This is a genomic window from Sphingobacterium thalpophilum (assembly GCF_038396785.1).
Lineage (GTDB): Bacteria > Bacteroidota > Bacteroidia > Sphingobacteriales > Sphingobacteriaceae > Sphingobacterium > Sphingobacterium thalpophilum_A.
Map to the genome: position 1 here is coordinate 4325363 of NZ_CP151087.1, position 57671 is coordinate 4383033.

Consider the following 57671-nt stretch of genomic DNA (forward strand, 5'->3'; position numbering starts at 1 on the left):
GTCGCGGCATTACCGCTTCCTAAGATCACAATATTCATTATTTAAGTGCTTTTCGTTTCTCTTCTTTATTTCTTCTCACAATGGACATGATAAAACCGATGGTCATGACAATTGTTCCACACCAGAAAAAGTTGATGTATGGGAATTTAATGGCTTTAAATACCACCCATTTCTTTTCTGGAAGTGGCTTTTGATAAACCATGATTTCCAGTTTATCCTTGTCAGGTTTAATTCCCGTAAATCTGAATTTAAGCCCTTGCTCGTTGACATCTTTATTGAAGTCATAAACACCACCGTCTTTAATTAAGTAGATTGGTTGTACTTCATACTGTTTGTTGTCGGCCGAAAATACTTTTATTTTCAATCCAACCATGACATCACTAGGACCTTTTGGAATTTTCTCCAGGTGAGCTTCTTTGTTTAAGCCTTCAATGACATAATATCCATTGCGGTAGCGTAGGGTATCACCGATATTTACCTGATACGTTGCCGGCTCCTCGTAGTCTTCGAAACCAGTTTTGTCTTCTGCCGGAACTTTCGCATGTGTTGCCTGACTTTCAGCTGCAGCCGCTGTAATCAGTGTATATACGTCATGCGTAACATAATGTTTGGTGGCTGGAGTACCAATCAACCCCCCCATTTTCGCGTTGTTTTGTGCAAAAGGTTGCAGCACAAAATGCTCCTTCACTTTGCCTGTTTCTTCGTCGATCCGCTCGTATTTGATTTTATAGAACGTATTTGGAGCAACAATGCTATCGCCGATATAGGTAATTTTGTATTCACCCATGTGTACAGGTTCACCCTCAGTCAGGAATAAGTTGTCGCCAGGCTTTTCTACTTTGTCGAATCCCGATACAGCGATGTAACCCGTGTTGTTGACAGAGATGACTTCGTTGGTTGCCGCGGCCACCATGGCACCGATAAGTAATAAACCAAAACCGATATGGGCTACCGAAGAACCAGCCAGTTTCCATTTACCTTTGACAGCGTCACCCAATACGCGGATATTTGCCAGAATACAGAAAATACTTGCGAAGGTGATCAAAATGTAGATCAAGTTGGTATACGTCTTCGTAAAATAGACTACAGCAGCCGTTAGGATTAAAGACACAACCAACGATGCTACAGTGGAAGCCAAAAACTTGCGGCTATCGGTACGTTTGTATTTTAAGAATTGCGTAAATCCGGTTAAGATCATCACGATGACGGCAAAACCCGATTGCCATTTGTTATAATGTTGGATTGGATCCAAAGGTGGAGCTACCTTGGTGCCAAAGATCTTGTTGAACACTGGAATTGATGTTGAAGCAATGATCTGTGCACAGGCAACAGTCAATACCAAGGCGCCAATAAACATCCAGAATTCTCTTGAATAGATATCCTCATCCTTTTCTGTGATGGGCATCTCTTTCTTTTTGACGGTAAGAAAGACCACCATGATAACCAAAAAGACAACATTGAATAAGATCAATTGTCCGCTCATGCCCAGGTCGGTAAAGGAGTGGACCGAAGTCTCTCCGAGGACGCCACTACGTGTCAGGTAAGATGCGTAGATCACAAGCACAAAGCTGATCATCGCCAAAAAAGTAGCGGTGAAGTAGGAGTGGCCTGAATTCTTGTAAGCAATCATGACGTGAACAGCAGCAATCAAGGTAAACCAAGGAATAATAGATGCATTTTCTACCGGATCCCATGCCCAGAATCCACCGAAGTTAAGTGCTTCGTAAGCCCAGAATGAGCCCATGATAATACCTGCGCCTAAAATCATCACGGCAAATAAAGCCCAAGGAAGTGCTGCATTGATCCATTCTTTGTAACGTTTGGTCCAAAGAGCACCTGTTGCATAAGCAAAAGGAACAATCATCGACGCAAAGCCAAGGAATAGTGTCGGTGGGTGAATCACCATCCAGTAATTTTGAAGTAAAGGGTTCAAACCATTACCGTCGGTGATAAGTGAAAGATAGTTAGCTTCTCTAAAGATTGGAATATCCATTGCTTCACGCAATAGGATAAACGGAGAGCTACCGATACGCAGACCGAAGATTTCCACACCAATAATCATGGAAGCTAAAAATGCTTGGCATAACATGACGAAAGTCATGACAGACGATTCCCAGCTTTTTGCTTTAAACAGCAAAACAGAACCTAATACTGTTTGCCAGAACATCCAGAGCCAAAAACTACCCTCCTGACCTTCCCAAAAACTGGAAATGATATAGTAGGTAGGGAGTGTCTTGGACGAGTGCGCCCAGGCATAATTATATTCAAAAAGATGATTGTATATAATATAAAATAAAGTTGCACCAATCGCCACTACGGAGACCGCATTAGCCCAAAAGGCCATACGTGCAATTTTTTTCCATGAATTCTCTTCAGGGTATTTTGTTGCAAAAAAGTAACTGATACAAGATAGAAGTGCAGCACCAAAAGAAAGTACAATAAAGAATTGTCCGATCTGCCCTGGTAGCAGGTGCTCACCAACGTAATTAACGTCCATTGAAAATTGATTTTACGAATTAATTATTGAAAGCAGTAGCATTGATCTCGGTGACGACCGATTTATCGTTATATTTTGACGGACATTTCATCAATATCTTACTTGCCCTAAACACATTTCCGTCCATTTTTCCTGTCAATACAATTTGCTCTGAACGTTCAATATCTTGAGGTTTGGCGCCTCTAAAAATCACTTCACATTCTGTACCTTCGTTGTCGCGCATGAAAAACGAAAATTTGTTGGCGTCAGTTTTGGGATCATAATGAAGCGCTTTGTCTTTATTCAATTGACCTACCACATATAGTTCGGTTTTCTTTTCTTTAGCTTCGGTAAATGTCGAATAGGTACTTGAATCGGTATAGATAACAAGTATCATGGCAATTGCGACAGCAATGATAGCGATTAGAATAATTGAACTTTTTTTCATTTGTATTTACTTATTTTATAAGTGTTTGATCTCATCGTATAAATGAGCTCGTTTCACCCGGTTTGTTTTTTCTTAACGATGAATAGCTATTCCAATCTGCCAGATATCCTCCTGTTTTTTCAGAAAGATTATTACCCAAATCTGACAACGTTGTGCTCACTAAAATCCCAAATTGATTACATTTGAGACCTAATCGAATGCAAAATTACAAATAGATTCGCTAAGAAAGGAATAATGCAACTTTTCCATATTATTTATATCTATTCTAAATAGTTTGAATTAATTGGAAAAATAAGCTAGATTCGAATGCTTTTGAATAATTTGAAGTGAAATTTGCTATTTTGGTTCTAATGATATCGCATGAATTTTACAATTGCCTGTTAATATGAGTGTTGCTTTGCGATTTTTAGGCCTCTTTTGGGCTGTTATATTCCCCTGCTTTTTTGTTTTTGGACAGGTAAAATTCCGTAATCAGGAAATTGCTATCCAAAATGACAATGACGTTTATCTACTGACCGGTCAGGACCGCTATTATACCAATGGTATCAATATCAACTATAGGATTGCGTTGCCAGGGAAAACAGATAGTCAGACTTCAAATACGGTATTGGATTTTGAAATAGGCCAACGGATTTACAATGGTATCAGTATCATTGACTATAGACGGCAGGAAAAGAAATACGATAGACCATTTGCAGGTTACCTCTATTTTAGTGCTGGAGTAACGCGGTTTTTACAGCACGATCAGGTTGTTGAGCTCAAGACTGAATTGGCGCAGATCGGCCCTAAATCTTACGGTGAAGAAGCACAGAAGTTTATCCATCATCTCTTTGGGATGTACGAGGCGACTGGTTGGGATACGCAGCTTGGAAATTCCTTTGGTATTGATTTAAGTGCAATCTATAAAAAAGGACTATATCGCAGTCAAAACCAGCAATTCGATGTCGGAATTATAGGTGAGGGGACCATTGGATTAAATAATACCAATATGGGAATTGCGGCCCCGCTTCGGTTGGGGAAGCTGAAATCCTATCAGGCATCCACCTTTACACATGGGCATTTGACACAGGGAAGAGCGAACAATGATAAAGAATGGTATTTTATCTATCAACCAAGCGTGTCTCGTATTTTTTACAGCGCAACGGTAGAAGGAGGGAGAGGTAAAAATGATCCCATAGGTAAGTTATACACGATTCAGCCTTGGATGCTTAGTCACCGCATTGGTTTCAATTGGTCTAACCACAAGATCAATTACGGTATCAATTACATCTTCAATTCGAAAGAGCTCAAATCGGTGTTTCACCGGCATCAATATGGCGAGTTGTTTTGTGCCTACCGTTTTTGATCAGCCAGCCATAAGTAGGACCCACATGGATCCGCTTGATAGGATCTTCGTTGGTCCAGCGTTCAAATGTTTTTCGTTTGGAGATTGTTTAACCTGGGTTTTCGGGAATAGGGTCAGCCAGTTTTTGCCCGATCAATCTGGTGGTGAGCATAGCGGCCACGGTATCTCCAGTAGCATTGAGCATTGTTGCCAGGGGATCGACGAGGGTTGCTATGATCATAATGGAAGGAATCACCTCCGTTGGCATCTGATAAACCGATATGATCAGCATTTCTCCGATGTAGCCACCATTAGGAATACCTCCGGCTACGATGCTCACCAGTAAAGTAATGCCAACCGCCATAATCAGATTGGCTGGATCAAAAAATTCCTTTCCGCTTAATAAAAGTGCGATATAGATTTTAAAGATACAGGCGATCGCGGATCCATGCTTGTGCAATGTTGTGCCTAGGGGAATGACGACACTAGCGACGCTGTCCGGGATTCCAATTTGCTTGGCTGCAAGTAAGTTGGCTGGCATGGTGGCGAGGCTACTGCAGCTGCTCAATGCGGTCAAGGAAGGCAATATGTTATTTTGCCAGTAACGTTTAATTCCCTTTAGCCCGAATGCAAAAAAAGCGAATAAACTGAATACCGTGAAAAAATAGAAGATTCCAAAAAAGTAATATAGACCGATAGGTTTGGCATAAAAACCAAAGAGCTGAGGGCCTAGTGTTCCAACCTGATAGGCAAAATATGCTCCCAAACCAATGGGAGCGAGGTTCATGACCATCACGAGCAGATTTCCCATCACAACATTGCCCGAGTTTATAAATTTACGGAAGGTCTCTGCAGATGCCCCTGATTTGCGCGTAGCAATGCCAACGAGGAACGAAAAGATGACAAAGGCCAGCATATTTTGTCGTGATAATAAACTTGAAAATTCGCTAACGGTTAAAAAGCGGACCATTTTTTCACCCCAAGAATCATGAACAACTGTTTCCATGATTTTGTTTGTTTGTTCAATAGCCAGTGGAGCATCTACTGGAAAGAGGTAAAGGAAGCAGATGCTTGACAGTCCGGCGACGACAATACCCAGTACAAATACGAAGGACATCATGCCGATGATCCTTCCCAGTACACTGTCGCCATTGATATTCGCAACAGATGAGGATATGGCAAAAAACACCAATGGTATAACGCTGACAAAGAGGAGGTTTAGGAAAATGTCACCGATCGGTTTAAGATTGTTGACGATATGCGGAAAGAAGATGCCGATCAAACTTCCAATACTGATCCCAAGAAGCAATAGTAAAATGCTTCCATAGTTATGTATAAAAGTTTTTGCAGAATATTTCATTAGGTTTTACAATAGTTAATGTATTTAGGATGCTAAAGTAATCTTTTTAAATTACTTTATGCGTATCTATTCATTATTGAAATGCATTGCCGAAAAGAACGGCTTTCTTTGATTACATCCTTTAGCTTTTTTATCTTTGATCAACATAAGGCACTATATGCTGTGCGTGCTAGGTGATCAATTTTAAAAAGCTATCTTTAGCGACAGCATTAATGAGGCATTGCTTTTAAGGATCTATTGGTTGAAATATTTAAAGAAAATGGAATTTGTAACGACAGGAGACGGTTCGAAAACGTTGTTTAATGCGGAAATAGGTGAATGTTATCATTCTAAACACGGAGCGGTACAGGAAAGCAGGCATGTTTTTATAAAAACAGGGCTTGACCACTATGTACAAACAACAGGGGCAATCGACGTCGGGATCCTAGAGGTTGGGTTCGGGACAGGGTTGAATTTTTTGCAAACAGCTGACTTTCTTAGCGATAAATCCGTTCAGGTGGAATATGTCGGAATAGAGGGCTTTCCCTTGCCTTTGTCCACTATTGCCGCAACGGGCTATGAGGCGACGGTACATCCGACCGTATGGGCAAGCTATTTGAATGCATACGAGCAGGCTTTGTTGGGAAACGTACAGATTAACGCGTACTTAAAGCTTCATATTGACCATACCTTATTGATGAATTTCCAATCGGATCGCTTATTTGACGTTGTTTATTTTGATGCTTTTGCGGCAGTGCATCAGCCTGAGATGTGGAATGATGCTGCCTTGGGACATATCGCGCAGTTTGTTAAACCTGGCGGTGTTTTTGTGACTTATGCTATTACCGGAAACCTCAAACGCAGTATGAAAGCATTGGGCTTTTCAATAGAGAAGACGCCTGGTGCACCTGGCAAGCGTGAAATGCTTCGTGCGACTAAGTTATAAGAAGGGCGATTGTCGACTTTAAATTATTGTTAACTGCTTGGTATTCTAAAAAGTGTTTTCTAATTTAGCCCAAAATAGAGGCGCTAACCTATTCACCACTTGTGGTTTATATTTTACTACTAATGACAGATTCGCAGTTGATAGACAGTTTGAAGACAGATGGCCAGGAAGGATTTGTTGCGATTTATCGTAAATTCTATAAACAACTGTTATTCTTTATACTTGGTTATCTGAAGGAAAACCGTGTGGCCGAGGAAATCGTGGCCGATGTTTTCGTTAAGGTATGGGAGCGTAGGTCTGATTTTTATACAATGGAAAATCTAAAGGCCTTTATCTATATTTCGGCAAAGAATGCGAGTCTGAATGTTATTCGGTCGGAGCGTTCTAAAGGCATCCATGAATCCTTGACAAATTATGAGGATCTGTTGGTAGATGATCGCGACGTTTTCTCAAAAATGATTCATGCGGAGTTAATCCACTCTATATTTATTGAGGTCGGAAAGCTTCCGGAAAAACAACGGGAAGTTTTTAATATGACCTATCTTGAAGACAAGACTGTCGAAGAGATTGCAGAAGAGCTTCAAATGAGCCCAACTGCTGTATACACAAACCGTTCCCGTGCGATACATACCATACGAACCTTGTTGGGGACTAAAAATGCATTAACGCTCCTCGCGTTTTTATCTTTAGTCGGCGAGAATTAGCCGGGGCGTATCCGATTTTATACCCCGCTATTTATTCTGTTTTGACCCTTATCTTTTTATTTTCTGATTGGTTTTCTAAGCTTCTGCGCTGTTTTTTTACCTGTTTAATATTTTTTTACTTTTTTATGTAAGATTCTGTGAGTCGCCGTGTTTTTATTGACGAAAGAAACGATGACGAAAAGTATGCATGGTACAGACCACATTATAACACTTCTGAACTCCTATTTAAAGGGTGAAATTCATCCTGATACACATGTGGAACTCCGGTTGTTATTTGAACAATACCCAGAATTGCAGAGCATGTTAATGGAGTTAGAAAATCCAGAAAACCTTCAGCAAGAACTTAAAATTTATGAAAGTCTTTTTGAGGCTGATGCAATAAAGGCAGAAGAAAGGGTTTTGTCGACCATTTTAGATCGAATTGACGTAAAGTCAACTGAGCAGCAGGTGAGCTGGTTCAAAAAATATCGGTTGTATGCTGCTGCTGCGGCATGTATCATCGGTTTAATTGGGCTGGGGACTTGGAAAATGAAACAAGATGAACAAGCTCAAACTGTTGTTGATCCGATACTCCTGGCTAAAGATCTTGTACCCGGAGCCAATAAGGCAAGGCTTCAGCTTGCCGACGGAACGCATGTAGACCTGGATGGGCGTTATAGTGGGATTTTAATGGGAAGTAAGATCCAGTATAGCGATGGTTCGGTTGCAGTGAATACAAAAGAAGATAAAGGACAGATGATGGTCTTGTCAACACCTAGAGGTGGGCAATATCAGATTTCCCTGTCTGACGGTACTAAGGTGTGGTTGAATGCCGATACGCGCTTGCGTTATCCCAACAAGTTTATAGGCCAAACACGTGTTGTAGAATTAGATGGTGAGGCTTACTTTGAGGTCGAAAAGATGCGGGATAAACCTTTTGTGGTTGTGACCAATAAAGAGAAAGTCGAAGTATTGGGAACTCATTTCAATGTTTATTCTTTTCCGGGAGAGCAGGAATCAAAAGTGTCTTTGTTGGAAGGTAAAGTAAAGGTATCTGTGCCTATAGGAAAGGAAAGACTGCTTGTTCCCGGAGAACAGGCTTTGGTGAATGGCGAAGAACTCTCTGTTCAACAAGCCGCTGTAGAGGAAAGTATTGCCTGGAAGAATAATGAGTTTACATTTAACGATGAACCTTTGGGAACGGCATTGACACAAATAGCGAGATGGTATGATATTGATATCGAAATAGCTCCAAGTGTGTCGAAAATTAGGTTATGGGGATCAGTATCGCGTTTGGACAATTTTGATAAGGTACTTAAGATTATCAAAATGACAGACGATAAAATAAAAGTTCAGATTGAAGGAAGGAGGGTGAAATTGATGAAATAAGAATACATTAAATCATTATTTCGTCCTTTTAAGGAGCTGAGGAAGGTGGCACTTCCCCAGCAAATTGGTTCGAGATATAATAAAACTTACTCAACTGTTTATTAAACTAACAAAACCAACCAAATGTAATGAAAAAGTATAAATACCTCATTATTATGAAAATGATTATTATGCTTCTTTTGTTTAGTATCGTGCAGCTTCAAGCTGGAAGTTTCGCTCAGACGGTGCGTATAAAAAAGAAGAATAGTCCTATTGTTGATGTATTTCGGGAAATCAAAAAACAAACTGGATATACCGTATTATGTAAATCAGAAATTATCAGCAATAGTCCTAAGGTCAGTGTGGATTTTAATAATCTCTCCTTAGACCGGGCATTAAATGAACTGTTGTCTCCTAGAGGTCTTAGCTACATCAAAGAAGGCAATTCTATTATTGTGAAGATTAGTGATAACAGTCGTCTCGAGCAGTATGCGCCGCTCACAAATGTAGGCTGGCTAGCAGAGCAAAGCCCTGTTCAGGGCAAAATTACCGATCAGGATGGCAAAGTGCTTGCTGGGGTAAGTGTAGCCGTAAAGGGCGGAAAAAAAGCAACTGCATCAGACGCCAATGGAAATTATACAATTGCTGTAAGCAGAGGGTCAATTCTGGTATTTAGTTTTGTTGGCTATGAGCGTAAAGAAGTAGAAGTGAACGGAGATGTCTTGAATGTTAGCATGCATCCAAGTCTATCGAATCTGGCAGAAGTCGTTGTCACTGGATATGGTACATTTAAGAAATCGGACTATACTGGCTCTGCTTCAACAATACGTACAGAGCGTATGTCAGATGTACCAGCAGTAGATTTTTCGACAATGCTCCAAGGTAATGCACCTGGAGTGCAGGTTAATTCCCTATCGGGTCAGCCAGGAGGTTCAACGGATATTCGAATACGGGGTATGGGGTCTATCAATGCAGTCAATAGGCCGCTTTTTGTTATCGATGGAGTGCCAGTGATGTCGGGCGATATCTCTTCTAGCAGTTCAAACAATGCTGGTCTCGATGTCATGTCTACCTTGAGTAATGCAGATATTGAGCAGATTACGGTGATAAAAGATGCGGCAGCAGCTTCGCTTTATGGCTCCCGGGCAGCAGGCGGTGTTATCTTGATCACAACCAAATCGGGCAAGGCCGGGAAACCTGTATTTTCGTTCAAAGGTGACTATGGGCTTTCCAGTCAAGCGACAGATTTTCGTGAGGTAATGAATGGTCCGCAACGGCGCGAAATGCTACTTGAAGGGCTTCGCAACAAAGCACGTTATATCGACAAGTTGACTGACGAAACATTGATTGAAGATTTTGCACAAAACAATATTGATAAATATGCACCGCAACCCTGGAGCGGCTGGACAGATTGGAAAAAGGAACTATTTCGTCGCAATTCACCGTTTAGAAACGCAGACTTGTCAGCTTCCGGTGGGGATTCCAAAGTCTCATACTATACATCATTGGGCTATACCAATCAAACAGGCTTGTCTTATCAGTCTGGTTTTGAAAGGTTAACAGGTCGTTTGAATGTGAAATACAAAATGAGCGACAAGCTAGAACTTGGGGCTAATATTTTATATTCAAATGTGAACCAGGATGTTAATTCGGAAGGCGGAACTTACACATCACCGATCTATTCATCACGTCACAAACTGACTGCTTCCGAACCTGTATATAATGAAGACGGTAGCTTCTTTTTGGATTTTTTCTCCAATGGTCCACGTAATCCGAAAGCATCATCATTGTATAATTACCGTCGGGAAAAAGCAGATCGATCGTTCAATACCGTCTTTGCAAACTATAAGTTTATGGATGGTCTCGTTTTCAATACAACCTTCAGTTTAGATCATACAACGACTCGATACAACTCCTGGTCTGATCCGCGGACTTCAGATGGTGAGAAGACAAATGGTTCATTGTCTACAAGTTTTACCGACTATAATCAAATGGTGTGGCGTAATAGCTTGACCTATACCAAGACATTTGCGGCGAAACACCATTTGGATGTTTTGGGCGGTTATGAAGTCAACCGTTACCGCAGAGATGGGATGGATGGGGCCAAAGATAACTTCCCTTCGGTAGAAAAGATTGTACTTTCCAATGGTTCGGTGCTCACTGATCTTTCCGGGTCGAATACGGAATGGCGATTGCTGTCGTATCTTTCGCGCGCCAACTACAATTATGATGATAAGTATTTCTTAGGAGGAAGTGTGCGCATGGATGGTAGTTCAAGGATTCATCGGAGCAGCCGTTGGGGCACATTTTGGTCACTGTCAGGCGCATGGAAGTTTACGAAAGAGAGTTTTATGGACTCTTTGAACGATGTGCTGACAGATGGAAAGATTCGGGTGTCTTATGGTACAAACGGTACTTTGCCTTCAAGTTATTTCACCTACATGGATTTAACAGGATTTGGCTATCCGTATGGGAATAATCCGGGGATCAGGGAAACACAGATCGGAAATCCAAACCTAAGATGGGAAAAACAGAATAACCTTAATATTGGTTTGGATGTTCGTTTATTTGATCGATTGGGACTTACATTCGAATGGTATAGAAGGCAGTCATCAGATTTATTGAATGATATGCCGACCTCCTTAACAACGGGTTTCGGATCTTACCTGACAAACATTGGAGCAATTCGAAACTCGGGTATCGAAGTGGATCTGAATGCAGATATTCTACGTGACAAAGCGTTCAAATGGAATGCGAGTTTGAATTTCGGTATGAACAAAAATAAGACAATAGCTTTGGCCGATGGTAGTGAGGAATTACGCGATGGTACGTCAATACATCGTATAGGCCAGCCTTGGTATAGTTATTATCTTATTGAGTTTGCTGGAATAAACCGGGAGACTGGGGTACCTCAATATTATGTCAATGACCCTTCAAATTTAGGATCAAGGGATATTACAGAGGATTATACTAAAGCTAATCGTATTCTTTACAAAAGTGTCGATCCAAAACTGATCGGTGGGTTTACCAATACGTTCCGGTATAAGATGTTTGATCTGAATTTCACCTGGACTTATTCACTTGGCGGCAACTCCTATGACAGTGGTGCAAGCAAGACTGAACTAGGCGGAAAAACTGGCTATGATAATATACCACAGTATTATGAACGGAGATGGCAGAAGCCTGGTGACGTAACCGATATCGAGATGTTTATGGTCGGGAATACTTACGATATGAGTAGTGTGGCCAATACACGTCGTGTCCATTCTACGGATCATATTCGATTGAAGAATATGACTTTTGGTATTTCTTTGCCACAGCAGATCTCGCGTCGCCTCAAAGTAAGTAATATTAGGGCATATTGTTCGGGCGTAAACCTATTGACGTTTGCAGCCTACAAAAACTATGATCCGGAAGTACCTGTAAATGGTACCGTGTATTTTGAGTCCCCTAAATTGAAGACAGTAACCTTTGGTTTGGATGTTAAATTCTAAAAAAAGACTATGAAAAATATATTATCAATGGTATTGCTCTCTTCCACTCTTTTGGTGGGATGCGGTGACCAATGGTTGGAGAAAGCGCAACCGAGTACATCAACAGAAAGTTCGCAGGCTATAAAATCTGTTCGTGATGCGGGATATGCCTTAAATGGTATTTATGATATTATGCGCGGATATGAATACTATGGCGCAAGAATGACCTATTATGGGGATGTGACAGGAGAAGATATGTTGGCTAATGGTGATACAAAAAGAGCTGCAAAGTATTATCTTTTTGACTTTAATAAAGATAATACACCTAGTTCATTGTGGTATCAACCCTATCGCGTATTAAGAAATGCCAACGGTATTTTGACCTATGTAAATGGTGTTCCAGAAGGCCAAATGACGGAAGAGCTGGGAGATATCAAAGGTCAGGCCCTCACACTTAGAGCAATGGCCCATTTTGATCTGGTGAAAGTTTTTGGAGCTCCCTACACAAAAGACAATGGCGCTTCTTTAGGCGTACCGATCGAAACTGAGAAACATGCTTCTACCAATAAACCGGTGCGAAATTCGGTTAGGGATGTTTACAAACAGGTGATTGAAGATCTGGAAAACGCAGTGAACTTGTTAAGTGCAGCGAAAAAGAATGGTAAGCTGAATAAATTTGGTGCTCAACTACTACTCGCCAGAGCTTATCTCTACACGGGAGATCATGCAAAGGCTTTTGCGCTGACAAATCAATTCATTAAAGATGCCGAAGCGGCACAGAGTTCGACAAAAGGGCAATACATCCTGTGGACGAATAGTGAGTATGCCACTGTTTGGTCAAAGGATTTTACCAGTGAAATTTTGTTTGGACTATCCGTTCTAAAGACAGAAAGTGGGCCAGGAAAAGAGGGGATCGGCAATTTATTATGGCGTAATGGGTATAATGATATTATTCTGTCGGATGATTATATGAATCTGATTAAGAATGATGCAAACGATGTACGTCATAAAATCATTACCAAATATACCAGCAAGCAAGTTGATTATTATTATCTAAATAAGTATCCGGGCAATACAGCTGATGGGGAGAACCCGGAGTTTGCAGATATCCCGGTGCTTCGTCTTTCGGAAGCTTACCTGATTGCTGCTGAATCGGCGGTGAAGCTAGGTGACAATGCGAATGCTTTAAAGTATTTGAATGCGATTGTTACACGTGCAAATCCGGCAAAATCTATTAGTGGTGTAGTTACTTTAGAACGCGTTATGGAAGAACGCCGTCGTGAACTTGTAGGGGAGGGGCATCGTTTGTTTGATGCTATGCGCAATAATATGCGTATCGAACGAAAGGGCGCTGCCCATGTTTCACCTTCATTGAGACCGGAAACAAAATCCTTTGATCGGACATTTTTTAAAACTTTAATGGCCATTCCAAGGGTTGAAATTGATGCAAATAATAATATTGTTCAGAATGAAGGATATTAATATCGTATGAAAATTCATTTAAAAGCAAAGCACGGTGGTTCCTATGGAATCGCCGTGATCTGGTATTTGTTTGTTCTATTTGGCGTTATGCAAGGTACTGTTGCCCAAAGCGCTTTGGAATTGGGGAAGTTTGACGGTCCTTATTTTTTTTATGAAAATGGTGACAGTAGTTGTATCCGTGTGGAACATGGTCAGGTGTTGTCCGAAAAATCGGAGCATATAAAAGCCTTTAAGGTTTCGACGGAAGACGGTAAGCACCAATTTGAAGTTTGGCGTCATCCCATGGTGGCTCCTGCCTGGTCCTATCGTCCAAGCAAAAAGATTGTGGTCTTGTCGGATCCGCACGGTGATTTTGAATCTTTCTATTCGATTCTCAACGCGCAGAAGGTCATAGGGTTAAACTACGAGTGGACGTTTGGGAGTAATCAGCTTGTCATCATAGGCGATGTGTTTGACCGCGGGAAAGATGTTTTGCCTATCTTTTGGTTGATCTATAAACTTGAATACGAGGCTGCAAAAGCTGGCGGGCAGGTCCACTTTTTATTTGGTAATCATGAAGAGATGGTTTTACGCGGAAATTATAAATATACGCAAGAAAAATACAAAGCTTTAGCAGAGAAGGTAGGTAGGGATTATCGTGACTTTTGGTCAGTAAATACGGAGTTGGGGAAATGGTTACAGACAAAGAATACCATGGAAAAGATCGGGGATAATCTGTTTGTTCATGCCGGGCTAAGTGCAGCGATGTTGGATCCTCAATGGTCGATCTCAGCGGTCAATGACTCGGTACGTCATCATCTTTTTCAACAGAAGGAAGAACGGCAAAAATCGAAAGCTGCTACTTTCCTATTTGGCAGTGAGGGGCCACTATGGTACCGCGGAATGGTTCGTGAAGAAGAAAAATATCTTCCCTTGCCACAAACAGAGTTAGAAAAGTTAATGGATGTATATGGTGCTCGAAAAATCTTTGTAGGGCATACCATTTTTCCGGAAGTAAGCAAATTTTATGCGGGTAAGGTCTATGCTGTGAATGTTGCCAATGAAGCCAATCGCCTGAAGGGCCATAGTCGTGGAGTGCTTCTCCAGGGGGCTAAGGTTATCATTCTTTATGACGATGCTAGCAAAAATAAATACTTCGCCTCTAATTTATAAGCCGCTTAGCAAGTTGATATAATTATCGATAAAATGCAGTTTGTCTTTGGATTTATATTGTTGAATATAGCGCGGATGGTCGAGGACGGTCATTTTTCCAAACAACTTTTCTTCCTTGTTGATCTTGGCGAGAAAGGTTGCATTTTTCTTTCCGAGGACAAAGACCTCCTCTGTGACCAAGCCCATGGAAATGTGCTGTTTTAGGGAATCCAACATAAAGGGGCGGACCATGTCAAAAAGTTGCTTGTCGTCGTAATAGTTTGCATTGATCCAGTTGTTGGGTTTTGTTTCTCGGACAATCGCGAGGGGAAATGGCGAATTGATGTAAAACTGTTTGTAGAAGATATCAGGGCCGCCATAAGCTTCAATCATATCGTACATAAAAACCGAAGATATTTCATGGGTGTGTGCAGATTGCATCTCTATGCCACATGCACTAGCTAATCTTTTGGTGTCTGTAAAAGGAACGCCTGTAACACCAGCACCGTGTCTGCTCGGATTAATGCCGATAATGAATTTTCTTTGCAGATTGTCCTGGTAATATTTGTGGTAGAACTTTTCCATCACTACCAATGTCTCAGGGTTGTCAAGATAGGGATTAATTACGTTGAACTCCGGAGGTAGATTCCCTTTGTAATGAAGTCGTTTGTTAAATAAAACTACTTTTTCCGCAAATGTTAGCATCGTTCGTGTGTTTAAAAACAAAATACGATTTTTTAAAGAGGTAAAAAACAAAGCGGGGTGTCAAACGACACCCCGCTTTGTTTTTTTGTATCTTGAGTCAAGATTAGTGACCTTGTGTACCGTCTACACCATGTGAATGTCCATGAGACAACTCTTCTTCAGTAGCAGGACGTACAGTTAAGATTTCGATATCGAAATTTAATGTTTTACCAGCCATTGGGTGGTTTAAGTCAGCAACAACTACTTCTGGAGTAACCTCAGCTACTACAGCGCGGAATTGGTTTCCTTGATTGTCTTGTAAAGGCAATACTTCTCCTACTGGAGGTAAACCTGTTTCTTTGAACATATCTACTGGCAATTGTGCGAATGCTCTGTCGTCTTTTTGACCGTAAGCATCATCCGGTGCCAATTCAAATGAAATTTTATCACCAACGTTTAAGTCTGCGATGTTTTCTTCAAATTTAGGTAACATCATACCTACACCATATAAGAAATCTAAAGGTTGTTCTGCAGTTGTTTCTTCAACGAAAACTTTTTCACCGTTTTCTACTGTGTGAAGTCTGTACGTCAATGCTACGACGTCGTTTGCTTTTATAGCCATCTGATTTTGATTTTTGGAAGCCCGAGGCTACCGTTTATTAAATATAATTTATTAACGCTTGTATGGAATCCTGTGGTAGACTGCAGGTCCTGTTTTTACAAAGATATGCTTTTGTCTCCTTTCCGACTCTATGTTCGAGCAATGGAAGATTTTCTTCTGTACCGCCAAGAACAATTTTATTTGGAATATAATAGTTGCCGAGTTCATTTTTGAAAGCCATTGCTTTATCCCCCGTCAATGCAATTTCATTGATTCCATATATTTCTTCTAGCAATAATATTGCCCAATTTGAATAAGCCGAACCATAAGTCTTGATTTGCGGGAATACATTCGCCAGCAATTGGTCTGTAATGGCGATGTAATTTTCATCATCAAAAAGCAAACCTAATCGTTTCAGCTGACGAACCATTGTCGACGAAGAGGATGGAATTACATTATCCATAATTTCGCTTTTCCGTGCGATGAGTTCCTCTGCCTGCGACGATGTATAGTAGAATGTTTTTTGTGATCCATCGTAAAAGAATGCAATGGCCTTATCAGCGAGCTGTCTTGCTTTTGTGAGCCAATTGAGGTCAAATGTCGCCTCATATAATGCTATAAAGGCTTCAATAGTGAATGCATAGTCATCTAAGAAGCCTGCGATCGCTCTATTGTTATCTTTTGGTTGGTGCAATAACTGGAGATCGTCTTGAATAAGATGTGTACAGATAAACTGGGCATTGTTTAAAGCGAGTTCAAGGAAATGGCTGTATCCAAGACTGTGATAGGCATCTATTAGTCCTTTTAGAAATAGCGCATTCCAAGTGGTCAGCTGCTTATGGTCGAGTCCCGGACGGATCCGTTGTTCACGATAGTTGTATAATTTTTTCTTTGAAATTTTTAGAAAATCTGCCCATTCGTCAGCTGACATATTGACCTTTGTTGCTAACTGGTCTGCATTAATGGCGCAAATAGGAATGTTGGTTTTCTCCTCCTCCCAGTTGCCGACTTCGGTTATGTTAAAATATTGCCCGAGTAGGGGGGCATCATCGCCCAATACCTCGTCAAATTCAGCTTTGGAGAAGGAATAGTATTTCCCTTCAATGCCCTCGCTATCGGCATCTAAAGCGCTATAGAAACCATGGTTTGGAGCAAGCATTTCACGCTCGGCCCAAGTAATCGTTTCTTCGATAATCCGTTTATAGAATGGATCCCGACTTTGTTGATAAGCTTCGGCATACAGGGACAGTAGCTGGCCATTGTCATAAAGCATTTTTTCGAAGTGGGGAATATGCCAATAATGGTCCACCGAATAGCGGGCAAAGCCACCTCCGATCTGGTCATATATACCACCAGATGCTATCTTTTTTAATGTAAAATGGACATGATCTAAGATCTCCCGATCGTCGGCAAGTACGCCATATTTTAGGAAGAATAACCAATTGTTTGGTAGCGGAAATTTGGGCGCTCTTTGATAACCACCTTCTTTTTTATCGAACATCTCGGTCCAAGGGGCAACAATTTCATTTAAGTCGTCGATTGTGTATTGCGCTGGAATAGGATTGATGGGAAGTTTCTCGGCCCGTTGAATACCATTGTTTAGCTTTTCGGCATATTCGAATGCGACTTCGGGTTTCTCCGCCCACATTTGTGCAATTTGCAATAAGATATTCTGCCAGTCGTGCGGTTTGAAATAGGTACCACCGTAAATAGGTCTTCCATCGGGCAGGCAGATACAATTCAATGGCCAGCCCCCGGCATTGGTCATCAGTTGCACCGCAAGCATATACACTTGATCAATATCGGGGCGTTCTTCGCGGTCAATTTTGATCGATACGAAAAACGTATTCATGGTTTGGGCGATGGCTGAGTTTTCAAAACTTTCACGCTCCATCACATGGCACCAATGGCAAGCCGAGTAGCCAATGCTTACAATGATCAGTTTATTTTCGTCTTTTGCTTTTTTTAAAGCTTCCGGCCCCCAGGGCATCCAATCTACTGGATTGTGTGCGTGCTGTTTAAGGTAGGGTGAATTTTCAAATTGCAATTGATTCGCCATAAGACGAAGGTAGTGAAAAAGTAATTATTAACGAGGCTGTTGTATTGATTATCCGTTTTTTAGCGTATTGTAAAGAGGAAGGTTATTCTTTTTTTAATAGGGGACTGACTCCTTTTTCAGGATTTGACAAGAAGAAAGGGCTTGTTGAACGTTTGATCAGTTTTCTATATGAAAATAATCCTTACTTCCGTCAACCAAAGGGCCTGAAAGAATTTAAGGAAAAATTTGATCCCTGCTGGGTCGAGAAATTTGTGGTGTATTCGCATGATTTGGATTTGATTTCAGTGCCTTTGGTGATTGATAAGGCAATGAAATCAAATGTGGGCAAGTGATAAGCTGATCTTATCTGAAGATAAGTTTGTTCTTTGATCGGATTTTAATCAATTATTTGCACAAGATCGGCACAATTGCCGCTGAGCATCTGAAAGGTGAAACCGGTATCGAGCTTGATCTCTGCGCAGGATGAGGTGCGTAAATAGGCCGCTTTTCGGGTCAGGTATTCCACTAGATCAGTCAACGTGGGGTTATGTCCAAAGAGCAGTACATGATTGATATGATCGGGAATAGCATTTATGATGGATAGCAAATGCTTGTATGTACATTCATAAATTGTTTCTTCAATTTGGATATCAAAAGAAGAAGAGCCCATGACATCTAGAAAAATACGTGTTGTCTGGAGTGCGCGATTGGCTGGTGAACTGATCACGATACTGTTTTCATCTAAGGTCAATTTTGCCGATAGCTTAGCCGCTACTTGTTTTGCGTGTTGTATGCCGTCGGATGTGAGTGCGCGATCAAAATCGTTTATGCCCGGAATAGTTTCGGCTTTGGCATGTCGGATGATATAAAGTTTTTTACTGTTGTCCATGATTAAAATTTTTGATTCTTATACAATATAAATAATAACGCTTGTTGTTCCGGTTCATTGTGTTTGGGCAATGAGCAGGCTTGCGTATGAATACAAATAATAATACAGGAAGTTTTGAAAAGTATATACTCTATGAATAGTTTTTTACCTCAAGTGATACGTTCACTATCGTGTCAAAGCTAAACCATTGTGTTTTTTTAATGCTTAGAATGGCAAAGCGAAAGTCTTGATTAAAAAGCGAAAATCGTTGTTTTACTTTGATAAAATTATGCTAATTTCGCAGCGTAAAACAATAATTTGTTTTATACATCTATTTGCCGTCAGCTTATTTTATTTATTGAAAAACATCGTTAGCCAAGTCGCGTTTTTTTGTTTCTACCGTTTGATTTTTACTTATGATTCGTAATTTTTTGATACTTTTTTATGGAAGTATTTTTCTAGTGGCTTGCAGCCGTCCGGAGAATTTTTTTGCGCAGGATGTTGAAGCTCCTATTTGGACTGTTGAGCCCATTGATTCCGTTACTTTTGATGGTGATGAAGGTTTGGTCAATATACATACCGTTGCTGACGCTAATTTTAAGGGGTTAAAAAATGCCAACGATTTTATAGATATCTCGGGCGCAAATGCCAGTTATTGTCATCCAGATGTTCTTTATTTTCCCAATAAACTGAATGGGTATAAGTATTGGATGGTTTTTACACCTTATTTTGGCGCAGTTGGAACCAATCAAAATTCAAAGAAATTTGAAAATCCAAGTGTTGTTGTATCAAATGATGGTCTTGATTGGGTAAATCCTCCGGGATTGAGCAATCCAATTATCAATGCTCCCTTTCCCACAGAAAGTTTCGGTGAAAACAAGGTTGATCCGATTCAAGGATTTTGGTCAGATGTCGATTGGATATACTTAAATAATCAGTTTTATCTTTACTATAGGGGGAGTTTTATCACTGCTCAGGCTTTGAAGGGCAAATGTGTGTTAAGTAATACCAATTTTGATCGATTGAAACAAAATGCACATCGCACTATTGTTCAACAAACGTCCACAGATGGTATAAAGTGGTCGAATTTGAATGTCGCCTTTACCAGTAATCCTCCGTTTACTCCCAAAGATGATCATCTATTATCTCCCTCTTTCATTCATGACGGAAGTGAGTTTTTGAGTTATGAAATTGAACTGAATTTTAATTCGAAAAATTTTAAAGGTAAAGATCCTTCTTATGTTGTTCGTAGAACATCTACCGATGGTATTAATTTTACAGGATTTAAGGAAAGCAAAATCATAAATTTTTTAAATAGGCCTTGGTTAAAGGAGGGACGGGTAAATTCACCATGGCATATTCAGGCAACATTTGCCGATGGTTATTATTTCCTTTGCATTGCAGTAGGAGATGTAAAACGATATACTGCGGAGCTGTTGTACATTGGGTATTCTAAAGATGGGTTAAATTTCAAAGTATTACCGAAGCCTCTGTTGAAAAATAATGCTTATAGAAGTTCAATTTTTCCAATGGGCAGCAACGAGTCTTTAATTAAGATGGGAGCAATGATCGGTAATAAATCTGGTGAGTTCAGATATCGGGAATTTACATTAAACAAAGACAAGATCGAGAAATCATTAAAATGATTTCAGCATTTAATATATCATTTCTGTTACTATTTTTGTATATTAAATACTAATGATGGAAAAAAATGGTTGTATGGATCGTCCTTGTCCCATTGCTGTTTCGGTAGTTATACCGGTATACAATGTCGAAAAATATTTAGACGAGACAATCCAAAGTGTGCTTGATCAGGAATTACAAGATTTCGAAATTCTTCTCGTTAATGATGGTAGTCTGGATTCTTCTGCTGCAATATGCCAAAAATATGCATCCTTAGATCCGAGAATTTACTTTTTTGATCAGGACAATGCGGGTGTTTCCGTTGCGAGAAACAATGGTTTGAATCGTGCGCGAGGAGAGTATGTCTATTTTCTAGATTCTGATGATACGATTGATTCCGCATTTTTGTCAGTTTCTTTAGCGATTGCTAAACAGCAAAATTTTGATTTGGTGATTTTGGGCGAACCTTATTGTTCGCGGGCCCCACGTTTGACTGCTGTACCGACATGCGGGTTGCTGATCAAAAGGACCTTATTGGACACTTATCCCGATATTCGTTTTCCTGAAGGAATTCAACCCTGCGAGGATGGCTTGTTTTCACATCGTCTTTTTTTGGTAACCGATAAGATCGGGTTTAATCCTGGCGCGGTATATTTTTATAGACAGCACGAGAACCAAAATCATACGCAAATTAATAGACAGACTGGTCGCTTATTAAAACAGATTCCAATGTGGTTAGAGCTATTGAATGAGTTTTATAAGGAACATAATTTCTTTGCTTCAAAAGCATTAAAATTAGCGCTATTTATCGAACATGAACCTTTTGAGTTTCGTTATTTAAAAATGGCATTCAGTGATCTTGAGAAGGAAGAGCTGTTTAAGTTATTGCAAATTTTTATGCAAGAATATGTAAGCCCACATCTTACCAAAGAAGATAAAGAAGTATTAACGGTGCCTTTTAGCTATTTTGTAGAGGCTCGAGATCATAGGGATTTTGACCAATTTTATGCGGCTTATTGCAAAAGGAGGTCTCAAAAGCTCAAGCAAAGTTTATTCTGGGTTAGGTTTATTCCAATTGCTGGCTTAAGAAGAAAAGTCCGTCAAAGGATCAGACATAAGTATCTCGACGTATGAAGATTTTACTAATACAACATTTGTATTTTCTAAATGGAATAGGTGGAACGGAAAAGATATGTTCTACGCTAGCGAATATACTAAGTACAAATGGGTATGAAGTTGAGATTGCAACCAATGAAAATATAAAAGGCTCAGCAGTTTTTCCGCTGCATAAGTCGGTGAAGGTGACGAATATCTTTGACTCGAGTTTGGAACAGAAGCTCGAGATTCCTATTTATAATTATAAGGGGCCGAACCCACTTTTATGGTTGAAATACAAGGCTCGTAAAAAATACAGCAAGTGGTATAACCGCAAATTAAAGAAACGCATGGGGGGAGCTGATAAATTATATCAGTTTAATTTGCGAAAGCGGGCGATTTTATGGAAGGATTATATTGACAGGCTAAAGCCCGATTTGATTATTACAATGTCCATTGGCTCACTCCTTGAGATCACTTATGGAAATACACTGTCAATCCCCATTATAGACTCTGTCAATGGAAGACCTGATTACGACTATACCAATATTTTAGGGGGAAGAGATGCATTTATGGTTGATTTGTTAACGGCTAGTTTCGCTCAACTGAATGGTGTTCAGATCTTATTTGAGAGCTATCGGGATTTTTTGCCGTCAAATTTTTCCGGACAGTGCTCCGTTATTGCCAATCCAATCCAGCAAGTAGATCCTGGCGATTTAGTTATACATGACGGTATCAAGGAAAGATATAAGATTATTCACGTTGGGCGTTTGGATACCGAGTGTAAGCAGCAGCATATTGCTATTGCAATTTTTGCTAACCTGGCAAACAAATATCCCAATTGGGATTTGGAGTTTTGGGGGATAGGTCCAGACTTTGATCGGTTGAATACACAAATTCGTGATCTTGGATTGTCTGAACGAGTTTTTCTTTGTGGATTCACGGAGGATCCTCTGTTAAAGATGCGAGATGCTGATATTTTTATTTTTCCCAGTAAATATGAAGGGTTTGGATTAGCCTTAGCAGAAGCTATGTCAATAGGTCTGCCAAGTATTGGCTTTTCCACTTGTTCAGGCGTAAATGAATTGATCAAACACAATCAGAATGGTTTTTTAGCATTGGACGACCGGGAGATGGCCCTGCATCTCGAACAATTGATCATGGACCCTTCTCTACGTTCGAGACTTGGAGTTCAAAGCAATTTGGCAATGAAGGAGTACAGTTTTGAGCATATGGCTAAAGGATGGTTAAATTTAGTGGAGACCGTCACAAAGAGTTTTCGGGACGAAGGCGAGATATAGTTGGACTTGAAGACCTCTATTATCTTATGGATAAATTTCATCATGAATGATTTATAAAGGTCTTAATACTCCTGCAAAAGAAAAGTTCAAGGAGAATGTGGCATTTTCCGAGAATAATTCGTATTATTTATTATAAAAGCAAGTACAGCTTTTTACCTTTTCAATGTAAGAATAAATGCAAACAATAAAGAAAAAGAGAATATTATATTTTATGCCTGAAAATCCTAACAGTTCGAAGGCAGGCAATTTGACTAGGTGTAAGCAGTTGTTAACTTATTTTAATACGATAAGTGCAAATTTTGAGATTGATTTTGTGTCGTCAATCAATTGGGGGGCAGGTGATGAATCTATTTTTCAATCAGAATTTCCAAATATTAACCTGATTATTTTACCCTTTAAATCTTCAAAAAAGAATAGAATTAGTTATTTCTTTCGTGATAAATTACAAAAAGAGATAAAAAATATATTCCACTCAAATTTGGTTGATCGTGTTTCGCCATCATTTCAAAGAAGATTTGAAAAGGTTTTAAGCGATCATAAGTATGATTATGTTATTATTAGCTATGTTGAATTTGGTATTTTGGTAAAGAATTTGATAGGACCTTATACAATTTTAGATTCGCATGATTTTCTTACGCTGCAAAATAAGACAAAGGAAAAGGAAAGCTTTTCAATGCGTCAATTGGGTAAAATGTTCGGAGCGGAGTTGTCTATGATGACTTCTTTTAACGAGATATGGACATTTTCAATTGAGGAAAAATATATTTTTGAACAGTTTGCAGATAAATTTGTACGATTAATTCCGGTTTCAATGCCATCGCCTGTTGTTCAAGAACGCGAAAAGAAGATTGACTTAATTTATGTAGCGAGTGACAATCCGCACAATGTGTCAAGCATAAAGTGGTTTTTAGAAAAAGTATTTCCACTACTTACGAATGTTGAACTGCATGTGATTGGCAAGATTTGTGCACATATTCCAGCAGTGAAAAATGTTATAAAACATGGACTGGTGGATGATCTTGCAGAATATTATGAGCAGGCTAAAGTTGCTATCTGTCCAATGCTTTCAGGGACAGGAATCAAAATAAAGGTTTTGGAAGCATTATCTTTTGGCATTCCGGTTGTAACCAATCAGCGTGGTGTCGATGGATTGTTTAATAAATCAGATAATGGATGTCTTGTATCTCTAGATGAACAGGCTTTTGCCTCTCATATAATTGAATTGCTCCAGGGGGCTGAATTTCATAAAAGAAAATCGAATCAGGCCATTGAATATATGCGAAGTAATCATACCGTAAAGAAAGAGTATGAGGTCTTGGACGCTGTTTTTAACAATAGATGAATAAATGAAAATCTCTCTAATAATATCTACTTATAACTGGCCGGAGGCGTTGGCATTATGCTTGGAAAGTGTATTGCTTCAGAAGGTTCTTCCTGATGAAATACTTATCGCTGATGACGGATCAGGAAAGGAGACAGAGCGAGTTGTAGCAGAATATAAAAGTAAGTTTAATATTCCTTTTATTCATGTATGGCATGAAGACGAGGGTTTCCAGTTGGCGAAAATCAGAAATAAAGCTATTGCTAAAGCCTCATCCGACTATATTGTTCAAATTGATGGTGATTTAATTTTGCACCCCTATTTTATCCGGGATCATCGGAAATTTGCGAAAAAAGGATCTGTAGTACGTGCCAGCCGTATTTATCTTGATCAGGAATTTTCCGAGAAAAAATTGACTAAGCTTGATACAAAGGTGAATAGATTTGATAAGGGGGTCTCGAACCTATTCAGTGCTTTTCGTTTTCAGTTGTTATGGAAATATTTTGAATTTAATTATAAAAATAAGGGCAACGAACGTTGGGAGATTCATGGGGCCAATATGGCGTATTGGAAAGAAGATGCCATTCGTGTGAATGGCTACAATGAAGACTTTAAAGGCTGGGGACCGGAAGATAAAGAATTTGTCGCTAGACTCTTAAATATCAATATCAAAAAACGCTTCTTAAAATTCGGCGGCATTGTGTTTCACATCTGGCATGCGATAAATGCAAAAGAGAATTTAGGTAACAACAATTGTTTGTTTGCAAAAACAAAAAAGCTAAATTTGACCTATTGTGATAACGGTATTGATAAATACCTGAAATCATCTGATTAGCACTTACGGTTTTATAGCTATTTTTTGGAAACTTCGATAATTATTACAACGTATAATAGGCCCGATGCATTGGAATTGGTACTATTGTCTACATTAAATCAAACAGTTTTGCCGAGTCAAATTATTGTTGCAGATGACGGCTCTGATGATAGAACAAGACAGCTGGTCCATCGTTATGAGGAGGTTTCTGAAATTCCAATCTGCCATGTATGGCAGGAGGATTGTGGCTTTCGGGTTGCACGTATTCGAAATCAAGCGCTAGCCCAAGTGAAATCACCCTATGTTATACTCGTTGACGGTGACATTCTTATGGCACCAAATTTTATTGAAGACCATCTAAAACTCGCCAAAGTCGGATATTTTATCCAAGGTGGAAGGGTTTTACTGAATCAAGCATTAACATCTAAATTGTTAGCCGAGTCGAATCAACTGAAGTATCCGAATATGTTTCAGGCTGGATTCGAATCTGGTCGGTTTGAAAAGAGAATAAGTAGTTTTCGTAATCTTCTTTTGGCACGATGGACTGCGAAAAACCTAGCAAATAACAGAAGCAAAGTACGCTCTTGTAATATGTCTTTCTATATGCGCGATGTTCATGCAGTGAATGGTTTTAATAATCTTTTTGAAGGCTGGGGCCGGGAAGACAGTGAATTTGTGGAACGTTTATTCAACTATGGACTCAAAGGGCAACTACTTAAGTTTGCTGCAATTGGGTATCACTTATATCATAAAGAGGAGTCTAGAAAAGCACTTCCACAAAACGATCATTTATTAGAAAAGACAAAATTAGAAAAGCTGAAATCCTGTGCTGACGGACTTTCTAGTTTCCTATAGTTATTAATTATCATGGGAATTCCAAAAAATATATTTCAAACATTTAAGGATAATAAGATTCCTTGGCTTACGAAACTCTATATTCGCTCGTTTTTGAAAAAGAACAAGGATTATTCGTATGAGTTCTATGATGATCAAAGGGTGAGTGACTTCTTTGCTGAACATTTTGATGAGCGTATTAATAAAGCCTATCATCGTCTTCAGATAGGGGCCGCTAAAGCAGATTTCTTTCGCTATGCTGTTTTGTATATATATGGAGGCATTTATATAGATTTAGATAGTGATTTGTTAGTTTCTATCGATAAATATCTAAATAAGGATGACGTTGCGGTAATAACGCATGAGAATAATAGGAGCCTATATGCACAATGGGCACTGATCTTTGATAAGGGACATCCTTTTTTAAAAAGAACGATGGAACTGATTGTGGATAATATTGAACAGAATCGATTTCCACACGATGTGCATGCGATGACAGGACCAACAGTTTATACATTAGCGATTAATGAGGTTCTGAAAGAAAATCCGAGTGTGGCGTATCGCTGCATTGAAGATGATTATAAGGGATTACTGAAATTTAAGTATAAATTAGGCAAACTTATGATTTATAAAGACAAGTCTAACCATTGGAAGAAACTGCAACTGCGTATTCCTGTTGTAAAGCCTGATAAGGACTTTTAGGTTTGTTTATTTTAAGGGAGAGTTATTTTTACTTATTTTTGAGGAAAAGCATTGCACATCGATGAATTTCAAAAGAATCTTTTTGCGAAATAAGAATAATAAGATTTACTATTATATTAAAGCAATTCTTAGAGAGCTAGTTCCTGGAAGCCTTTCGCAAGCCCAACTGAAAAAGCATTTAAATAGCGCATATTATCGCAAAAATGCTACATATATTGATGATAGGGTAAATTATTACAATAAGTTGGAAAGGCTTGAGCCGTTAGATCAGGACGCAATTGAAATAGGGAAATATCGAGTGCCAGAACGCATACGCGTTTATTATTTCGACAGTAAGGAGTATTTACGTTTTTTTAACCCCCAATTGCGATTCAGTATTTTGCCCGGTGATATCATTCATGTTCCCTTACATCCGACTTTACTAAAGAGCCGACCTATTCATGGCAATAACAGCAATGCAGTAGTCTTAAATTTGGATAAGGCAAGACATTTTAATTTTCTTCATGACGATGTGTCTTTTGATAAAAAAATAGATATGTTGGTCGGAAGGAGTGGTTTTGGACAGGTTCATCGTAATAGATTCTACCAATTGTATCATGATCATCCATTGTGTAATATCAAAAAGGCAAATAGATCTTCCGATAAGGATTATTTATCCATCGCAGAGCACCTTGAATATAAATTTATTTTGGCGCTTGAGGGAAATGATGTTGCGACAAACTTGAAGTGGATTATGTCCTCTAATTCTATTGCGGTGATGCCTATGCCTAAATATGAGACTTGGTTTATGGAGGGACGCCTAATTCCAGATTTTCATTTTATTTGTATTAAAGATGATTATTCTGATTTGGAAGAAAAATTACGCTATTTTATGGCAGATGATAATGCGGCTAAGGTGATTGTAAAAAATGCGCATGAATATATTGCGCAGTTTAAAAATAAAAAAATAGAGGATTTAATCGCATTAAAAGTCTTAGATAAATACTTTACGCATACTATTCAGCCTAAATTACAATAAGGACTTATAACAGTTTAATAGTTCTGATGCAATTTTTTCATCATTAAATTTTTGAGCATAGAGACGTCCCTGCGCAATCATGCTGGCGCCGGTTTGGGAATCGCCGAGAATACCTTTGATCGCTAGATTTATTTCGTCGACATTTGAAGGATCGATATAACAAGACGATGGTCCACCAGCTTCCGGAAATACACCCGAATTGGTTGTAATGACAGGGGTGCCAGCATATAAGGCTTCAATGATAGGAATACCAAAGCCTTCAAAGATAGAGGGGTATATAAAAATTGATGCCATCGAATAAATGGTCGATAGTTCTTCAATAGTGAAACCCTGTTTTATAATGACTTTGCTCTCCAATTTATTGGCTACGATATATTTGTTAATTTCCTCAAGATAGGGGGTTTTCTTACCAATTATTAATAATGGGATATCGATATCCTGAATAGCCTTTACAATTTGTAAAACATTTTTTCGTTTTTCAATTGAACCCACATTTAATAGGAAGTCTTTGGGTAAATTATATTTTAACCTTAATTTTTCCTGCTCTTCGGCGCTTTTTGGGACCTTGAAAGCCGGATGACAACCCTGATAAATGACCTCAATCTTATGTTCGGGAATTGCGTAATAATCGATGATATCCGATTTAGTCTGTTCACTAATTGCAATAATTTTATCAGCGTGATTAACAGCTAATTGAAATTTCTTGTTGTATATCCAACGATCTATTGGTTTATAGAGTTCGGGATAGCGTAAGAAGATTAAATCATGTATCGTGACAACGGATTTAATTCCACGGGCTTTTAAACCCCTTGGTATTTCTCCTGTAAGGCCATGAAAGAGTTCTACGCCATCGTTAAGTAGGTCAGATGCTATTCCGAAGCTTCGCCAAAGTGCGGGAAAAGCACGGTTAAATGTAGTTTTGGGTAGACGAATTTTTTCTTCAATAAGTGCCTTCTTCGAAAGATCATTATTACCCAATCTTGGCGTATATTTCAAATAAGTATGCTCAGGATAGTATTGCTCCAGAATACGGATGAGATCTCTACTATAATTACCTAAGCCTGTCCGATTGAGAAAATATCGTTTAGCATCGAATCCAATTGTTATCATGCCTGACTTGGTTTTAGTTTTCTTTAAAAATGTTTTCAAATTTACTTAATACCAAATCCCAATTATAATATTTAGAAACATATTCTTTCGCTTTTGCCTCAATGATGTTCTTATCTGTATTTGGATCTTGCAAATATGTAATAATTGAACTTAAGGAGTTGAAGGAATCATAACAGAAAACAGCTCCACTTTTGCGTTCATGCTCGACCATAACATCACACTTTTTGTTACCAATGACCGGTTTACCCAAGTGGAGCGCTTCTAATGTCAATAGTGATAAGCTTTCGGCGAGTGAGGGATTAATAATGGCAAAGCTTTGTTGCATTAGCGCTTTTTTTTCTTCCTCGCTTACAAAACCAGTATAGATGATATCGGGATCTTGCTCAACATTCATGGTATTTTCTCCTGTAAGTACAAGTTGCAAGTCGATCTGTTTTTCTGATTTTAATTTCAGAAAATAGGCCATAAAATTGTTGATTTTGACTGGCGTAATGCGGCCACAATAAAGTAAGTATGGTGATTTGATCTGATATTTGGCACTGATCGTTGTTGCTGCCGGTAAATCATCTATTTGATTGACTCCTATGCCAACAATTGTATTTTTTGCAAGCGAATTTCTGAAAATTTCTAAACACATTTCTTTTTCACTTTCCGTGTTAAAGGCAATATGATTAACTTTTGAAAATAAAAGTGTGTTGATGCTTCTAAATAACATACTCTCCATATGTGCAGTGGGTATCAGAATAGACTTCTGTGGTACAAGAAGTGATCCCAATATGGTTAGTGGGTTTTCGTAAGTAAAGAAAATGAATTTGTCGAAATCGTGTTGAAATTCCCTAATATAGTTGAGTAATGAAGACGAATAAAATGGATGTCCTTTTAAATATTTTGATTCGTCATCAACTTTGAATTTCCAAATAGGGAATAAGGTAAAAACAGGCTTTGCTAATCCCCAGCGATAGATCAATCGGCGTATTTTCCGGGCGATTTTACTTTTCTTTTCGGAAGATGAATTTTTATCGGTCACAAATCTCCTCACAGATATTCCCCGTATAATTTCTAGGCCCGGAGTGAAATCTTCCTCTGGTTTATTTAAAAACTTGATATTGGTGGTTAATACAGTCACGTCATGTTTTGCTGATAATCGTTCAGCTAGCATTCTACAATGGAATTCGGCTCCACCGGTGATATCCAATCCGTATCGAATGGTTATTAACCCTATCTTCATCCTATTGCTCTTATTTTTTCAATCACCATTTCCGGTGTAATTAAATCAATTGCTTCTATCCCATCACAATCACAGGGCTTGTTGCCATACACTGAACTTGGTCTATTGGGGTGCTCAACTTGGATGCAGTCTGTTTGCTGCTGCCCATAACCTGTGAATCCAGCATAAGGATGCGTTGCTCCCCACAAAGAAAGACACCTTACGCCCATTAACGATGCCATATGAAGTCCGGAAGAGTCCATACTGATCATGAGATCTAGGTTCGAAATCAAATCCAGCTCCTCCCGCAGCGAAAACTTGCCTATCGTATTATAGGTGTTCGGAAATCGCTCTGTCCAGTTTTGGGCAACTTGGAATTCTTGTTCACCACCGCCAAATAACAAAACGTCATAGCCATTATGCGTGAGATCGTCTATCACGTTTTCCATCTTGGTTTGAGGAAAAATCTTATAACGATGTTGCGCAAATGGAGAAATGCCAATTTTCTTCCGGTCGAAATTTGCAAACATACTAAATGCAGCTTTGGGGACATCTTGCAAATTAGAAACCAATTTTTTGCTGAGCTCAAATTTGAACCCTAATGCACGAAAGACATCTGCATAGCGCTCCACCGTTAGCTTTAAAGGAACCTTAATTTTGTTGTTTTCTCGGCTTAAAGCTTTTTTTTCTTCCCGCCCTTTGTCAAGCTGCTTTACTTTTACGCCCGATAAGGAAAATAATAGATCAACTATACGCGAACGCAAATTGAAATGTAAGTCGGCAATAGCATCTGCGCCGTACTGTGCTAGCTCTTTCTTTAGCCTGACCAAACCAAATAAACCTTTATGAATTGTTTTGGGCTCAATGGCGTGAAACCGTATGTTTTTTATTCCATCAAAAAATGGGGCAAAGAATTGCCTGCTGACCATAATAATTTCTACATCAGGGTACTGAATGCAGAATTCTTTCAATACGGAGGCAACCATGGCAACATCGCCCATAGCTGAAAATCGGGTTACTATGATCCGTTGCGGTAAGGACATGTTTTATTTTCCTGAAGAATATAGGACAGGGTTCAATGAAGGGTCGTTATACATTTTCATCTGTTTATAAACCTTCATGTATTTGTCGCCAGATGCGATTGCGGTCATCAATTCATCAATACTTTGGGACAAATCTTTCCTTTGTTCCAATAAAACGTTCAGTTTTTCTTGGCAGGAGATGATATGTGCTTCGGAAGCATCTGTGCGCAATGTTTCCTGCTCCATGTGGTAGATTTTTAACGCCAGAATGGAAAGCCTATCAATAGCCCATGCCGGACTTTCAGTATTGATTGTTGCTGTAGGACTCGCCTGTATATCTTGAAATTTTTGTAGAAAATAACTATCAATATACTCTACGGTATCTGTGCGGTACTGATTGGATTCATCAATACGTCTTTTCCAATATAAGCCTTCTTTAGGGTCAATAGCTGGATTACGTACAACATCTTCCATATGCCATTGCACCGTGTCGATCCAGCATTTTAAATAGAGGAGATGTTCCAAGGACTGTTTGTCATACGGATTTTGGATTGGATGATCAATCTGGTCGTATACGTGGTAATCCTGGATAGCACGCTGAAAAATTGGATTTGCTATTGCACTAATCATGGTACAAACTTAGATAAATTGCTTTTTATATGCAATTTAATTGCGCTTTACATAAAAAACAATTTATCGGTCTCTCCTCAACCATAGATAATACTTTTATTGAGGAAATATAAAATATATTATGGAGTTATTCTTACTATTCAACCGAGACATTGCGTGGTTGAACAGGACGATAAATTTATTTAACATGCAAGGAGTTTCTCTGTTTTCTAGAATGTCGAAAGCAATAAATCAGGAAAGATACCTAAGATCAACACGGCTACGGTACATAGGATTCCAATACATAGGAGTATTATATTGAATTTAACTGCTGTAGATCCCGTATTATCCCTTAAAAACGCATTCAGCGGTATTTTAAAATAATAAAATAGGGAGATAACTGATGTCAACGCACCGACAATAAGCAATACCAATAAACCGAAGGATTGGAAGTTTTGGTATTGTTCGAACACTTTGGAAAAGACCAAAAGTTTTCCAACAAAACCTGCAGTAGGGGGTAGCCCCACCAAAGCGATTAAAACAATTGAAAACGAGGTGAACAGCAGTGGGGACTGCTTTCCTAAGCCGCGATACGATTCAATTGAAGTATTTCCTAAACTAGCTTCCAGAGCATCAATAAAGATGAATACCGCAATATTCATCAAAGCATATATGGAAAGATAAAATAACAGCACGTTGGATTCATTATTCTGATAAACCAATACAGCCATAAGGAGTATGCCGGTATGTCCAATAGAAGAATAGGCCATCATCCTTTTGGCGTCCTGTTGACGTAAAGCGGCTAAGTTACCGATCAACATCGTTGCTACGGCGATCGCAATAATCACATAAGTCAAGAAATCACTAAAATAAAAGGACACGTTAAGCCAGGCTGAAAGTATCTTGGATAATAGCACAACAACAGCAATTTTGGGTACTGTAGCGAGATAGGTTGTAATCACTGTAGGTGCACCTTGATAAACATCCGGGCTCCAGACGTGAAAGGGGAAAAAGCTCAGCTTAAAACCAATACCCGTCAACAAAAATAATAAAGCAATGCTGATCATGATATGAGGGGCTTCCATTAATCCAGCAATATGACTTGGAGCATCAAAATTCAAGTTTCCCGTGAAACCGTATAATAAAGACAAACCATAGAGCATAACCGCAGCACAGATGGATCCGAACAGTACATATTTTAAAGCAGCTTCCGATTGAACTTTTGTTGAAGAGAAATAGCCAACCATAATATAGGAGCTGATCGAAACTGTCTCCACTGCAATAAAGATCATCAACCAGTTACTCGACATAGTCAATAGATTCAGACCCAATGTTGCTGTCAATAGTACCGCATAGAGATCACCTAAGGGGCGGCCATGCGCTTGATGGCGTTGTTGAATGAATATGCAAATAAGGATTGTTGATAACAGGATAATCAGTCGTGCCGAAGTAGCGAAAGCGTCAACCTGGATCATATCAAAAAAGCCAGCCATCTCTACCTTACTGAGTCCCTGGCCCAAAAGGTAACAGCCACTGAACAATAGTCCGATGATAGTAATGACAAAAGAAGTATTCTTCCAGTGTTTGTCAGCAAAAAGACTAGCTAGAATGGTTCCAATAAAAGTGATGATCAGTATCAGTTCGGGTTTAAAATATGGGATACTGACGATAATCTGATCGATGAAAGAACTGATATATGGACTGAATGTGAGCATGCCAGATTAGATAAATTGTTGGATAAAACTCACGAGATTCAGAACACTAGCGTTTAGGTTGTTAAATACTAAAGCCGGCATAATTCCAAGTAATAAGGCGAGCGCTAGGGTAGGAAATAAGATGATCTGTTCGCGTAAATTCACATCTGTTAGCGCATTGCTCCAAGATTCGCCGCCTTTTAAACGTATTTGTCCAAAAAACATGCGTTGCAAGGTCCAGAGTAGGTAGGCGGCACTTAATAGTATACCTATAGAACCTGCTATAGCCATCCAACGGGGCAGTCCTGTGCCAACACTCTCGGCATTGAACGAACCGATAATGACAAAGGCCTCTCCAATAAAAGCTGAAAAGCCTGGTAAACCCAAGGAAGCAAAAAATGCGACAGCAACATAGCCTGTATATTTGGGCATAATTTGAGCTAGGCCACGGAAACTATAGATATTTCTGTCATGTACTCGGTCATAGACCACGCCAACAAGGAAAAAGAGTGCCGCTGATAAGAATCCATGGGAAATCATCTGAAACATGGCGCCAGAAATACCTTCTGCAGTCAGCGATGCAATACCAAGCAGCACAAAACCCATATGAGAGACCGATGAATAAGCAATCATTCGTTTCAGGTCTTTTTGTGATAAGGCATTCAAGGCTCCATAAATAATGGATACAACACCGATCAATCCAAGCCACCAATTGGATAAGGCTGCCATATCGGGAAAGATACTATAACAGATACGGATGATACCGTAACCACCAATTTTCAGAAGGATACCAGCAAGAATAATAGATACTGGTGTCGGCGCTTCAACGTGCGCATCCGGTAGCCAAGTATGTAGGGGAGCAATGGGTACTTTAATGGCAAAGGCAAAGAAGAGCACAATGAAACCGATCAGTCGAGCCGAAACCCCCAAAATTTCCTGGTAACCCTCCCAGCCGAAAATAGAGCCCTCAAGATAATTCTGTGGATTCATCATATAGATCATGTTGAAGGTATGTGCTCCAGTCAAAGGGTTGATTACTGAAAAATACAATCCTACGATAATCAACAACATAAATACCGACCCGAATAGGGTATATAGAAAGAATTTTATGGCTGCGTATTCCCGTCTTGCACCACCCCAGATACCGATCAAGAAGTAGAGTGGCAGTAACATGACTTCATAAAACAAATAGAATAGGAAGAAATCCAGTGCGCAGAAAATTCCCATAATTGCCATATTGAGTACCATGAGCAAGGCAAAGTATCCCTTCGGACTTTTCTGTATATTCCAAGAAGCGCCTATAGCCATTAGCATAACGAAAGCACTCAGCAATAACAAGGGCATGGAGATCCCATCAATACCAATAAGATAATCGATCTCTAATTTACCTATTGATCCTAAATCTAATCGGATCCAAGAAAGCTGTTCAACAAATTGAAAGCCCGCCAGATCTTGGACTCCTGTTTTGCTTGCATCAAACTGTGCATAACATATTCCGGCCAGTACAAATTGTATTGCTGTGAATGCTAAAGCAATATATTTGTAACTCGATTTATAGCGTGTTGGTAAGGCGAGAATGAGCGCCGTAGCCAATAGCGGTAAAAATATCAATAAGGATAGAATAGGCATTTCCTAAAAAAATATAAGATAAATTAAACCAAGTAAAACTAATAAAAAGACGGAATACAATGCTGTCTGTATCTTTCCATTTTGGACCAAGCGAACTTGATTGCCTGTCCAATAGGCTACAGTAGCAACCGTATTAACAAAACCATCTACAATATATTTATCTATCCACACACTTAGCTGTGAGAGGGATAAGACGATAAACTGAATCAAAGAAACGAAAGCGTCAACGATGTGACGATCAAACCAATAACAGAACTGCGCTAATTTTAATATGCCATTCACAAAGACTGCTTGGTAAAATTCGTTGATATAACCCTGGTTGAAAGCGGCTTTTAATGCCTGGCTAGCGGGGTTTAACGGGTATTTATTTTGTACATACCATTTCCAGCCGATGATCCAGCCAATAACCGAACCAAGGAGCAGTATTGCAGGGATAATAAGGTGTGCACTATGGCTTGGTGCAAAAGCATATTCATCCAATAAAAGGCCGTCCATCAACCAGGAATCATGATAAGAAAACGGATTGAATGAGAATACCGGGAATAGACAGAATAGTCCCAAAACAAACATGGGGATCAACATGGTCTTTGGGGCTTCATGTAGTGGATGATCCAGTAGTTTGCCCTGAAGCTGTTTCAACAGTCTGAACTCCCCAAAAAAGGCTTTGAACAGCAAACGACCGATGTAGAAAGCTGTTAAAATACTCACCAGAATCAAACTTATGGGGATGATAAGGTATAAGTTACCTTTTGAAATAGCCCATTCAAAGGAAGAGATAACGATACTATCTTTGGATAGATAACCTGAAGTCAACGGAAATCCTGCAAGTGCTAGCGAAGCTATGCTCATCAGCACGAAGGTCTTTGGCATATATTGACGTAGCCCGCCCATATTCCGTAAATCCTGCGGGTCAAAGTCCAGGTGGCTATGTTCTTTAAGATGGGCCATTTCATGAATGACAGCTCCGGCAGAAAGAAACAACAGACACTTAAAGAAGGCATGAGTCGTTAGGTGAAATAGTGCAGCATCCCATGTTCCAATGCCAATGCCAACCATCATAAAACCAAGCTGGGATATGGTCGAAAAGGCAAGAATACGTTTGATGTCGTATTGGCCAAGCGCGAAGTATGCGGCCAAAGCAGCGGTTATTGTACCAATGATGGCAATAAATAATAAGGCAGATTCATTAAATAATGGAAATACAGTAGCCAGCAGGAATACACCAGCAGCAACCATTGTCGCGGCGTGAATCAGCGAGGATACGGATGTAGGGCCTTCCATGGCATCAGGAAGCCATACATGTAATGGAAATTGTGCGGATTTAGCCATAGCTGCCAAGAAGAAGGCTAATCCAGCAATGGTAAGCCAAATCTGAGGTAAGCTATTGACTGGAGATATCCATAATCCTTGGGCGATTGTGGATTGATAGATTAAGCCATTGTCCCCAAATAGATCGATTAAATTGAGGGTTTTGAACTGTGTAAATAGGATCGCAAGCCCGATTAGAAAACCGAGGTCGCCGATGCGATTGACCAAAAATGCCTTTTTATTGGCTTGTACAGCTGTTTCACGTGTGAACCAGAAGCCGATGAGGAGATACGATGCAAAACCGACCAATTCCCAAAAAACATACATCAACAGGAGGCTATCCATAATGACCAATCCCAACATTGCAAAACAGAATAAGCTGAGATACATCCAATAGCGGTGAATACCTGTATCGCCATGCATATAGGCTCTGGAGTATATATGTACGGGTAAGGCAACAGTCGGTACCAAAAAAAGCATCAAAGTGCTCAAATTGTTCAGCAGGATACCAACTTTAAATGACGTTTCACCGATGGTGAACCAATTTACCTGAATTGATACCGCCGGATTATTCCATATGGAGAACCAGGTTAAGCCGCCAGCGATAAAGCTGAGGATGATGGCCGTGAGAGAAACAAGGCCGGACTGGTCGCGTTTACCTACTATTGCTTGATATACGAATGCCGCTAATGGTGCCACTAAGGTAAGCAGCGCAGTCAGAAGGGGCGATATGTGAACAAATTGATCCAATGCTTACTTGTCTTTTAATTGGTTTATCTCATCCGGATTAATGGTTTTGTAATGTCTATAAACATTTAATACGATAGCCAATCCAACAGCGACTGCGGCCGCAGCAAGAACGATGGCAAATAATGCAAAAATTTGCCCACCATAACTCAATTTATCATATTTTCCAAAAGCAACAAAGTTCAGGATAGCTGCATTGATCATCAACTCAATACCGACCAAAATCATAATTGCATTTTTCTTGGAAAGAACGGTATAAAGACCAATGCAAAAGATGCAGGCACTGACAACTAAAAAATGCGTCAGCGTAATCATATTGTACGCTCCTTTCTGGATAAATGTGAGGCACCTATCAAGGCCATCATCAAAAACACGGATATGATTTCAAATGGCAATACATAAAAAGTCATAAAACGTAATCCGATCTGATGAATATTATTGTCTGTTGCGACAATCTCGGTGTTATTTTCCCTAGCTTGTAAAATCCACGTCGAAGGGGTTTGTTGCCATTCAATAATGCCGTATAGCATGAGTAATAGGAAGCCAAGCACTACAGGAATAGTCTGCCATTTGGGTATGCTTAAGAATGAACCGCTGCTATCTTGGAGATCTTTTAAAAGCTCTTTATTAGAAAGCATAAAGGCAAATAACATCAATATGAGCACGCCGCCAACATACACCATAATTTGTGTAATGGCCACAAAATCGGCTAAAGCAAATAGGTAAAGGCCTGCCATTGCAAATAAGACAATAAAAAACAGGAATAAAGCACGTGCAATATTTTTGAGATTGACGAGCAAAAGTGCTGAACCGATTGCTAGGGTAGCAAAGGCATAGAATAAAATACTTTCCATCTTTTATTTTTGCTTTGCTGCCTCCTTTTCAGCTTGAAATTTGGTCCATTCTGCTTTACGTTGTGCGACTTCGCTATCGGTCATATCGGAGAAACCATAGATAAGATCAGTCAGTTTTTGTGAGCTGCGGTCATATTCGTTGGTCATGGTAATACATTCTGTCGGACATACGACAGTACATAGCCCACAATACATACATTTAGCCATGTCAATGTTGAATTTGGCCGGGTATAGTCTTTTAACGCTACCATCGGAGGTTTTTCCAATCGCTTCTGGTGATTTGATGGCTTCGATTTCGATGCAGTCGACAGGACAAGCCTTTGCGCATAAATCACATACAATACAGTCCTCGATATCGACTTGCAGCTGATAGCGGGCAACCTCGGGGATAGGCATTTTTTCACGCGGATATTGAACAGTAACAATACCTTCCTGCTGATCAAAGTAGTTATCCTTTTTGATATTTAATTCCGTTCGCGAACGTCGGGCACCAAACAAGTGTTTAACAGTCAAAGATAAACCCTTGATTGCCGTACGAAATGCATGCGAAGCCGTTTTAAATATCATATCCTATGCTATAACTAAAATTCGCCAAATTGCAGAAATGGCCATACAAAGAAAAGCCAGCGGCGTCAATACTTTCCAACATAAACTCATCAGTTGATCTGCACGCAACCGCGGTAATGTCCATCGAATCCACATTTGGATACCAACAATAAACAATGATTTGGCTAATGTCCAAAATATTCCCCACACTAAGCCTGTGGTCCAATCGGCCAAACGGATCGCACCTATGTTTGGTAACGGTGTATTCCAAGCTCCTAAGAAGAGAACAACCCCCAACATCGATACCAAAAACATCATGGCATACTCCGCCAAAAAGATAAAGGCAAATTGTATCCCGCCATATTCTGTATGGAAGCCACCGACCAATTCAGATTCGGCTTCCGGGATATCAAAGGGAGCACGATTACACTCGGCAAGGGTTGCGATAAAGAATATGATGTAGGTGATAATCAAATGTGGAGCCTGAAAAATATTCCAGGCGAAGAGGCCCCCAATCTCATTGACTTCCCAAAGGCCCAAGAATTTAATGCTTCCATTGGTTAGGATGCCCTGTCCAATAGCGATTTCATTCAAATTTAGGGTTTGGGTTAGCATAACGACCGTAATTAGGGAGAGGCCTACCGGAATTTCATAGGACACCATCTGTGCTATGGCACGCATGGAGCCTAATAAAGAATATTTGTTGTTAGATCCCCAACCAGCCATTAAAATGCCCAAAGCATCAATGGAGATGATGGCCATTATGAAGAACAGACCCGTATGCGTATCCGCTGGAATAAAATCTTTGGCCCAGGGAATAACGGCAAAACCTGTAAATACAGCCACGAAAATAACGATAGGGGCAACTCTAAAGAGAATTTTATCGGCTGATGAGGGGGTAATTAATTCTTTTTGTAATAATTTGAGAATGTCGGCGATCGTTTGGAGACTGCCATACTTCCCTGTTTCCATCGGTCCTAAGCGATCTTGTACAAATCCTGCGATCTTTCGCTCGGCATATACTGCAAACAAGGTGAAAGCTGCTATAAAGGTGAAAATAGCAATGGGAACCAAGATATGTAGTATTGTTTCTAACAAGTCTTATTTATAATGATTTTTAATAAGAGACCAATGAATACGCAAACTTAACGAAAAACGGGGAATTTAGATAAGGAAAAATTAAAATATACTTAACAAGTAGATTATCGTGACAATAGCGTAACGACAAGTAATCATATCTTGTTCGAGTAGGTGGTTTCGGATGGCTGTAATGCCATCCATGTTAGCTCGGGTGAAAATAAAAAAGCACCCCGAGGGATGCTTTTTTAGGATATAAATCGAAATCGGATTAACGATTTGAAAATTCAACGTAGTCGCGTTCTGTGTGGCCAACGTAAACTTGTCTAGGACGACCGATAGGCTCTTTGTTTTCGCGCATTTCTTTCCATTGTGCAATCCATCCCGGTAGACGGCCTAAAGCAAATAATACGGTAAACATATCTGCTTTGAAACCTAATGCACGGTAGATGATACCTGAATAGAAGTCAACATTTGGATAAAGTTTTCTGTCGATGAAATATTGGTCATTCAATGCTGCTTCTTCAAGCTTTTTAGCGATATCCAATACCGGATCTTGAACGCCTAATTTCTCCAAGATATCATCACATGCTTTTTTGATGATCTTAGCACGAGGGTCGAAGTTTTTATAAACGCGGTGACCGAATCCCATTAGACGGAAAGGGTCGTTTTTGTCTTTTGCTTTAGCAAGATATTTTTCAGCATCACCACCATCATTTTTAATGGCCTCCAACATCTCGATTACGGCTTGGTTTGCACCACCATGTAATGGTCCCCATAATGCATTGATACCTGATGCAACAGATGCATAAAGGTTTGCATTGGATGAACCAACGATACGAACAGTAGATGTCGAACAGTTTTGCTCATGATCAGCATGTAAAATCAACAATTTGTGCATGGCGTCAATGACAACAGGATCAAATGTTTTTTCATCATTCACTTCTCCAAACAGCATGTTTAGGAAGTTGTCAATATAGCCAAGATTATTTTTGGGATAAACAACAGGATGACCTAATGATTTCTTTTGAATCCAGGAAACGATTGTTGGCATTTTTGCCAAAAGATTGATGATCGTTTGATCTTCTTCTTCGTCTGTTAAGTTTGGATTTAAAGATTCTGGATAAAATGCCGACAATGCGCCTACTAAACACGAAAGTTGGCCCATTGGGTGAGATTTGGATGGGAATCCAGCGAAGAAGTTCTTCATATCTTCATGAATCATCATTTGCTTTTTGATGTCAGCTCTGAATTTTTCCAATACCTCTTTTTTGGGAAGCTCTCCATAAATCAACAAATAAGCAACTTCCAAGAAAGTCGATTTCTCTGCCAATTGTTCAATTGGATATCCTCTATATCTCAATATGCCTTTTTCACCATCAAGGAAAGTAATCGCACTTTTCGTTGCACCTGTATTTTTGTATCCTGGGTCTAACGTAATAAATCCGCTTAGATCTCTTAATTTGGAAATATCAACTGCTTTTTCATTTTCAGTACCGACAATGACCGGTAGGTCATACGAAGTGCCGTCTAAATTTATAGATGCTTTATCTGACATGTTTATATATTATCTTATATCTGATTTGTTGTGCTAATCTCACAAATTTAACTATTTGATATTTAAAATTGAAAGTTCTTTTGGAATTAAAATGACATGATTGCGTCATTTTGGATAATATTCACTAATTATTTACTTAAATAAGCAAATAATTTATTCAAATTTAACATTATCTTATTTTGCAAAAAATATCAATCTATTTTTCTTTGCGCAACCTTTCCTTTGTCTTCGTAGTTACCCTGTTTACCCGATCCAAAAAAGGGGAGTATGACAAAACATACCAGAATAATAGAGGTTAGTGTCAGAATTCCCGTAGTCCACAATATTTTGCTGAAGTTCTCTGCATCCAATAGCTGAATGCCCCAAAGCCCCAGTAGGAAATAGGTGGCAACGAAAAGTATCACCAAGGTGAGTAATATACCGAATATGTATTTCATAGCTGAATTAATTTATGTGTTATGAATTGATTCACCTCGGTATAATTGAGCTGAATCGTGATATGAATATCCCCGCATGCATTATATTTTATTGAGGATCTGTTTTTTGAGCGTATCGAATTCTTCTTGGGTAATGATGTTTTCACGGAGCAGCAGCTGCAGCTTTTGAAGTTTCTCGACAAAGTCGCCCTCTTGCTGAATATGATCTTTGATTTCCTCTTTTTGAAGGTCAAACTGTTTTCCGAGTTCCATACCGACACCCAGTTGTGCGCCTACACCGGCGATCCCGCCTTCATTTTTAGCTGCATCGCGTAGCGCCCGTAATTTTTCCAGTTCAACATAGCTTAAGCCTGCCTGCTGTGCCGCTTGGTTTTGGGTGGTCAAATCTGCGATTTCTCCGATTCTTCGTTGAGTATTGGCGTCAAATTGAGTTCCTAAGATTTTGAAATCCGTAACATCGAGCCCAAGATCCTTAAAGTCTTGTTCAACTGCAGTTTTGATATCGCTGGATAGCAGCCCCAGTTGGCTGTCAATCTCATTATAACCTAGTTTCTTTTGTGCAATCTGCGCAATAATTTGTTGTGGGATCCGATTATTGATGATGTCTTGAATGACAGCTGTGTTGACCGTATTTTGATTTGCTAAAATGTTTTTATAGAAATGCACTGGTTCCTTGATCAGGTAAGAGAATGTACCATTCAAGCCGATTTCTATTGGTAAATTGTAATGGGGGTCGATATATTTAATAGGTGTTCCGGTTCCCCAGGATTGATTGACGATAGCGGCTGTGCGAAAAAAGTAGATGTAAAGCTTATGTTCGGATTCAAAATTCTGCCGTAAACGCGCTAAAGTGGTAAAGAAGGGATGGTTGTCCGTTTTGAGGTTGTACGTTCCTGGTTCGGTCAGCAGGTTTTCACCTTTTCCCTCATACACAAGGATGCAGCCCTGCCCTGGAGCGAGGATCAGCTTGCTGGAATTTTTGATCTCATTCCTTTCGGATGGGAATTTATACCACAATAATCGAGGGTCTTGGTTTTTCCACTCGATGACTTCAGAAAGTTGGTTGTTAAAAAGATTAAATAGTCCCATAGTGATTAATTTAGTGTGTCGAATTTGGGGTTATACCCTTCAAACTTGTTGATTTGTTTTCCATTATTATCAAAATAATAATAGTCGCTGGCGCCCTTTATAATAAAACCATCTTTGAGCAGGCTCCCATTTCCATACATGGATTTAAGATCTGTAGTCACTGTTTTTTGTATAGCGCCAGTTGTTACATCCAATAGTTGGATCTGGAAAGGATCGTCTTCGGCAGGCGTTGGTTTATACGCAATGAGTAGCGTTTTGTCATTCTGCGCAATGATTACAGGCTGAAAGTAAAGTCTTCCTGGCGTAAAGTCCTTGAAGCTAATCAGACGGGCGCCCTTAAATTGCCATGGATTAATCAATACCTTTTTATAAGGATCACGGTCGGTAAAAATACCCGAACCGCCATAGTCTTTATCCCAGGAAAAGCGCGGGCTATCTTTAGGAAATCCATATTGATATTGGTAACTGTACTGGATTAACTGGATTTTTTCTTCCGGATAATAACTGGATTTACTTGAAAAAGCGAATTCCGTTTTTGTCGTTGGATTGGGAAGTTTTTTCCTTCTCTCATCGTAAAGCTGTTTATCGGGGATAGATTTATTAATTAAGGGGTAATAAGCTAGATTTTGACCCTCATTGTTGACAATTTGATAGGCTGATCCATAGTCTTCGTATTTAAATTCAACCTTAGCGATGCCTGTGCTTAAAGATGGCGCATCTTTCACATAGTTCTCAAGCACACTTTTATATGTAAGTGTATTTCTGTCCAGCTGATAAATGTATTTGGCTTTGACGATAATATAGAGATTCTGGTCTTCAAATACCTGAAGTTTGACGTCGCTGCTCGACAGTTCGACAGGTGTTTCCATCAGAGCTTTTACCCATTCTTTTTTACCCGTTTTGGGATCGAAGAGCCCAATATAAACCTTATTGTCCTTGTTTTCGTCCATTCGTTTTCTGAAGGTTCCGACATTACCGACGACAACAACGTGGGGCGTATTATCTTTGTCCAAAAATAGTGTGTTGCTTGCGTAATTCCATTCAAGAGGTTCTACCTCTTCTTTTTCCTCTGCTGTATTAGAGGTGCTGTAAGTTGAATAATTGGTCGCTGGCTTTTTGGAAAAAATAGCGCTTAGGGCTCCAATGACAAACATAAGCGCAATAAAGCCCACGACAGCAAATAATACAATCCGTACGGCTTTATATTGATCCGGATTGTTGCGCGGATAGTTGTAGTTGTGATTGATATTGATGTCGTCGCTATCTAAAAAAAATTCTGTTCCACAGCTATCGCATTTATAATAATCGGGGCGTAGTGTGGTGATTTTTATACTTCCGCAATGCGGACATTTAATCGCTTTGATATTTTTAGCCATTTATCTTACCTGTATTTTTTTGAACCATCTTTTGGCGCATACAACCGGACTGATTCCAGGGGATTCTATCCAGTTGAAAGTTCTGCCTTTTCAATTGATGAAACGATTTATGTGTGAATTTAGAATTAAAATAATCGTATAACAAATTTTCTGCCAGCTAACTTATATTCGTCGAATCTGAGTTTAAATACGCAGGAAATGAGCCGTTTGATTTTTTTAAACAAGGGAGACGGCGCTGTTCACTATTAATTTGTAAAACAAAGAGAAAATATTTTTGGTATTTACGAATTATTCGTAGATTAGTGAAAGATTAGAAAAAGGAATAAATAGCTATGGAAAAATTAACAGCACAGGAAGAGCAGGCAATGCAATCTATTTGGAGTCTCAATGGAGGTTTTATAAAAGAGATTTTGGATAATATCAAGGGTGAAAAGATGCCTTATACCACCTTGGCTTCAACAGTAAAGAATCTGGAACGTAAAGATTTTGTGAAAGCAGTACGTTATGCCAATGCCAAGCGCTATGAACCGATGGTGAGTGAAGAAGATTATAAAGCGAAATTTATGAATTCCTTTGTGGGCGATTATTTTAAAAATTCCTATAAGGAGATGGTATCTTTTTTTGTGCAGGAAGAAAAACTAACGGCTGATGAATTAAAGGAAATTATGGACATGATTAAGCATAATAAATCTTAATAACATGGAAAGCTTACTGACCTATATTATTCAAGTCAACCTGCTCTTGGGGATTATCTATTTGGGATATATTGGACTATTGAAAGGGCTGACGTTCTATGTGCTAAATCGAGTTTACTTTTTGGCAGGAGGGCTATTTGCTTTTCTGTATCCATTTCTGGATTTAAAGTCTTTGTTCGTGCAGCGCGGGCTGAATATGGGGGCGGTAGGCGAGCAGATTTCGCTTTATATTACTGAGCCGGAAGTGCAGCAACAACTGACCTTGGGAAGGTTGGTGGAAATTGTGTTTATGGTTGGTGCGATTGTATTGTTATTGAAGTTTGTATTTCAATTATTGAGTTTATTACGGATTCATCTGAATTCAAAGTCCGATCAATGGCGGACGTATCTATTTCGGAATGTGCTTATTCCTATTGTTCCATTTTCGTTTTTGAATAAAATCTATGTCAATAAAGGGCAGCATGTTGATGCTGAACTAAAAGATATTTTTAAGCATGAGGATATTCATGTGAAAGGCCTTCACAGTTTGGATATTTTACTGTTTGAAATGATATTGGTGTGTTGTTGGTACAATCCTTTCGTCTGGCTCATGCGCAGGGCCATTCGCCAAAATTTGGAGTTTCTGACTGATCAACAGGTTCTCGATAAAGGAATTGACAAGCAGACGTACCAATACAGCCTATTGAATGTGTCCAAAAAGGGCACTTCAGTAGGATTGAGCAATCAATTTAATTTTAAACTTTTAAAACGTCGCATTATGATGATGAACAAGAAGCGATCATCGAAAATAGAGCTGAGTAAATACGCCTTTCTTTTACCCGTATTTTTATTGACGGGAGCAGCATTTACGGTAAGTAAAGCGGAGGGAAGTATAGAGGGGGTAGTTGAGAAGGCAAATGAGACAGTATTACCTATTCAGTTACCAACAGTTGATTTACGATCTCAGACAGATCAATCAAATATGAAAACTACTGTATTGGCGGATACTTTGGCTAAAGCAAATAAAGTGGAGGCGAGAGATTTTAAGGAAATCAAGAGATCCGCTATTGATTTCTCTAAAAATCAAAAGTATTTTGTGGATAATAAATTGGTCTCTAAGGCAGAATTTTTGGCTATTCCTGAAGGAAAACTGGCGAAGTACTGGTTTTCGAATGACAGTGATATGATCAAGTATCGGACAAAGTCTTCAATTGATATTTCTGGCGGAGCAATTTTGGCCAATACTGTTGAGATGCAACAACATGCGGATATAGCACAAAAAAAAATACGCTGTGTTATGAATGGTATTGTGCAAGAAAAGACTTTTACTGTGGATGATATCGATCCGAATACTATAGCGTCAGTCTCGGTATTACAAGGTAAGGCAGCTATTGATAAGTATGGTGAAGATGTTGGGAAAGATGGTATCCTTGAAGTGAATTTAAAAGAAGGAGCTCATATTGGTAAAGATATGACCAAACTTAAAGGTCTTACGATTGGGGTGACGTATCGTGATGATCAGTTAACGAATGATAAGTCAACTGATGTGGTGTATGTTATTGATGGCAAGAGAGCAGATCAAAAAATGATTAAGGAGCTGGTGCTGACACCGGAAGAAATAGCGACTTTATCGGTTTGGAAGGATGCTGAAGCAATTAAGAAATATGGTGAGGATGCTAAGAATGGTGTTTTAGTTATTACGACAAAAAAATGGGCTCGTGAAAATCCGGATAAGGTGAATAATAAGTTTCGTTTCATAGGGCAGGAAAATAAAAAAAGGGATGATGTCGTTACCGTCGTTGGCTATAAGAGAGACAACAGTGTGGATGATAAGATTAGTTCGACGATTGGTTCTAAGAAAAACGAAGGACAGGGTGAAAAAGTTGTTGCTGTGGTTGGTTATAAGAAAAGTGAGAAATTGGATGACGCGAAACTGGATGTTTTTTCGGATAGATCAAAAAGGATAAGTTCTGACGCGGTAATGGGATTGTTGGGGAATAATTCAGCGAATGAGTCTATTGGTACTGATTTTCCATCTGTTCGTGTTCGTGGTTATAATGGAAAAGTCAAGCCATTAATTGTGGTTGATGGGGATATAAAGGCTGAGGGGGTTATGAATAAACTTGACCCGAAGGATATTGAATCCATGGAGATCCTGAAAAATAGCAGTGCGACTGCGTTATATGGAAATGCCGGCAAAGATGGGGTTATTCTCGTTACGACCCGCAAGAAAGCAAGTGAGGTTAAAAGTAGTGAGGAAGCTAATGGGAAGTTGAAGGAGAAGGTAAGCGGCATCATTAAGATGGAGATAGAAAAAGAAAAGGTCCGGGCAGAAAGCAGCAACTAATGTAAGACTCTCTTAGTAAAAGATAAAAAAAGACCGATTTAAATCGGTCTCTTTTTGTTATAAATCAATACCAATATAGGGTATTACATTAATGAGTTTTAGTGACTTCTATTATTTTGTATTGAGGTTCGTCATCGTCAGCTCGATGCCGATATTGACAAAACTCTGGATCATTTTAACGGAATGGTCAATTAAAGCCGGTAGTTCAGCTTGTTCCTCTTTGTCAAAAGGGCCAAGTACATAATCTACTTGTCTACCTTTTGGGTAATTGTCACCAATACCAAAACGTAGGCGCGGATAAACCTGTCCGCCACAAAGCTGTTCAATGGATTTAAGTCCGTTATGACCGGCGCTGCTTCCTTTGGGCTTCATCCGTAGCGAACCAAATGGAATGGCCAGATCATCCACAATCACCAATACATTCTGAATTGGAACTTTACATTGTTGCATATAGTAGTTAACAGCCTTACCACTTAAGTTCATGTAAGTCGTGGGTTTAATTACTGTGACGTTGTGGCCTCTTTGCTTAAATTCGCTATAATAGGCTAACTTGAGCAAGGAGAAACTGGCGCCAGCCTGTTTGACAAGCTCGTCGGCAACCATAAAACCTATATTATGCCGTGTATCGGCATATTCACTGCCAATGTTGCCCAATCCAACGATAAGATAATTCATGATGCAAAAATAAAAATTTTAATAAACAAAAAAAGCACCGAATTTCGGTGCTTTCTGTAGTATTTTAAGAATCTTGTTCAGATTATTTTTTACCACCTTTAGATGCTTTCGCTGCTTCTTGTTCAGCTTGACGCAATGCACGAGACATGATTACTGATACGATTGTATCATCAGCATTGTTTAATACTTTTGCGTTTTCCAATTGAATTTGACCTACACGAACTGATTTACCAACTTCTAAAGATTCCATTGGTACAGCAATTTCTTGTGGTAGGTTTGCAGGTAATGCTTTTACGCGTAAATTACGTAATTTTTGAACTAATTTACCCCCCATTTTAACACCTGGAGAAGTTCCTGTTAATTTGATAGGAATATTCAATGATACTTCTTTATCATCAAATAATTCTAAAAAGTCAACGTGCGTAACTAAGTCAGTTAATGGGTGGAATTGTGCGTCTTGAACGATAGCTCTTTTAGTTTGACCTTCAATGTTTAATTCAACAATGATTACGTCTGCAGTGTAAAGAACTGGTTTCAAATCAGCTGCGGATACAGAAAGAGCTGTTTGCTCTGTACCACCGTAAAGTACTGCTGGTACTAAACCTTGGTAACGCAATTCTTTTGCATCTCTTTTCCCTACGTTCTGTCTTACAGAACCGCTAATAGCAATTGATTTCATCTTTTAATTTTTTATAAATTTGAGGTGCAAAGATAATCTAATTTCTGATATTATCAAAAAAATACGACCGCTATTAGTTCGGAAACAGATACTTATTCCAGGTTTTTGATTTTTCCATGTTCATGACTATGCCTATTCAAGGCTACTAATTTACCCTAAAGTATGACCAAATTGATACCATTTCCTATATTAAAACTGGAATAGGACTCTTTTAGTAGGGGTATAACAGGGGGTTAGCAGGGCTTTACCCCTGTTATACCCCTACTAACCCCCTGTTAACCCCCTGTAAATCCCCTGTTATTGGAGAAGTTGACAGCAGTCAATTGCTAACCTATATACTTGATAAAAATGCCTAATCGCCTGTGGTTAAAAGATAAGAACCAAGCGGAAGAGTGTTTTTAAATGTTTGTTGGTTTTTGGGAGAAGATTGGGTGGTGGCGCAATACAAAAAAAAGACCCTGGTCGTTAAGCTGAATGCTTTCTGTACCAGGGTCCAATATCTAGAATCTAAAACTCAAAGATTATTCTACTTCAAATAAATCGGAGATTGAAGAGTGTTGATTTACACTTGTGATTGCTTTTGCAAATAAATCAGCCGTTGATAATACTTTGATTTTGGTCGATTGTTTTGCTTTTTCTGGATCTAATTGAATGGTATCGGTTACGATCATTTCTGACAAGACCGAGTTTTCAATTGTTTCATATGCCTTTCCGGACAATACAGCATGTGTACAAACAGCTCTTACAGATTTTGCACCATTTTCCATGATCAGTGCTGCTGCTTTTGAAAGTGTACCAGCAGTATCACAGATATCATCGATTAAAACAACGTCCTGACCTGTTACGTCACCGATGATAGACATCGATTCGATTTCGTTTGCACGTTTACGACGTTTGTCACAGATAATAACTTCTGCATTGAAAAATTTAGCAAAGGTACGTGCTCTGTATGAACCACCCATATCTGGTGAAGCAATCGTTAGATTTGGAAGTTTTAACGATTTGATATAAGGAACAAAAATGATAGAACCATCCAAATGGTCAACAGGGATATCGAAAAAACCTTGGATTTGTGCTGCGTGCAGGTCCATTGTCATGATACGGTGGATACCAGCTGCAGTCAACAGATTGGCGATCATTTTTGCGCCAATAGCAACTCTTGGTTTGTCTTTTCGATCTTGTCTTGCGAAACCAAAGTAAGGGACCACCGCGGTGATATAATGCGCTGAAGCTCTCTTCGCTGCATCTGTCATCAATAATAATTCAAAAAGATTGTCGGTAGGTTGGTTGGTAGATTGGATAATGAATACATCGCTTCCGCGAACTGACTCATTGTAGAAAGGTTGAATCTCACCGTCGCTAAAACGCGACAATGTTTTGTCTCCTAGTGGTTTCCCGTAAGATTGTGCGATTTTTTCGGCTAGTTCTGTAGTGCCAGAACCTGCAAATAGTTTAACCGTGTTGAATTGCAAAGGCATGGTTTTGTATATTTATGTTGGGTTATTGTATTGTCGTTTATTCAATATTTTTATTCCCTTACTGTTTTTTTAAGTTAAACATTAAAAAAAATGGATTGTTTTCACAATCCATATACGCTTAACTTTAAAAGTTGTCCGACCTGGATTCGAACCAAGACAAACAGAACCAAAAACTGTTGTACTACCCTTATACTATCGGACAATGTCTCTAAAAAGTCAACGTTTCCGTTTTTCTCTTTTTGACGACGCAAAGATAGAGATTTGTTTTAAAAATCAAAATGTAAATTTAAAAAAATCTAAACCCTTTTATAAATAATAAGCCTTGCATATAACGCAGAAAAGGCTTGCATCTGCAAGCCTTTTCTATTGTTTGTTGTCCGACCTGGATTCGAACCAAGACAAACAGAACCAAAAACTGTTGTACTACCCTTATACTATCGGACAAACAATTCAAAAGTGATTGCTATCGTGATGATGTCGATCACATTTGATGATGCAAATATACGGACTATTCTCATTTCTGCAAATAAAAATGAACTTAAAAGTGTATTAGGGCTGATTTTCAAAGAAATAATTTTTGTTTTGATTTGAAAAGATATGCACGCTAAGCTTTTTTATCGAGATGTTGGCCCACAAAAGTACATGCGTGATTTTGGGAATGCTTTCCTTTCAGCCAATATTGGATCGCGTAATGAAATTTTTTCAATTAATATGTGTTAAAAAATCAGAATAAAGTTCATTTCTTATTAACTTATCCTTATTTTCGAGCCGTATTAATAATACTTTTTACAGTTATCATTTTATGAACTATACTAAAATCAACAATCTTTTAGGATGGATATGTGCGCTAATAGCAACTGTAGCGTATGTCATGACTGCCGAACGATCGACGAGTTGGTGGGACTGTGGCGAGTTTATCGCTTCAGCCTTTAAACTTCAAATTGTGCACCAGCCAGGAGCACCTTTATTCTTAATGATTCAAAATATATTCTCAAACCTTGCTGGTGGAGATGTTACACGAATTGCTTTCTGGATGAACGTAGGATCGGCAGTATGTAGTGGTCTGACCATTTTGTTTTTATTTTGGACAATTACAGCTTTAGCAAAGAAAATCGTTGTAAAAGGTGTTGATGGATCATATACATCCACCGATTTAATCAAAATATTCGGTTCAGGCGCTGTTGGTGCATTGGCTTATGCTTTTACGGATACTTTTTGGTTCTCAGCAGTAGAGTCCGAAGTATATGCCATGTCTTCTTTATGTACAGCCGTCGTATTTTGGGGTATTCTAAAATGGGAAAATCATGCCGATGAAGCTGGTTCGGACCGCTGGTTGATCTTTATCGCCTATGTGATGGGACTTTCTATCGGGGTACACTTATTGAACCTTCTGGTGATTCCGGCAATTGCTTTGGTCATTTATTTTAAACGTTCAAAAACAGTGACATCGTCGGGTGCGATCAAAGCTTTCTTAACCGGTGTTGTTGTTTTGGCGCTGATTTTATGGGGTATTATTCAATACACTGTTAAAGCCGCCGCATATTTTGATCTGTTCTTTGTGAATAGTTTGGGCATGGGCTTTGGTACTGGATTTAACTTATTCATGATTTTAGCGGTAGCTCTTTTCGTATATGCGATCTGGTATTCAATCAAAAAGGTAAAACCGATGTTAAATCTGATCTTAATCAGTGCAGCATTTATTATTTTTGGTTATAGTTCCTTTGCCATGATCATGGTGCGCGCCAAGGCAAATCCTACGTTAAATAACAGTGATCCGGATAATGCATTTTCTTTTGTGAGTTATCTTGGACGTGAGCAATATGCCAGTGAGCCGCTTTTGAATGGACCTACATTTGATGCGCAAGTGGTTGATGCCGAGCCTACGTATACGTACAGAAAAGATAAAGACAAGTATACCAAGGTGGAGAACGGCATGGATTATAAATACGATAAAACGATGTTTTTTCCGCGTGTTTATAGCTCAAGAGACCAAAATCATATAGATTATTACCGCGATTACCTAAAGATTCCTGAAGGACAATCGCCAACATTTGGGGATAACTTAAAGTTCTTCTTTAGCTATCAGATCGGACACATGTACGGTCGTTATTTTCTTTGGAACTTTGCTGGTCGTCAAAATGACCAACAAGGACAGGGTTCCTTCACTGAGGGGAACTGGATCTCAGGGGCTAAACCTGTAGACCAGATGCATGTGGGCGGACAGAATGCCATTCCAGATTCATTGAAGACTGACCCTTCAAACAATAAATATTATTTCTTGCCTTTGATCATTGGTTTAATTGGTGCATTCTGGCATTTTGGAAAAAGACAACGTGATGCGGGAATTGTGGGTCTGTTGTTTTTCTTTACAGGATTAGCAATTGTATTGTATCTAAATCAAAGTCCACTTCAACCACGTGAACGTGATTATGCATATGCAGGTTCTTTTTATGCCTTCGCCATCTGGATCGGGCTCGGTGTTTTCGCTATTGCGGATTATCTGAGCAAAAAAGTGGATGGTAAAATTGCCGCCGGTGCCGCTACAGTAGCCTGTCTATTGGGGGCTCCAGTATTGTTGGGCTTCCAAAACTGGGATGATCACGACCGTTCGGAGAAAACAACTGCCCGTGATCTTGCTAAAAACTATTTGGCGTCATGTGCACCCAATGCGATTTTATTTACTTATGGTGATAATGATACCTATCCTTTATGGTATGTTCAGGAAGTCGAAAATTATCGTCCGGATGTACGTGTCGTAAACTTAAGTTTGTTGAGTTCGGACTGGTATATGCGCCAGATGAAACAAAAAGTGAATCAGGCAGATGGTTTACCGATCAATATCGATGATGAAAAGTTCAAGAAAGGTGTTCGCGAAGTGCTTTATTATCAGGATATGAAAGTTCCGGGTCATGTGGATCTTGATTTGATCATGCAGATTTTATTGTCTGATGATCAAAAGAATAAATTGGAATTGCGTGGTGGTAAATTTGAGAACTTTCTGCCAACCAAAAACTTTAGCCTTCCGGTGAACAAAGAATCTGTTCTGAAAAATAATGTCGTTCCTAAAGCTTGGCAAGAATCTATTGTCGACACCATGAGCTGGACCTACAATAGAAATTATATCTCTAGAGCTGAATTATCTATCTTAAACGTGTTATTGAATAACGATTGGAAACGTCCAATTTATTTTGCGGCAACAGTTCCAAATGATAACTACCTTGGTTTAGATAAATATTTGGTGCAAGAGGGTTTTGCCTTGCGCTTGATGCCAATTGCAACTCCTGCCGGAGCAGAAGGTACATTGGTTGATACACAGTCTGCTTACAAAGACATTACTACGAAATACCAATGGGGTAATATGGCACATGCTTCTTACCTGGATCCTGAATCTTACCGCATGATTACCATGATTACAAATACAGTAATGGGTGGTACAGCGACACAGTTGATGATGGAAGGTCATAAGGATGAGGCGCGCAAAGTTGCTGTCGAAACCTTTGAGAAAATGCCAAAACGTGTTTATTTGATGCGCGATATTTTAGGCTATATTCCAATTGTCAATGTGTTGTATGAAACTGGTGAAACGAAGCGTGCAAATGAAATCGTAAACCGTAACCTGAAGTTTATGACGCAAAATATGCGTTGGTATCAGGATATTGCACAAACAAAACCTGAGCTGGAATATTCAAATATCGGTACAGCATTACGTGCTTTGGGTGCCTATAAGAGTATCTTGGCCTCTACCTCGGAAAAACAATTGCTACAGCAAGTGACCGATTTAGAAAAATCGTATAAACAACAGTATGGTGTTGAGTAACAATTAGAGACATCATTTTAACCGAAGGAGCTGCCCTTTACTACAGGTATTCGAAAGGAAATACACTTTTTGATGCGATGTAGGAAAGGGCGGCTTTTTTTTGATTATTTTTTCTTAGCTTAACGCCATATAAAACCAACCTTAAGTTATGATGAAACGTCAATTAAAATTGTGGGATGCAGTGATGCTGGTCATGGGGTCGATGATCGGAAGCGGTATTTTTATTGTATCGAGTGATATGATGCGGCAGCTGGGATCCGGATATTGGTTGGCGATAGTTTGGTTATTGACCGCATTAGCAACTGTTGCGGCGGCAATCTGCTATGGCGAATTGTCGTCTATGTACCCGAAGGCTGGGGGACAATATACCTATCTGACAGAAATATTTGGGAAGCCAATTGGCTTTTTATATGGCTGGAGTTTATTTACAGTCATTCAAACGGGAACGATAGCAGCTGTAGCTGTTGCCTTTGGTAAGTTTACAGCCTACCTTATTCCGCAGCTAAATGATGCAGCACCGCTATTTCAGCGTGGAGAGTTTAAGATTACCTGGATACAGATTGTCGCTATGGGTGTTATTATTCTCCTGACCTTTATCAATACAAGAGGGATCAAGAGTGGAAAAGCTGTTCAATCTTTCTTTACTTCAGCAAAAATTATTGCGCTGGTTTTACTGATTTTAGGTGGTCTGTTCTTGATTAAGGAAAATCATTTTTCAGAAAATATGGCTTATGGCTGGGACTCTTTTCAAAATTTGAAAGGTGCTGGCTGGTCGCAGATCTCTGGGGGCGTACTGATGGGGGCTTTAGCTGCTGCGATGGTAGGTTCGGTATTTAGTAGTGTGGCCTGGGAAAATGTAACGTTTGTTTCCGGAGAGATTGTAAATCCACAGCGTAATGTTGTTCGGGCATTGGTTATCGGGACGAGCTTGGTGATGTTGCTCTATATAAGTTGTAATTACATTTACCTAGCGGCATTAAATAGAGAGGAAATTGCTTTTGCGGCAAATGATCGTGTTGCCATAGCGGCGGCTGAAAAAATATTAGGACATACGGGCACGATAGCGATGGCGATTTTGGTCATGATCTCGACCTTTGGTTGCGTTAACGGGCTCGCACTATCAGGTGCGCGAGTTTTTCAGACTATGGCAAAAGATGGATTGTTTCTGAAACAAGCGATTCCCAATAACAAATATGATGTGCCGGCACGATCGTTATGGCTTCAAGGGATCTGGGCGTCATTGCTTTGTCTAAGTGGGCAATATGGCAATTTACTGGATATGATATCTTTTGTTATTGTTATATTTTATATGATTACAGTGCTAGGGGTTATTATTCAGCGTGTACGAAGACCCGATTTGGAACGTTCCTATAAGACATTTCTATTTCCTGTCACTCCGATCTTGTACCTGTTGATAGGTACCGTATTTTGTGTATTATTAATTATCTATAAGCCACAATATACCTGGCCAGGCTTTATACTTGTATTAATCGGTGTACCGGTGTATTTTTTTGCACGGAATAATAAACGTGCCGAGCTAGATGAATAGTCTTTACCTATAGCATTTCGATGTTATGGAATTTGCTGTAAATGGTTGGCAATGCGTATTGTATATAACTTCAAAATCTGTTAATGTACTAGAATAATTGGTTTGTAAATTTCCCGGAAAGGAAGATATTCTTTGTTTAAATCACTTTTTGTTATTGTGCCAGCTGGATGCAAATATTGAAATTAATTGCCCTTCATGGCTTCGTTTTTGTTAAAAAAAGTGTAGCTTTGCTCAAACATTCCCATAATGAAACAGTCGATTTTATTAGACGGACCAAAATTTCAAATCACAATTCAAAGACTATGTCGTCAATTGATTGAGAATCACGGTGATTTTTCAAATGCTGTCGTCATAGGTATTCAACCCCGAGGAACTTTCTTAGCGAGACGTATCGTCAAAGAGCTTGAACAAATGATCGGAAAGGAGATTTTAGTTGGCGATTTGGATATTACCTTTTATCGCGATGACTTCCGTACCAAAGGGAATACTGGTCCACTCTTAGCAAATAGCACAAATATCAATTTTATTGTAGAAGGTAAAGATGTCATCTTTATAGATGATGTCTTATGGACAGGACGTACTATTCGTGCGGCAATGGATGCTGTACAGGCATTTGGCCGTGCAAGAAGAATAGAGTTGCTTGTTTTGGTCGATCGCCGCTTCTCTAGACAGATTCCTATTCAGCCTGATTATATCGGAATACAGGTAGATTCTATTGATTCACAAAAAGTAATTGTTAACTGGAAAGAATCAGAGGATCAGGATAGTATTATCTTGATTACAGAAAAGAAGACGTCAGCTAGCGATTAATAGCGGTGTCATGACGATACTAAAGGTTATTGTTGATCTTTGGAAACAGGCACTTTCAATAAAACCTTCATGACTTCGCAGACGCCAACAGCAATGAAAGCAAACTGAAGGTTCTTTCTGGCCAATAAGATCAGACACTTTCAGAAAAAAAATGATTAGTAAATATTTGAATATACTATAAAATGTCATCTGTAGCAGAACAATTAAGTACCCGCCATTTATTGGGGATCAAAGATCTAAATGAGAACGATATCCAATTGATCCTGGATACAGCAAGTAATTTCAAAGAGGTATTAAATAGGCCAATCAAAAAGGTTCCGTCGTTAAGGGATATTACGATTGCCAACGTGTTTTTTGAAAATTCAACACGGACACGTCTATCCTTTGAACTTGCTGAAAAGAGACTTTCTGCGGATATCGTGAATTTTGCGGCTTCCTCCTCTTCGGTAAGTAAGGGGGAGACACTCATCGATACGGTGAACAATATTCTTGCAATGAAGGTTGATATGATTGTGATGAGACATCCATACGCGGGAGCTGGGGTATTTCTAAGTAAACATGTTGATGCACAAATTGTCAATGCAGGTGACGGAGCACATGAACACCCTACACAAGCTTTACTTGATTCATTTTCGATCCGTGAACGCTATGGTGATGTAGCTGGTCGTAAAATAGCTATCGTTGGGGATATTACACATTCACGCGTTGCCTTGTCGAATATCTTATGTCTTCAAAAGCAAGGTGCAGAAGTGATGGTTTGTGGTCCGACCACATTAATTCCTAAACATATTACATCATTGGGTGTAAAAGTGGAGCATGATTTGCGGAAAGCGTTGAACTGGTGTGATGTTGCAAATATGTTACGGATTCAATTGGAGCGTCAGGATATTGCCTATTTCCCTTCCTTAAGAGAATATTCCATGCTATATGGATTGAATAAAGAGATTTTGGATTCTTTAGAGAAGCCAATCACAATTATGCACCCCGGACCAATCAATCGGGGGGTCGAAATCACATCGGATGTCGCGGATAGCGAACATTCAATTATTTTGGATCAGGTTGAAAATGGTGTTGCTGTGCGCATGGCTGTCTTGTATCTATTAGCAGGGCAACGCGGATAGTCTAAATTGGTTTTAACGTGCGTTAATGTACGTGTGAGACTAAATAGCACTGTTTTCTAATGCAATAATAGTATGCCTGACTTTATTTTTTTGTCGGGCATATTTTTTGTGCAAAATTTCCGTTATAATACAGGATTATTCACAGATGTTAATAACTTTTGTGTAAAATAGCTCAATTAAAGTATAATTTAGTAAAATGAATAAAACTATCTCCCTGAGAAGTGGAGGTTTGAATTGATTTTCAATAAATTTGGGGCCATCTTAAAGCCTTTAATGGCAGAGAGGCTTTCGATAAATTTGCTTTGAAATGCGAATTTACCGCGGTTTGGAGGGAGATTCATTTACATTTGCAGATAAATAACATATTAAGGTTTCACATATTATGTATAAGAAGATTTACCAGGTGGGAGTTGCATTAACCGTTATGGCGACGCCAGCATTAGCGCAACAGACAGAATGGCAACAAATCAACAAGGCGTACAAAACAGGGATGGAATTGTATGAACGCGGAAAATTTAGTTCTGCTTCTGCCCAATTTGACCGTGTTGAAGCTTTGCGGACAAAATCCAACTTGCAATTGGACGAAACAGAGGAACTGTCTTTGTTGAAAGAGAACGTACGGTATTATCAAGCGGTTTGCGCACTGGAATTGGGCGAATCCGATGCCGAAAACCGTTTTCTGAAATACA

The 57671-nt window shown here is 39.3% G+C and carries 49 protein-coding genes (2 of these 49 running past the window's edge); 23 read left to right on the forward strand and 26 right to left on the reverse strand.

Annotation, left to right across the window (positions count from 1 at the left end):
* The 3 genes in view from AACH28_RS19055 to AACH28_RS19065 are tightly spaced (at most 19 nt apart) and all read right to left on the reverse strand, a layout consistent with a single transcriptional unit that may run on beyond the window.
* On the reverse strand, positions 1–38 hold the beginning of the coding sequence (locus tag AACH28_RS19055) for a Rossmann-like and DUF2520 domain-containing protein (protein ID WP_286709645.1). The gene continues 724 nt to the left of window position 1, outside the view; only the first 38 of its 762 coding nucleotides appear in the window; its start codon is at positions 36–38; its stop codon lies off the left edge, out of view.
* A complete protein-coding gene (locus AACH28_RS19060; protein WP_286709646.1) occupies positions 38–2497 on the reverse strand; it encodes a heme lyase CcmF/NrfE family subunit in 2460 nt (819 codons plus the stop codon). Before AACH28_RS19060 ends, AACH28_RS19055 begins: the two co-directional genes overlap by 1 nt.
* A 19-nt stretch (positions 2498–2516) precedes the next feature.
* Positions 2517–2924, reverse strand: coding sequence for a cytochrome c maturation protein CcmE (locus tag AACH28_RS19065; RefSeq protein WP_070560728.1), 408 nt, complete (start codon positions 2922–2924; stop codon positions 2517–2519).
* 385 nt (positions 2925–3309) lie between these two features.
* On the opposite strand from AACH28_RS19065, the gene AACH28_RS19070 reads away from it, so the two are divergent.
* Entirely contained in the window at positions 3310–4269 is a 960-nt protein-coding gene (locus AACH28_RS19070) for a lipid A deacylase LpxR family protein (RefSeq protein WP_286709647.1), read from the forward strand.
* Between the two features lie 88 nt (positions 4270–4357).
* Here the strand turns inward: AACH28_RS19070 and AACH28_RS19075 are convergent, their stop codons facing one another.
* Positions 4358–5608 (reverse strand): dicarboxylate/amino acid:cation symporter, encoded by a 1251-nt coding sequence (locus AACH28_RS19075; protein ID WP_286709648.1) that lies wholly within the window; start codon positions 5606–5608, stop codon positions 4358–4360.
* Between the two features lie 259 nt (positions 5609–5867).
* Between AACH28_RS19075 and mnmD the strand changes: the two genes are divergently transcribed.
* From mnmD to AACH28_RS19105, 6 genes are all read left to right on the forward strand, one after another.
* Complete coding sequence (mnmD, locus tag AACH28_RS19080; RefSeq protein WP_286709649.1) at positions 5868–6533, forward strand: tRNA (5-methylaminomethyl-2-thiouridine)(34)-methyltransferase MnmD; 666 nt, start codon at positions 5868–5870, stop codon at positions 6531–6533.
* Positions 6534–6655: 122 nt separating this feature from the next.
* A complete protein-coding gene (locus AACH28_RS19085; protein WP_286709650.1) occupies positions 6656–7237 on the forward strand; it encodes an RNA polymerase sigma factor in 582 nt (193 codons plus the stop codon).
* A 171-nt stretch (positions 7238–7408) separates the two neighbouring features.
* Positions 7409–8605: a FecR family protein gene (locus tag AACH28_RS19090; RefSeq protein WP_286833876.1), complete on the forward strand. Its 1197-nt coding sequence runs from the start codon at positions 7409–7411 to the stop codon at positions 8603–8605.
* Positions 8606–8733: 128 nt separating this feature from the next.
* Positions 8734–12078, forward strand: coding sequence for a TonB-dependent receptor (locus AACH28_RS19095; RefSeq protein WP_286709652.1), 3345 nt, complete (start codon positions 8734–8736; stop codon positions 12076–12078).
* A gap of 9 nt (positions 12079–12087) precedes the next feature.
* Positions 12088–13539, forward strand: coding sequence for a RagB/SusD family nutrient uptake outer membrane protein (locus AACH28_RS19100; protein ID WP_115046586.1), 1452 nt, complete (start codon positions 12088–12090; stop codon positions 13537–13539).
* Positions 13540–13545: 6 nt separating this feature from the next.
* Positions 13546–14691, forward strand: coding sequence for a metallophosphoesterase (locus AACH28_RS19105; protein WP_286709653.1), 1146 nt, complete (start codon positions 13546–13548; stop codon positions 14689–14691).
* Here AACH28_RS19105 and AACH28_RS19110 read toward each other — a convergent pair.
* The 3 genes from AACH28_RS19110 to AACH28_RS19120 form a co-directional block, all read right to left on the reverse strand.
* The gene (locus AACH28_RS19110; RefSeq protein WP_341831254.1) at positions 14686–15375 is read right to left on the reverse strand and encodes an SMUG2 DNA glycosylase family protein; all 690 of its coding nucleotides are present in this window, start codon (positions 15373–15375) and stop codon (positions 14686–14688) included. The genes AACH28_RS19105 and AACH28_RS19110 overlap by 6 nt on opposite strands.
* A 103-nt stretch (positions 15376–15478) precedes the next feature.
* Complete coding sequence (locus AACH28_RS19115) at positions 15479–15976, reverse strand: peptidylprolyl isomerase (protein ID WP_046672788.1); 498 nt, start codon at positions 15974–15976, stop codon at positions 15479–15481.
* 37 nt (positions 15977–16013) lie between these two features.
* Positions 16014–18014 carry a thioredoxin domain-containing protein gene (locus tag AACH28_RS19120; protein WP_341831255.1) on the reverse strand — a complete coding sequence of 667 codons (2001 nt, stop codon included), beginning with the start codon at positions 18012–18014 and terminating at the stop codon, positions 16014–16016.
* Between the two features lie 44 nt (positions 18015–18058).
* On the opposite strand from AACH28_RS19120, the gene AACH28_RS19125 reads away from it, so the two are divergent.
* Complete coding sequence (locus AACH28_RS19125) at positions 18059–18346, forward strand: phosphatidylglycerol lysyltransferase domain-containing protein (RefSeq protein ID WP_341831256.1); 288 nt, start codon at positions 18059–18061, stop codon at positions 18344–18346.
* 44 nt (positions 18347–18390) lie between these two features.
* Here AACH28_RS19125 and AACH28_RS19130 read toward each other — a convergent pair whose 3' ends face one another.
* A complete protein-coding gene (locus tag AACH28_RS19130) occupies positions 18391–18882 on the reverse strand; it encodes a histidine phosphatase family protein (protein WP_286727835.1) in 492 nt (163 codons plus the stop codon).
* 395 nt (positions 18883–19277) lie between these two features.
* Between AACH28_RS19130 and AACH28_RS19135 the strand changes: the two genes are divergently transcribed.
* From AACH28_RS19135 to AACH28_RS19170, 8 genes are all read left to right on the forward strand, one after another.
* Positions 19278–20507 carry a hypothetical protein gene (locus AACH28_RS19135; RefSeq protein ID WP_286709657.1) on the forward strand — a complete coding sequence of 410 codons (1230 nt, stop codon included), beginning with the start codon at positions 19278–19280 and terminating at the stop codon, positions 20505–20507.
* 52 nt (positions 20508–20559) lie between these two features.
* The gene (locus AACH28_RS19140) at positions 20560–21618 is read left to right on the forward strand and encodes a glycosyltransferase (RefSeq protein WP_286851259.1); all 1059 of its coding nucleotides are present in this window, start codon (positions 20560–20562) and stop codon (positions 21616–21618) included.
* Positions 21615–22880: a glycosyltransferase gene (locus tag AACH28_RS19145; RefSeq protein WP_286709659.1), complete on the forward strand. Its 1266-nt coding sequence runs from the start codon at positions 21615–21617 to the stop codon at positions 22878–22880. Before AACH28_RS19140 ends, AACH28_RS19145 begins: the two co-directional genes overlap by 4 nt.
* 175 nt (positions 22881–23055) lie before the next feature.
* Complete coding sequence (locus tag AACH28_RS19150) at positions 23056–24222, forward strand: glycosyltransferase (protein ID WP_286709660.1); 1167 nt, start codon at positions 23056–23058, stop codon at positions 24220–24222.
* A gap of 4 nt (positions 24223–24226) precedes the next feature.
* On the forward strand, positions 24227–25036 hold the full coding sequence (locus tag AACH28_RS19155) for a glycosyltransferase family 2 protein (protein ID WP_286709661.1): 810 nt from the start codon (positions 24227–24229) through the stop codon (positions 25034–25036).
* A 24-nt stretch (positions 25037–25060) separates the two neighbouring features.
* Positions 25061–25870, forward strand: a complete 810-nt coding sequence (locus AACH28_RS19160) for a glycosyltransferase family 2 protein (protein ID WP_286851260.1) — start codon at positions 25061–25063, stop codon at positions 25868–25870.
* A 12-nt stretch (positions 25871–25882) separates the two neighbouring features.
* The gene (locus tag AACH28_RS19165; protein WP_286709663.1) at positions 25883–26551 is read left to right on the forward strand and encodes a glycosyltransferase family 32 protein; all 669 of its coding nucleotides are present in this window, start codon (positions 25883–25885) and stop codon (positions 26549–26551) included.
* Positions 26552–26612: 61 nt separating this feature from the next.
* Complete coding sequence (locus AACH28_RS19170) at positions 26613–27569, forward strand: glycosyl transferase family 90 (protein ID WP_286709664.1); 957 nt, start codon at positions 26613–26615, stop codon at positions 27567–27569.
* Here the strand turns inward: AACH28_RS19170 and AACH28_RS19175 are convergent.
* From AACH28_RS19175 to AACH28_RS19245, 15 genes are all read right to left on the reverse strand, one after another.
* Positions 27561–28679: a glycosyltransferase family 1 protein gene (locus tag AACH28_RS19175; protein ID WP_286851262.1), complete on the reverse strand. Its 1119-nt coding sequence runs from the start codon at positions 28677–28679 to the stop codon at positions 27561–27563. The genes AACH28_RS19170 and AACH28_RS19175 overlap by 9 nt on opposite strands.
* Before the next feature lie 13 nt (positions 28680–28692).
* Positions 28693–29907 carry a glycosyltransferase family 4 protein gene (locus AACH28_RS19180; RefSeq protein WP_286851264.1) on the reverse strand — a complete coding sequence of 405 codons (1215 nt, stop codon included), beginning with the start codon at positions 29905–29907 and terminating at the stop codon, positions 28693–28695.
* Positions 29904–30929 (reverse strand): glycosyltransferase family 9 protein, encoded by a 1026-nt coding sequence (locus AACH28_RS19185; protein WP_286851266.1) that lies wholly within the window; start codon positions 30927–30929, stop codon positions 29904–29906. Before AACH28_RS19185 ends, AACH28_RS19180 begins: the two co-directional genes overlap by 4 nt.
* 3 nt (positions 30930–30932) lie before the next feature.
* On the reverse strand, positions 30933–31538 hold the full coding sequence (locus tag AACH28_RS19190) for a DUF4254 domain-containing protein (protein WP_286851268.1): 606 nt from the start codon (positions 31536–31538) through the stop codon (positions 30933–30935).
* A 209-nt stretch (positions 31539–31747) separates the two neighbouring features.
* Complete coding sequence (locus AACH28_RS19195) at positions 31748–33232, reverse strand: NADH-quinone oxidoreductase subunit N (protein WP_286709669.1); 1485 nt, start codon at positions 33230–33232, stop codon at positions 31748–31750.
* Positions 33233–33238: 6 nt separating this feature from the next.
* Positions 33239–34840 carry a NuoM family protein gene (locus tag AACH28_RS19200; protein ID WP_286709670.1) on the reverse strand — a complete coding sequence of 534 codons (1602 nt, stop codon included), beginning with the start codon at positions 34838–34840 and terminating at the stop codon, positions 33239–33241.
* Between the two features lie 3 nt (positions 34841–34843).
* Entirely contained in the window at positions 34844–36898 is a 2055-nt protein-coding gene (locus tag AACH28_RS19205; protein ID WP_341831257.1) for an NADH-quinone oxidoreductase subunit L, read from the reverse strand.
* 3 nt (positions 36899–36901) lie between these two features.
* The gene (gene nuoK, locus AACH28_RS19210) at positions 36902–37210 is read right to left on the reverse strand and encodes an NADH-quinone oxidoreductase subunit NuoK (protein WP_075994232.1); all 309 of its coding nucleotides are present in this window, start codon (positions 37208–37210) and stop codon (positions 36902–36904) included.
* A complete protein-coding gene (locus tag AACH28_RS19215) occupies positions 37207–37749 on the reverse strand; it encodes an NADH-quinone oxidoreductase subunit J (protein ID WP_145329395.1) in 543 nt (180 codons plus the stop codon). Before AACH28_RS19215 ends, nuoK begins: the two co-directional genes overlap by 4 nt.
* Before the next feature lie 3 nt (positions 37750–37752).
* Positions 37753–38316, reverse strand: a complete 564-nt coding sequence (locus AACH28_RS19220) for an NADH-quinone oxidoreductase subunit I (protein ID WP_046672765.1) — start codon at positions 38314–38316, stop codon at positions 37753–37755.
* 3 nt (positions 38317–38319) lie between these two features.
* Complete coding sequence (gene nuoH / locus AACH28_RS19225) at positions 38320–39393, reverse strand: NADH-quinone oxidoreductase subunit NuoH (RefSeq protein WP_075994229.1); 1074 nt, start codon at positions 39391–39393, stop codon at positions 38320–38322.
* 250 nt (positions 39394–39643) lie between these two features.
* A complete protein-coding gene (locus tag AACH28_RS19230; protein WP_075994228.1) occupies positions 39644–40930 on the reverse strand; it encodes a citrate synthase in 1287 nt (428 codons plus the stop codon).
* 191 nt (positions 40931–41121) lie between these two features.
* Positions 41122–41367, reverse strand: a complete 246-nt coding sequence (locus AACH28_RS19235) for a hypothetical protein (RefSeq protein WP_286851275.1) — start codon at positions 41365–41367, stop codon at positions 41122–41124.
* 81 nt (positions 41368–41448) lie between these two features.
* Positions 41449–42456 (reverse strand): SPFH domain-containing protein, encoded by a 1008-nt coding sequence (locus AACH28_RS19240; protein ID WP_286851277.1) that lies wholly within the window; start codon positions 42454–42456, stop codon positions 41449–41451.
* 5 nt (positions 42457–42461) lie between these two features.
* Positions 42462–43832, reverse strand: a complete 1371-nt coding sequence (locus AACH28_RS19245) for a hypothetical protein (RefSeq protein ID WP_286851278.1) — start codon at positions 43830–43832, stop codon at positions 42462–42464.
* A gap of 332 nt (positions 43833–44164) precedes the next feature.
* Between AACH28_RS19245 and AACH28_RS19250 the strand changes: the two genes are divergently transcribed.
* Entirely contained in the window at positions 44165–44527 is a 363-nt protein-coding gene (locus tag AACH28_RS19250) for a BlaI/MecI/CopY family transcriptional regulator (protein WP_209580554.1), read from the forward strand.
* Between the two features lie 4 nt (positions 44528–44531).
* A complete protein-coding gene (locus tag AACH28_RS19255) occupies positions 44532–46853 on the forward strand; it encodes a M56 family metallopeptidase (RefSeq protein ID WP_341831258.1) in 2322 nt (773 codons plus the stop codon).
* A 111-nt stretch (positions 46854–46964) separates the two neighbouring features.
* Here AACH28_RS19255 and pth read toward each other — a convergent pair whose 3' ends face one another.
* The 3 genes from pth to AACH28_RS19270 form a co-directional block, all read right to left on the reverse strand.
* Entirely contained in the window at positions 46965–47528 is a 564-nt protein-coding gene (gene pth / locus AACH28_RS19260) for an aminoacyl-tRNA hydrolase (protein WP_075994222.1), read from the reverse strand.
* 82 nt (positions 47529–47610) lie between these two features.
* A complete protein-coding gene (locus tag AACH28_RS19265; RefSeq protein WP_075994221.1) occupies positions 47611–48207 on the reverse strand; it encodes a 50S ribosomal protein L25/general stress protein Ctc in 597 nt (198 codons plus the stop codon).
* Between the two features lie 521 nt (positions 48208–48728).
* Complete coding sequence (locus AACH28_RS19270; RefSeq protein ID WP_046672755.1) at positions 48729–49685, reverse strand: ribose-phosphate pyrophosphokinase; 957 nt, start codon at positions 49683–49685, stop codon at positions 48729–48731.
* Between the two features lie 802 nt (positions 49686–50487).
* Between AACH28_RS19270 and AACH28_RS19275 the strand changes: the two genes are divergently transcribed.
* The 5 genes from AACH28_RS19275 to AACH28_RS19295 all read left to right on the forward strand — a co-directional run.
* Complete coding sequence (locus tag AACH28_RS19275; RefSeq protein ID WP_341831259.1) at positions 50488–53502, forward strand: protein O-mannosyl-transferase family; 3015 nt, start codon at positions 50488–50490, stop codon at positions 53500–53502.
* Positions 53503–53650: 148 nt separating this feature from the next.
* Entirely contained in the window at positions 53651–55051 is a 1401-nt protein-coding gene (locus tag AACH28_RS19280; RefSeq protein WP_341831260.1) for an amino acid permease, read from the forward strand.
* A 246-nt stretch (positions 55052–55297) separates the two neighbouring features.
* On the forward strand, positions 55298–55861 hold the full coding sequence (gene pyrR / locus AACH28_RS19285) for a bifunctional pyr operon transcriptional regulator/uracil phosphoribosyltransferase PyrR (RefSeq protein ID WP_286851284.1): 564 nt from the start codon (positions 55298–55300) through the stop codon (positions 55859–55861).
* Between the two features lie 182 nt (positions 55862–56043).
* Complete coding sequence (locus tag AACH28_RS19290) at positions 56044–56982, forward strand: aspartate carbamoyltransferase catalytic subunit (RefSeq protein ID WP_075994218.1); 939 nt, start codon at positions 56044–56046, stop codon at positions 56980–56982.
* A 382-nt stretch (positions 56983–57364) separates the two neighbouring features.
* Positions 57365–57671: the beginning of a tetratricopeptide repeat protein gene (locus tag AACH28_RS19295; RefSeq protein ID WP_286851286.1), read on the forward strand. It continues 2732 nt past the right edge of the window; the window shows 307 of its 3039 coding nt (coding positions 1–307); its start codon is at positions 57365–57367; the stop codon falls past the right edge of the window.

What these genes read in the sequence shown, in the direction of transcription:
- AACH28_RS19060 (WP_286709646.1), bottom strand. Translation starts at nt 2,497, where the DNA reads ATGGACGTTAATTACGTTGGTGAGCACCTGCTACCAGGGCAGATCGGA.
- AACH28_RS19065 (WP_070560728.1), bottom strand. Translation starts at nt 2,924, where the DNA reads ATGAAAAAAAGTTCAATTATTCTAATCGCTATCATTGCTGTCGCAATT.
- AACH28_RS19070 (WP_286709647.1), top strand. Translation starts at nt 3,310, where the DNA reads ATGAGTGTTGCTTTGCGATTTTTAGGCCTCTTTTGGGCTGTTATATTC.
- AACH28_RS19075 (WP_286709648.1), bottom strand. Translation starts at nt 5,608, where the DNA reads ATGAAATATTCTGCAAAAACTTTTATACATAACTATGGAAGCATTTTA.
- mnmD (WP_286709649.1), top strand. Translation starts at nt 5,868, where the DNA reads ATGGAATTTGTAACGACAGGAGACGGTTCGAAAACGTTGTTTAATGCG.
- AACH28_RS19085 (WP_286709650.1), top strand. Translation starts at nt 6,656, where the DNA reads ATGACAGATTCGCAGTTGATAGACAGTTTGAAGACAGATGGCCAGGAA.
- AACH28_RS19090 (WP_286833876.1), top strand. Translation starts at nt 7,409, where the DNA reads ATGACGAAAAGTATGCATGGTACAGACCACATTATAACACTTCTGAAC.
- AACH28_RS19095 (WP_286709652.1), top strand. Translation starts at nt 8,734, where the DNA reads ATGAAAAAGTATAAATACCTCATTATTATGAAAATGATTATTATGCTT.
- AACH28_RS19100 (WP_115046586.1), top strand. Translation starts at nt 12,088, where the DNA reads ATGAAAAATATATTATCAATGGTATTGCTCTCTTCCACTCTTTTGGTG.
- AACH28_RS19105 (WP_286709653.1), top strand. Translation starts at nt 13,546, where the DNA reads ATGAAAATTCATTTAAAAGCAAAGCACGGTGGTTCCTATGGAATCGCC.
- AACH28_RS19110 (WP_341831254.1), bottom strand. Translation starts at nt 15,375, where the DNA reads ATGCTAACATTTGCGGAAAAAGTAGTTTTATTTAACAAACGACTTCAT.
- AACH28_RS19115 (WP_046672788.1), bottom strand. Translation starts at nt 15,976, where the DNA reads ATGGCTATAAAAGCAAACGACGTCGTAGCATTGACGTACAGACTTCAC.
- AACH28_RS19120 (WP_341831255.1), bottom strand. Translation starts at nt 18,014, where the DNA reads ATGGCGAATCAATTGCAATTTGAAAATTCACCCTACCTTAAACAGCAC.
- AACH28_RS19130 (WP_286727835.1), bottom strand. Translation starts at nt 18,882, where the DNA reads ATGGACAACAGTAAAAAACTTTATATCATCCGACATGCCAAAGCCGAA.
- AACH28_RS19135 (WP_286709657.1), top strand. Translation starts at nt 19,278, where the DNA reads ATGATTCGTAATTTTTTGATACTTTTTTATGGAAGTATTTTTCTAGTG.
- AACH28_RS19140 (WP_286851259.1), top strand. Translation starts at nt 20,560, where the DNA reads ATGATGGAAAAAAATGGTTGTATGGATCGTCCTTGTCCCATTGCTGTT.
- AACH28_RS19145 (WP_286709659.1), top strand. Translation starts at nt 21,615, where the DNA reads ATGAAGATTTTACTAATACAACATTTGTATTTTCTAAATGGAATAGGT.
- AACH28_RS19150 (WP_286709660.1), top strand. Translation starts at nt 23,056, where the DNA reads ATGCAAACAATAAAGAAAAAGAGAATATTATATTTTATGCCTGAAAAT.
- AACH28_RS19155 (WP_286709661.1), top strand. Translation starts at nt 24,227, where the DNA reads ATGAAAATCTCTCTAATAATATCTACTTATAACTGGCCGGAGGCGTTG.
- AACH28_RS19165 (WP_286709663.1), top strand. Translation starts at nt 25,883, where the DNA reads ATGGGAATTCCAAAAAATATATTTCAAACATTTAAGGATAATAAGATT.
- AACH28_RS19170 (WP_286709664.1), top strand. Translation starts at nt 26,613, where the DNA reads ATGAATTTCAAAAGAATCTTTTTGCGAAATAAGAATAATAAGATTTAC.
- AACH28_RS19175 (WP_286851262.1), bottom strand. Translation starts at nt 28,679, where the DNA reads ATGATAACAATTGGATTCGATGCTAAACGATATTTTCTCAATCGGACA.
- AACH28_RS19180 (WP_286851264.1), bottom strand. Translation starts at nt 29,907, where the DNA reads ATGAAGATAGGGTTAATAACCATTCGATACGGATTGGATATCACCGGT.
- AACH28_RS19185 (WP_286851266.1), bottom strand. Translation starts at nt 30,929, where the DNA reads ATGTCCTTACCGCAACGGATCATAGTAACCCGATTTTCAGCTATGGGC.
- AACH28_RS19190 (WP_286851268.1), bottom strand. Translation starts at nt 31,538, where the DNA reads ATGATTAGTGCAATAGCAAATCCAATTTTTCAGCGTGCTATCCAGGAT.
- AACH28_RS19195 (WP_286709669.1), bottom strand. Translation starts at nt 33,232, where the DNA reads ATGCTCACATTCAGTCCATATATCAGTTCTTTCATCGATCAGATTATC.
- AACH28_RS19200 (WP_286709670.1), bottom strand. Translation starts at nt 34,840, where the DNA reads ATGCCTATTCTATCCTTATTGATATTTTTACCGCTATTGGCTACGGCG.
- nuoK (WP_075994232.1), bottom strand. Translation starts at nt 37,210, where the DNA reads ATGATTACGCTGACGCATTTTTTAGTTGTCAGTGCCTGCATCTTTTGC.
- AACH28_RS19215 (WP_145329395.1), bottom strand. Translation starts at nt 37,749, where the DNA reads ATGGAAAGTATTTTATTCTATGCCTTTGCTACCCTAGCAATCGGTTCA.
- AACH28_RS19220 (WP_046672765.1), bottom strand. Translation starts at nt 38,316, where the DNA reads ATGATATTTAAAACGGCTTCGCATGCATTTCGTACGGCAATCAAGGGT.
- AACH28_RS19230 (WP_075994228.1), bottom strand. Translation starts at nt 40,930, where the DNA reads ATGTCAGATAAAGCATCTATAAATTTAGACGGCACTTCGTATGACCTA.
- AACH28_RS19235 (WP_286851275.1), bottom strand. Translation starts at nt 41,367, where the DNA reads ATGAAATACATATTCGGTATATTACTCACCTTGGTGATACTTTTCGTT.
- AACH28_RS19240 (WP_286851277.1), bottom strand. Translation starts at nt 42,456, where the DNA reads ATGGGACTATTTAATCTTTTTAACAACCAACTTTCTGAAGTCATCGAG.
- AACH28_RS19245 (WP_286851278.1), bottom strand. Translation starts at nt 43,832, where the DNA reads ATGGCTAAAAATATCAAAGCGATTAAATGTCCGCATTGCGGAAGTATA.
- AACH28_RS19250 (WP_209580554.1), top strand. Translation starts at nt 44,165, where the DNA reads ATGGAAAAATTAACAGCACAGGAAGAGCAGGCAATGCAATCTATTTGG.
- AACH28_RS19255 (WP_341831258.1), top strand. Translation starts at nt 44,532, where the DNA reads ATGGAAAGCTTACTGACCTATATTATTCAAGTCAACCTGCTCTTGGGG.
- pth (WP_075994222.1), bottom strand. Translation starts at nt 47,528, where the DNA reads ATGAATTATCTTATCGTTGGATTGGGCAACATTGGCAGTGAATATGCC.
- AACH28_RS19265 (WP_075994221.1), bottom strand. Translation starts at nt 48,207, where the DNA reads ATGAAATCAATTGCTATTAGCGGTTCTGTAAGACAGAACGTAGGGAAA.
- AACH28_RS19270 (WP_046672755.1), bottom strand. Translation starts at nt 49,685, where the DNA reads ATGCCTTTGCAATTCAACACGGTTAAACTATTTGCAGGTTCTGGCACT.
- AACH28_RS19275 (WP_341831259.1), top strand. Translation starts at nt 50,488, where the DNA reads ATGAACTATACTAAAATCAACAATCTTTTAGGATGGATATGTGCGCTA.
- AACH28_RS19280 (WP_341831260.1), top strand. Translation starts at nt 53,651, where the DNA reads ATGATGAAACGTCAATTAAAATTGTGGGATGCAGTGATGCTGGTCATG.
- pyrR (WP_286851284.1), top strand. Translation starts at nt 55,298, where the DNA reads ATGAAACAGTCGATTTTATTAGACGGACCAAAATTTCAAATCACAATT.
- AACH28_RS19290 (WP_075994218.1), top strand. Translation starts at nt 56,044, where the DNA reads ATGTCATCTGTAGCAGAACAATTAAGTACCCGCCATTTATTGGGGATC.